We start from the raw sequence: 43,310 nt of genomic DNA, 5'->3' as shown, positions 1-43,310 counted from the left end.
TACAGAAAGATTCCAAGAAAAACTTCACGGCCTTTCCCCGATAGAATATCGGGAAAAGGCCGTGGCATAATACTCTTTTTATTACTGTCTACTTGACAGGGAGATGACCAATATGACATCTTTTTTTATTAAATCGATAGAATATACAAAGAAATGAAATATAAGGATAAAATTTGTAATAATTGATTTTGCATTGTTAGCACTCTGTAACTGCAAGTGAACTATTTTTTCGCTATCATAAAGATAACAGTCGCAGTTATAGGAGTGGTCAACTTGAAGAAAGTACATATTTCAAACTATATGTTATTATGTGTTTGTTTAATTTTATTTGTTCTCCTCGGAGGATTTTTATATTCATGTGTATAAGAAAAACGCATTCTAAAAAGAATACGTTATAAAAGGGAAATAATGATTAATCTAGTTCCAAGAATAATCAACGTAATACGTAATAAATTAATTACGGCGTTACCACTTAGTTTTGTATTAATGTAAGCCCCGATTTTTCCGCCAATCCATGCACCCGGAATCAGGATTAATGCATAAATCCAGCTGACATTTCCAAGTGAGATGTGAGTTGCAGAACTTACAATTGCTGATAGAAATACGATGAACATTGAAGTTGCTACTGCAATATGTGCTGGGAATGCAAAAAGAAGCATCATTGCTGGAACAAGTAAGGCACCGCCACCAATTCCAAATAATCCAGATATAAACCCAACTATAAAGGCGATAAAGATAGCAAGAAACGGTGGGAATTGGTAGTGTACAGTATTTCCATCATTATCTGTAAAAGAACGCTTAATTACAGACGTATTTGAGAGGGAAAGAGGTTTTAATTTGTCTCGAAGCATAAGTAGAATTGAGACGAATATAAGGAAAATCCCAAAGTATAAAGAAAATGTGTCTTGGTTTAAAAATTTATTTGCCCATGATCCGATAATACCACCAGGGCCGCTTCCGATAAATAAAATAAGTCCACTTTTATAATCTACTCGCTTATGCTTCATGTAAGTAAGGGTGGAAGATAGTCCTGTGAAAACGACTGTTACCATAGAAGTCCCTACTGCAAGTTGTGGTGATAAACTGTGTAATCCAATTAATAACGGAACAATAATAATTCCGCCTCCAAGCCCAACTAGGCTGCCGACTGTTCCGGCGATTAGTCCGATGAAAAGTAACATGATGTATTCCAAAATTGCCAACTCCTCTAAATAACTTATCCACCAATTATTATACACGCTTTTTAATGAGAAATAGGCTTGTTCACAAAAAAGTCGTCTTCCTAGAAAAATAAGGAAGACGACTTTTGATTAGAAAACAAAATGTAATAGGTAGTAAAACAGAGCAGCTAAAGAAGCTGAAATAGGAAGTGTAATAACCCATGTAATTAACATGCGTTTTGCAGTTCCCCATTTTACCCCTTTCACACGGTGAGAAGCACCAACCCCTAAAATAGAAGAAGAGATAACGTGCGTCGTACTAACCGGTAAGTGAATGAATGTTGCACCGAAAATAACAAGTGATGATGATAAATCGGCAGCTACACCATTTACAGGACGAATTTTCATAATTTGTCCACCGACAGTTTTAATAATTTTCCATCCGCCGACAGAAGTACCAAGCCCCATTGCGATAGCACAAGATAATTGTACCCAGAACGGGATATCGCTAGAAGTATGATAGTTATTAGCCATAAGAGCCATCGTAATGATTCCCATTGCTTTTTGTGCATCATTCGTACCGTGTGTGTAGGCTTGTAATGCTGCAGTGAAAATCTGGAATATACGGAAGTTCTTATTCGTTTTTGTTAAGTTAAAGTTTTTAAATACTACTTTAAAAATACTGTATACGGTATAACCAATAACGAAAGCGATAATCGGTGAAATGATTAAAGCTTCAATAATTTTAATAAATCCTTTAAGATTTAGCGAGCTAATCCCAGCGGCCGCAATTGCTGCACCTGCGATTGAGCCGATAATTGCATGCGAAGAACTACTTGGAATACCGTAGTACCAAGTAATTAAGTTCCAAGCTATTGCCGCAAGCAAAGCAGCTAAAATTACAAGAGAACCATTTTGTAAGGCGAATGGATCAACGATATCTTTTGTAATCGTTTTTGCTACACCTGTAAATGTCATTGCGCCTAAAAAGTTCATAATAGCCGCCATAATAATGGCATGTCTAGGCTTTAGAGCTTTCGTTGAAACAGCCGTTGCAATAGCGTTTGCTGTATCGTGAAATCCATTGATAAAGTCAAAAGCTAAAGCGCAAATGACTACTAAAACGGTCAGTATCAAGAGTGTATCCATGATCAAACTCCTTACGCGTTCTTCATAATAATTGTTTCTAATACGTTTGCAACGCTTTGACAGCTATCAGCTACTTCTTCAAGCTCTTCGTAAATCTCTTTAAATTGAATAATCTTAATCGGATCTTTTTCACGAGAGAATAAGTTCTTAATCGCATGACGGCGAATATCATCACACTGTGATTCATAATCCTTAATCTTAATCGCATTTGTACGAATGTCGACTAATTTTTTGTTAGACATTAATTCAACAGAGTTTGCAATCTCAATCGCACATTGATTAATTGCTTCTACGAATTTAATCATGTATTCATCTGCTTCTGTAATAGAATACATTTCGAACAGACCAGCACTGTGATCTAATCCGTCTAATACATCATCCATACTCATTGCAAGTTGTAGGATGTCCTCACGCTCAATCGGAGTGATAAACGCTTTGTTTAACTCCATAATGATTTCGTGAATAAATGAGTCACCTTTTGACTCATACTCTTTCATGCGCATAGAAAACTCTTTTAAATCGCTAGCATTTTTAATTTTATACTCCACGAAAAACTGCGCGCCTTCTTTTAAATTTTCGGAAACATTCATTAACATTTCAGAAAATTTATCTTTTTTTGATTTAAAGACCATTATTGTTACCCCCACAAAAGTAATATATGTAAAATATATTGGCTAATCAATTCTAACAAAAAACTGTCGTTTTTTAAAACATTTTATCGAAAAGTTTACAAAAACTTAACATAACTCTCGTTGTTCTATTAATAATATTAATATCCAATAGTGAATATCTTACTTGTAGAATGTCCTTTTCTTGCAAAAAGTATGAATGTAAAAGAAAAGCTTTACACTATAGGAATGACTACGTTATTATAATAAATTTAAAAGGCGGTATATTCTTCCTTTTAAAAAGAAGAGTGTAAATAAATGAAGGAAGTGAACGAATGAAATTGAAGAACACTCATTTTAAAAAAATGCTTGAGTGGTTCAATAAGAGGAAGAAACTTCGTAATTCATTAATTGTATTGGGAAGTGTATTCGTTACTCTATTTATTGCTGTAAATATAATAATTTCCATTCAAGACATATCTGAATTAAAACAAGCTGTTCCACAACCGACTTTAATTTATGATGCAAATAATGAGGTCGCAACTAAATTAGCTTCCTCGAAAACAGAAGGCGTTAAAAGAAAAGATATTCCTGATATTATGGTTCAGGCAATTGTTGCAGTAGAAGATAAGGAATTTTTTAACCATCATGGTATTTATTATAGTGGAATTATAAGTGCGGTTTTTAAAAATATTACAGCAGGAGAAGTTGTAGCAGGGGGAAGTACAATAACACAACAACTTGCGAAAAATGTATTTCTGACACAAGACCGCACATACTCCCGAAAAATAAAGGAATATTTTTTAACGAAAAAAATAGAGCGCACGTATACGAAAGATGAAATCATTGAAATGTATATGAACCAAATTTATTTTGGTGAAGGTGCTTGGGGTATAAAAAGGGCAGCTAAATCTTATTTTGATAAAGATGTAAAAGATTTAACAATTTCAGAAGCTGCAACGATTGCGGGCTTGATTAAAGCACCATCTGCGTATTCACCTTATAAAAACTTTAACAAGTCAATTGAAAGACGTAATGTCGTATTAAGTTTAATGAAAGAGCAAGGGTATATTTCTGACGAACAGTATAATAAAGAAAAAGAGAGCGGACTTGTGTTAAAACGTGGCGTTGATGATAAATATAAGGGAAAATACTCTCAATATGTAGACTATATTGTTAGAGAAGCGATGGAAAAGTACGAATTAACACAAAATGAAATTTTAGCGGGTGGTTATCGTATTTATACAGAGCTTGACCCGAAAAAACAACAGGCTGTAGAAGACGTTGTGAATAATGATAGTTATTTCAAAGATAGTGGCTCAGACCAACTTATGCAAACGGGTGTAGTTCTTATAAATCCCAAAACAGGCGGTGTTCCAGCTTTAGTTGGTGGTAGAGGACCATATCAGTTTTTACAATTTAATCATGCTACGCAATTAAAAAGACAACCAGGTTCAACGTTAAAGCCTCTAGCTGTATATGTACCCGCTTTAGAACAAGGGTATGAAGTATACGATATATTAAAGGATGAACCATTTCATATTAAAGAATATGAACCGAAAAATAGTGATCAGGCTTTTCATGGTAATGTGACAATGTATGAAGCGGTAGCAAAGTCGTATAATGTTTCCGCTGTGTGGCTATTAGAACAAATAGGATTAGATAAAGGATTGAAATCTTTAGAGCGATTTGGTATTCCATTAGTACCAGAAGACCGTACGTATCCAATTGCTTTAGGTGGGATGCATGTAGGGACATCACCATTTGTAATGGCCCAAGCATATAGTACATTTGCTAATGATGGGGTTCAAGTAGAGGCTCATGCAATTAGAGAAGTTCAAAATGCTGAAGGAGAAATAATAGGGAAATGGTATAAGAAAGAGACACGAGTGACGAGTGAGAAAATTGCTCAAAAGATGACGTATTTATTAAAAGGTGTTGTAGAAAAGGGAACAGGTGGAAAAGCGAAAGTTACTAATGTTGATACAGCAGGAAAGACAGGGACTACTCAACTTGTAAATGGTCCGAGCGTAGGGGCAAAGGACTCGTGGTTTGTAGGATACACACCAGATTTAGTAGGTGCGATTTGGGTAGGATATGACAAAACAGATAGCGAGCATTATGTTCCAGGTGGTAGTCAAATTACAACGACGATGTTCCGGGATATCATGAAAAAAGCAAATGCAAACCCAGCCCAAAAAGCGTTCCAATTGTCGTTAATATCTGAAGCGGACTATAAAAAACAATTGCAAACAATTGAAGAAGAAAAGCGAAGAAAAGAAGAAGAAAAGAAAAGGCAAGAAGAAGAACAACAAAGGAAAAAAGAACAGCAAGAGTGGTTTAATAAAGTGAAAGAGTGGATTCCATCATTATGGTAAAGAAAGAGGCGAATTTCGTTATTCGCCTCTTTCTCATGTGAAAAATAAAGTTTGCTCATAATTTGTGAGGTAAATGCTACTATTCATTAAGAGTAATGTTCGTACTGCCAAAGGATTGGGAATCGTATGTGATGATTATTGTTCCTTTACTAATCGGTTCGTATAGTAATTCTTCTTCATAACTACCATTATTTTCATTATGGATAGACAGCGTGATTTCATCAATTCCTTTATTTGTATATTGATTTTTAATCGTTTCAGCAATTTGAAGTAGAGTTTCGTAACTAGGAGCTTCCGTAATAAGCATTCCTTTTATAACTTTTTTTTCATTATTTGTGGAATTGGAATAAAGGATGTTGTTTTGTTTCGTATACAAAAGTGTGTATGGAACTGTTTTTCTCTCTGCTTTTGAAATAGTGGAATATTTTAGAGTTAAAAAAAATCCTACACATAAAATAATGCATATCATAAGAGCAATCCAAATGCGTATCGGTGACATAACTCTCATTTTTCATCCCTCTTTCATATCTTTGACTTCATTATTTATCATACAAAATGAGGATTAAGATAGAGTAAATTTGAGGTAAAGAAACGTAAAGAAGGAGCACTTATCCTCCCAAACAAGTGCTCCTTTTTATTAAAAGAGAGATTTAATAGTCAATCAAAATCACATCTATTACTTATAAATGTGCTTAGTCCTCCCAAAATATTTTCGGAAATTGTGGTTAGTAAATTCGGAAGACAGATAGTGTCGCAGTTGTATCGCCCGCAGGTCCTTGTTGAGCCCCTTGAGCACCAGTAGTCCCCGTAGTTCCTCCGCCTAGGCAACCAGATCCATATTGAACTAGAATAGCTTGACCAAGAGTTTGAAGAAGTCTAACAAATTCTGTGAGTTCTGACTTAGGGATGTTAATATGGCTACATGCTCTTACTTCGCAACAATCATTACCATAAAATACTTTTCCTTTATTTTTATTGTTCATCTTTTCATTCTTTTCTTTCATAGAATCATTAGTCATTACTATATATTAAAATGAAATTTATACTAAATTCGTGATGGACAAACTACCATTTCTAAAAAAATAAGAAATTGGCCCACCTAGAAAGAAATAAGTAAGATATAGAGAAAGGTTTATATAATGTAAAGAAGAAAAGTGCAACATAAAAAACTACATGCTAATTGTTGGGAGTGTTTAACAATTGGCATGTAGTTCGTGCATTAGTCCTTTATTTACATTGATTTAATTTTTCAAGGGTTGTTTTAGGCAAGATTGGAATAGAAATAGTGAAAGTTGTACCGTTTGAAGCACTAGTCATTTTGAGCGTGCCGTTATGATTTTGGATGATTTTTTTTGTTACTGACAAGCCTAGTCCTGTTCCCGAATCCTTCGTTGAGAAGAATGGATCAAAGATATATTCTTGAATAGCTGGAGGAATACCAATTCCATTATCTGTGAAAGTAATCCGAACGAAGTTATCAAGGCGATAACTAGTAATTTGAATAGAAAGAGGTTTGTCGCCTTGAGCATCGACGGCATTTTGAAATAGATTTAAAAACACTTGAACAAGTTCATGTCGATCAATATTGACTAAAATATCATCTAATTCATTAGAGAAGTTATAATCAATTGAAATATTATGCAAGGAAACTTCACTAACTAGTAACTGTTGAATATAGTCACGTAAAAATGTATTAATGGGAAACGGTTCTCTTGTAAATTCCCGTGTTTTTGAAATGGCTAAAAATTTTGTAATAATATTATTTGCACGATCTAATTCAGGGATAAGCAAATTTTTAAATAACTCTTTATTTGATGGAGAAACGCTTTCTTGTAAAAATTGTAAGTATCCTCGTACTGTTGTAAGAGGATTTCGTACTTCGTGTGCAATTCCAGCTGCGATTCGCCCTGCTAACGAAAACTTCTCTGCATCACGTTCTGTATTTAAATAATGAAAGACACTAATAACTCTAAAAATCTCCCCGTTATAATCGCGAATAATTCGGTTATTTATAATGCCATAGTTTTTGTCTAAAACTTCTTCATTATATATTTCTGTTCCCGTTTTTAATGTTTCAATCGCTTTAATTTTTTCTTCCGGCAAGTTTAGTAATTGTTGAATCGGTTTTCCGATAATATCATTTCGTATTACACCGAAATCATCTGCAGCAACTTGATTACATAAAGTAATATTCCCTTTACTATCGACAAAGGTTACATGATGTGAAAAGGCATCAAAAATATGTACAAAGTGTTTTTCGAGTTGTTCAAATAAAAATAATGAATCACAAGTAAGTTGAAAATGAGCCTCTTTATTCTCTTTTGGTATTTCTTGAATGGAATGGGTTGTTCTAGTTTTCTTTATTCGTAAACCAATATGTGGATTTTTGTATGTGAAATGATGTGGTAATTGATTCACAAGTTCTTCATAAAAACGTACTTTATTTTCTAGTTCTTCAATTCGTTTTTCATGAGATACAGTAGCATCGTTTGGAAGCATAAATAAATAACCCCTCATTTTAAAAATTCTTCCATATAGTATATCATATTTTTATAAGGATACTCTTAAAGAAAAGGCTACATGATGCAAAGTGTTTGGAAAGTGAATAGAAGATGAAGTTAAAAAGGGAGAGGTATATGTGCTGTTTATTGGAGTGACAGGATGGGGAGATCATGATTCTTTATACATAAATCCCTATGAAAATAGAAATAAATTACGAACATATAGCGAGTATTTTCCTATTGTGGAAGTGGATAGTTCATTTTACGCGATGCAACCTGCACGAAATTATATAAAATGGGCAATGGAAACGCCGAAAGATTTTTCTTTTGTCGTAAAAGCGTATCAAGGAATGACGGGACATATGAAAGGTGAAATTCCTTTTTCTACGTTCGATGAGATGTTTGATGTGTATAAACAGTCTATTCTTCCTTTAATAGAAGCTGATAAATTAAAAACAATTTTATTTCAATATCCACCATGGTTTGATTGCAAAAAGAAAAATGTAGATTTTCTCCGATATACAAAAGAAAAAATGGAAGGTTTGCCGTGTGCGATAGAATTTCGAAATCAAACATGGTTTTATCCAGAAATGAGAGATAAGACGTTACAGTTTCTAGAACAGGAGAAATGGGTTCATACAATTTGTGATGAACCACAGGCTGGGATAGGTTCTGTGCCACTCGTGTTAGAGGTTACGAATTCAGACATGGCATTAATACGTTTTCACGGTCGAAATGTTCATGGTTGGCTTGATAAAGGGGAAAATTGGAGAGCGGTTCGCTGTTTATATCGCTACAACAATAAAGAACTGGAAGAATGGGTTGAACGACTAGAGCAATTAAAAAAGAAAACAAAGGATATATACGTACTGTTTAACAACAATTCAGGTGGGGATGCAGCAGATAATGCGAAACAGCTTATGAAAATGATGAACATTACATATGGTGAGCCGAAGCCGGAGCAATTAAATTTTTTTGAATGATAATAAACAAGAAAGGCACTGTACAAACAGGGGGAATGTACAGTGCCTTTCTATATGAAAAAGAGGGGTAACAATGTTACTGAGCGTTTGGTTGATTCATCAATTGTTGGCTTCATAATAAATGATAATGGTTATCATTATCATTGTCAATGGTTTTTCTAAAAATATATTAAAAACTTTGTATATTTTAAAGAGAGATAAAAAAAGAACAGCATTAATGCTGTTCTTTTCCGTTGACGAATTGTTGTAAATCAAAAGGAGTTATCGCTTGGATAAATTCTTTTGAGATAAGTGTTTGAACGAGAGTGCTCTCAGAGATAGAAGCACCTGTTTTCTTTTCATAAGCTTGTTTTAATAAATCAAGTTTTTCAGCCGTTTCTTTTGGTAATTCAATTGTAAGTGTGTTCATAATTTCTCCCCCTTATTATTAGAGTACCACTACAGTATAGGAGAGACAAGAAAAGAGAATATGAAATATAAAAAAGGTTACCAAATTTTCAAATGGTAACCTTTTTTATGTATAAGAGTTATTAAGCAATACCGATATACTTTAAAGTTTTTGATGGAGTACTGTGATCAAAGAAGTGTTGTAAAAACGCAATATCAACACCTGATTTGTATGCACAATAACCCCAAGTTTTTCGAAGTGTATGTGAGCTAATCCCTTCTAATCCAACTTCTTTTGCAGCTTTGTTTAAAATGTACCATGCATGTTGTCTCGTAATAGATTTTGTTCCTTTTTGAGATTTTAGCAATGGTTCATTACGTTTCCAAGTTTTACGTTCTTTCATGTAGTCTTCGATTGCGTGCTGTAAGTCTTCATTTACAGCAAACCATTTATGTTTCTTCACTTTTTCATTGTAAAATAAAATGGAATGGCGAACATTTTCATTTTCATCGATTACATCACTAACTTTTAATTGTAAGATTTCACTTACTTTTAAGCCAGAATTTACAGCTAATACGAATAATAAGCCATCACGTTTCGAAGATTGTAAAAGTATATTTTTGATAGTTTCTAATTGTTTTTCATTTTGAATAGGTTGTCCTGCTTGTTTCATTTCACGCACTCTCCTCTTTTATATGTGTAAAGGAAAGGATTAACTTGTTTCTTACTATAAAGGGAGAGTGTGAATTTCATGTGAACTCCTAGTGAAATTAAGACAAATTATTTGACTTCTTTTACTTTTTGTAAATTGAAATAGAATACAACACTGTTAGTCGTATTATACACACCATACTCGGCATGATGGAGGTCTAAAATGTTTTTTACAATAGATAATCCGAGACCGGTACCTCCAGTGTGACGGCTACGTGATGCATCTAGACGATAGAAGCGATCCCAAATTTTTTCAAGACTTTCTTCAGGGATAGGGTTTCCTGTATTCTCGATTTCGACTTTTACGGTATCTTCTGCTTCTATAATGGAGACTTGTATTTTTTCTCCCTCTGGCGTATAACGGATTGCATTACTTAGTAAGTTCACAACTACTTGCTCAATGCGACTGCGATTTGCTTTAACAAGTATAGAAGGGTCTGCATCGATGTTCACTTGTAAATGTTTTTCTTCCATGCTAAATAATAATTTTGTGTAGACTTGTTGCGTTAATTCACCGATTGAGAACGTCGTCATATCTAGTTTGTAAGTACCAGATTCCAACTTTGCTAATTCTAACATTTCAACAATCAGCCTGTTCATATTTTCTGTTTCTTCTAAAATAACATCAGTATAATACGAAGTATCCTTACTAACACCATCTTTAATTCCTTCTGCAAAACTTCTAATTACACTTAGCGGTGTTTTTAATTCGTGTGATACGCCAGAAATGAATTCTTTTCTTGTTTTTTCTAATTGACGTTCACGTTCAATATCTTGTTGTAACTTTGTATTAGCAACATTTAATCGATCGATGCGATCTTTTAAATTTACAGATAATGTATTGATACTGCCAGAAAGCCCGCCAATTTCATCGTCAGCTGTAACAGGTAATTTCTCGCTGAAATCAAAATTAGCCATTTTTTTTGTAACACGATTTATTTTAATTAATGGCTTAACAATGATTTTTGAGTAGTAGAAGGATAACAAAATAATTACGAGAAACACGATGATTAAGGCATAGACATAATAATCTTTTAAAACGAGCATCGCTTCATTAACAGGCTGCAAAGATGCTATCACAAAAGCGTATTCTGTAATCCTTCCATTTTCTATAATCGGTTTTACAAAGATACTATTTTTTATATTTTCTCCACCATCTAATATGAAAGTACTTAATTGGTTCGAGTTAGAAGTTCCCTCTCTAATCATATCTGCAAAATATTGAACGGCTTGTAATGTTTCAATATCATTTGCAAGACGAACCTCCGCTTTGGATGGGAGCTGTAACTTAGTTATAACACCTGTAAAGACGATTCGAGTTGTAGATTTGTATCGGCTTGCAAGTCTGTTCTTAGAAGGGTTACCATTAATTGACTGAAAATCCGAATAGAAATGTTCGTTCTGCCATTGATTATAATTCGTTCCTAATTTTTGTGGTGTGATTATATTATTCTCTTGTACGACTCCATCAACATTGATTATTACATCTTTTTTTAAACCTAAATTTTCGAATTTATTATATTCTTCTGGTGTTAAAAGATTATTAAGTGGAATGGAATACTGTTTATTATTGTTGGGATTAAATACATCGATATAGTAATTGTTATCACTTTTAATAATACCGTTAGAATCCAAAAACTGCATATCGGCATTTGTTTTATCATGAAATTCTTGTTTTAATTTTCTAACCTGCTCATAACTTTTATCACTTTTATCATAATTATCTACGAATTTTTCAAAAGCAGTTTGGACTGTTTTTACTTTCTTATTAATATAAAATTTCTCTAAAAATAGAGATTGTCCTAGGAAAAAAAGTAGGAATATGATTGTAAATAAAGTGGATGTTAATAAAAATAGTTTAAAGACGATACTTCTGTTTTTCACTGCGTCACCTCTTATGAGAAATACTGTAAATGATTTCTTTATCCCGCTTTAACGGGCAATAAGACTCCCACTTCAAAATTCGGCGAATAAAAGGGAGTTAGGCGGGAGATCAATTGCCCGTAAAATCCGATTGGTTCAACTAATAATCAATGGGGGATGGAAAAAACCTCCACTGATTAAAGTTTCACTTCATTATAACAAACGTTACAAGAAAGTAGAGGGGAGAAATCTGTCTCTTTATAAAGTAGTTATTTATAAAAAGTCACATAAAAAGAACTCGCCAGACGTATGACAAGTTCTTTAGTGTATTATTGTTGAATTGCTGCATCTAAAGCGATTTCAATCATTTCGTTAAATGTAGTTTGACGCTCTTCAGATGTTGTTTCTTCGCCAGTGAAGATGTGATCGCTAACTGTTAATACAGATAATGCATTTACACCGTATTTCGCTGCTAATGTGTAAAGAGCAGTTGTTTCCATTTCTACTGCTAATACACCGTAATCTCCAAGTTTTTTAACCATGTCCATGCTTTCACGATAAAACACATCTGCTGTTAAAACGTTACCGACACGAACGTGTAATCCTTTTTCAGTTCCAGCATCATAAGCTTTCTTTAAAAGGTCAAAGTTTGCAGCTGGTGCAAAATCAAATCCTGGGAATGTTAAACGGTTCATATTAGAATCAGTACAAGCCGTCATTGCGATAATAACATCACGAACTTTTACATCTTTTTGAATTGCACCGCAAGTTCCAACGCGAATTAAATTTTTAACTCCGTAGCTTTGGATTAATTCGTTTACATAAATAGAAATAGAAGGAACACCCATACCTGTACCTTGAACAGATACACGTTTTCCTTTATAAGTTCCAGTGAAACCTAACATACCACGCACATTATTATAGCAAGTAACGTCCTCTAGAAATGTTTCAGCGATATATTTTGCACGTAATGGATCACCAGGTAATAGAATAGATTCAGCGATTTCGCCTTGTTTTGCTTCGATATGTACACTCATAAAAAAGTCCTCCTTATAATGTATTGATAGAAATCAATATCATTTGCATTATACACTACGAATCCTTTCAATTAAAATCTTTTTATTATTTGTAATATGTACAAAATAGGAGGATTTCATAAATCATAATCTAGAATATATATCTTAAGAAGTTTTGTATGAATAGAGACAATAAAAATGGTAGGTGATGTTTTGAAAAATCTTGTCATTGGGCTTATTGCGTTAGTACTTATTGTGGCAGGAGGATTTTACATAAAAAAATATCAAGAAAACGAAGAGACTGTAGGAGATGTTCAGGAAGTAAAGTGGGATGTTTCAAATGGAAAGGGAAATGAGAAAGTAGATATTGTATTTCAGTTGTTAAACAACAAGAATAATGAAATTCGTGGTGTAAATGATCAAATGCGGGCAGTGATTGTAGATGGACAGTTAAAAAACATACAACAAATTAAACCCACATTTGCAGGGAACGGGTCATATAAGTTATCTTCCAAAATAGCGAAAGACGAAGAATATACAATATTTTTATACGAAGACAAAAATAAGTCCGTAGAGTCATTCGCTAGGAAGAATTTTGGTAGAACGAAAGAGGAGAACAATAAGAAAAAAGTGAAATTTCCAATCGACAGTGTACTTACAAAAAAAATAGGAGAGTATGAAGTTTCTCTTTTATTTGGCGCATTACATCCGAATGAACCAGTTACGTTAACATTTCAGTTTCAAGCGAAAAAGGGTGAAAAATTGAAATTGCATTCAGAGAGAGGAGAAGTAGAGTCACTCTATATAGTGGATGAAACGAAGGAGAATTTTTTATACGCTATACCTGTAGATACGGATGAGCAATTACAATACCGAATTACATTTCCTGCCGAGGGCACGTATAAAATGTGGGGGAATTTCTATATAAATGGTAAGAAGTATGAAAAAGAATTTATTGTACAAGTTCAAAAAAGAAAAAACAGCTAAGAATTTAGCTGTTTTTTCTTTTTCCTATTAATTTTGTTACAGAGAGCATTGTAATTGGTAAAGAATGATTCTTCCTAAATGCTAAATATTTACCGCTCCATGCTGGTTTATATTTTTCTTTAAAATGTCGTAATCCGCTGAAACTATACGTATAACGAACGTTATTAAAGATTGCAGCAGCCACTCGTTCAGACCAGAAAGACTGTGTGGATAAACCAACATTTGAAAGTGGTGCCATACCGATATTAAAGGAGTGGTATTCATTTTCTTTTGCCCACTGGAATAAGTGGATGAAAATTGCGTCCATAATGCCGCTAGGCGCATCTGGATAATATCGCATTAAATCGACAGATAATGATCCGTTTTGATATACAGGCATGAATGTTGTGAATGCAATAATTTTTCCATCCGCATCAGATAATGTTGCGATAGGAGCGCGACTAATATATTCACGATCGAAGTATCCGAGTGAAAAACCTTTCTCTTTTTTTCCACCAAGCCATGCATCTGAAACTTTTCTTAACTCTTCATATAATTCGTCGGAGAAAGGTGGCTCATGAATAGAGAATGTATAGCCTTCTCTTTCAAAACGGTTGAAAGTAGCTCGCATGCCAGCGCGTTTCTTTCCTGTTATTGTAAAGGTATTTAAATCAACAACAGCTTCTTCACCAAGCTTAAAGAAGTTATAACCAAAATCGTGGTATAAACTCATCCATTTACTTTCAATTTGATAGAATACACAAATGTATCCAAATCGATCAGCCTCAGCTAAAAACTCTTGCAATACAGTACGATAGGAGGAAGGGGCCCCAATTGGATCACCTAGTACAATAAGTCGTTTTCCAGTTATTGAGAAGAGAATGAGTGCTTTTCCATCACTACTGAAAAAGAACTGTTTATCTCCTAAAAAACCTAAATGACTAAGTACATTTCCACCATGTTCATCTAAGAAGTTTTGTAATCGTTTATCATTAGCTGGTTGCCCGGGAAATTCATTTCGATAACGATTTGCAATGAGTGAACCAATTAGTAAAAAAGTAGGAACAAAAAAGGCAGCTGCTAATGCACTTCGTTTTACTTGTGTAATATTACGAACGACAAAATCAGGTTTGAAAGCTTCTTTTGCACCTGCAAATAAAATACCTAAGTTTTTATATAAATATAACGTTACAAGTAGGAATATAAAAACTTTTACGATATCGGAAAGTGAGACTTCCATTTTCTCACGTACAAACCTTTTACGAAGCATATACAATACAGCGAGTACGATTAATAAAATAAAAGTTTCTTCAACATCAATTCCTTTTAGTGTGTTAAAAATAGCCGCTCCAATTAAAGAAACAATCGTCATATAATAAGAACGTTTTGTTCCGTAATATATCCCCCGCGAAAGAATGAGGAGGAGAATACCGAATGTTAGCGATAAGCTAAAAGAAAATTGAATAAGATGTTTTGGAGCTAGAATATGTAAGGCGTGTGCCCGATTTATACTTGTCGGTAGAATGGTTGATAAAATAACCATTAAGCCAGCAAATACTGTTAAAGCAGCAGATGCCCAAGAACCTAACTTTCCTAGAAAGTCACGCTGCAAAGTCCATATAACACCAGTTGTCTCTAATGCAGGCGCAATAAAAGGTTTATCTTCAAACTTTTTAATGGCTACTCCTGTCATTTCAAAAGCTGCAAAAATGAGACCAAGGCAGAAGGGCAAGATGTAATAGACGAGACGATATAATAACATAGCAGGGAGTAAAACACCTGTATCGATGCCGTATTGCCCAAGCCCAGTTAAGAAGACAAGATCAAATGATCCAAGGCCACCAGGAACAAGACTAACGACACCAGCTAAAGCAGCAATAACATATACGCCTAAAAACTTTTGGAATTCGATTTCAATGCCAAATAATAGTAATATGACGTACATAACAATACCAGCAGATACCCATTCGACTAATGAAACTAATGAGTATAAAACAGTTGGGTTTTTCTCCTCTTCTTCTTGTTCCTCTGTTTGCGTCGCTTTTCTATTTTTTAATTTAGAAAATCCGATATATATAGGGACGAAAAGAGCGAAGAAGATAAGAACAGGCCATAGCCATGGTTTTTCATGCAAAATAAATCTCGTGTCTAATATTCCGATAAGACCAAGAAATGAAAGAATGGCTAATCCATTAATAAAGGCAGTTGTCATCCAAGCGATACTTTTAATAAGTTTTCCATTTTCTTTTATATATGGACGATAAAGCATTGTGCGTACGCCGGCTCCAACAAGACCACCAAACCCGATAAATCCATTTAAAGTATTAGCAATCCACGAGATACGGAAAATCTTTTGGACAGGAATATCAGCTTTTAAGTAACGAAGCATAACATAGTCATAAAAGAACATTGTTGATACAGCGAATGCACCAAGTGTAATTGCTAAAAAGACTCCTCCAGTTGGAATGTTTTTAATTGTATCAATCGCTTCTAAAAAAGAAATGCCCGCTAATTCTTTTTTTGCTTGAAAGAATACAATTGTTAATACAACAAATGGGAAGATAATTTTCCCGATTTGTAAGAAACGTTTCCATGAAAACGACATAAATACAACTCTCCTTGTATAAGAAAACTGAGACAATAATATTATTATGACAAACTTCAAGAAAAATAAAAAGGTAATTTCCTGTATAGGGGAGCTATTTTTTATATAGGTATATTTAAAAGAATATTTTGTTTATCGGAAAATTAAGTTAGAATAAGGTGAAAGAAGGGTGAGGGGGGAGTATATGATTATAAAAGGTTACGTAGGATATGAGTTAGAAAAAGAGAAACCTAATACATCAGAAGATTTTTTTAACAGATCTGAAGTGACATATATATTAAATGGTAAAGAGAAAACTTTTTCGGTTTTATACGTTCGATATTTTGAAGAAGTTTTAGAAGAAATTACTCCTTTTGAAGGAAATCCAGTGTATAAAGTAGAAGAACAAAACATATATTTGCGCGATATTGTAGCGATATGTTGTTTAATGAAAGATAAGGAGCTTCGTGCGCAAAAACGTTTGTATTTAAATAATATGGAAGAATTTCAACAATATTTTGATGAGGGAACGGTGTCGAAAGTACAAGAAATATTGGCTGAATTACATAAAAATAAAAGAGTAGAAATAGCGTGAAATGGCAAAGGAGAGAGAAAAAATGTCTAATTTGATGGTTGAAAATCAAACAGAACAAGTTTCTATATTTTTAGAAGATGCTATTAATTTGATAACCAATTATGTAAATTATCATACGTTACCTTCTTTATTAGAGGAAACACCAGCAGGGAATGAGCGATATTATAAAGGGTTATTAGCATCAATGAGACGACTTCTCGTTTTTTGCGAAGAAGGACAGGATGCATGTTTTGTTTTGTTGAATAGCCAGCCATTTCGAAAAACAGCAGCTGAAAAAATTTTATATAAGATTTACCATCAAGTAATTGCAGAGTTTTTTTCACCGAAGAGTGATCATTGGTATGAAAATAGTCGGTCTGCATATACAGGGAAAAATTCTATCGTTTTTCAACAAACACCACCTGCATCTTTAGAGCAAGTGATGAAGAGTTTAGAAGGTAAATTTCAATTGATGCGTGAAGAACTAGAATATTATGAGACGGATTATCAGACAAAGATGTTACACAAATATTGATTGAGGAAAAGAAGCTAAGGTGACTTAGCTTCTTTTCCTTTTGTACAGTTATATAAGGGATTTTCATTGAATATAGTTAAGTGGATAGCATTAGGGAGGTGCAACATGAATCAGCAAGGTGTATTTACAGATTACTTTCATGAAGTAGAAAATTGGTGTGAAAGTGTTCTTCACGTATTAGATAGTCGCGCAATGGAAGTGTATGATGTCCATATGCTTGCTTATAAAATTCAGACGTTATTAGAGCGTATGAAAGAGCATGAGTATGAAACAGATGCAGAGTTTATGTATGAAATAAGCGATGATGTAGAACATATTCAGCATCACTTGCAGGAAGTATTTATGCAAGAAGAAGAGGAATATGAATTATATGAAAGAGGGGATAGTGAACGAGCTGTCCCAATTGGAGGACATACACTCCCGCCATTACCTTATCCATATAATGCGTTAGAACCGTATATTTCTAAAGAGATTATGATGTTACATCATGATAAACATCATCGGAGTTACGTGGAAGGATTAAATAAAGCAGAGAAGATGATGGAAGAAGCGAGAAAAACAAATAAATTTGATTTAATTAAGCATTGGGAAAGGGAAGCGGCTTTTCATGGGTCAGGTCATTACTTACACACGATATTTTGGAATAACATGAAAAAAGACGGCGGTGGAAGTCCAAGAGGAACTTTTTCACAACAAATTGAACAAGATTTTGGGAGCTTTTTACGTTTCCAAAAACATTTTACAGAAGCAGCCTCTAAAGTAGAAGGTTCAGGCTGGGCAATTCTCGTTTGGGTACCCCGGTCTGGAAGGTTAGAAATTTTGCAAAGTACACTTCATCAATTATTTACACAATGGGATACGATACCGCTCCTTGTACTAGATGTCTGGGAACACGCGTATTATTTACAATACCAAAATCGAAAAGATGAATATATTAAAAACTGGTGGAATGTTGTAAATTGGCCTGATGTAGAAAAAAGGTTTGAAACTGCGAAACAAATTGAATGGACACCATATTAGACGCAAATTCTCTGCGTCTTTTTTAATGGAAGTAGAAGGAAGATTTCGTTCATATTTTAAAAGGCCAAGCATACACTTGTACAAAAAGTGCCAAAAGGACGTGGGGGGAAATATGAGACGAATTTGTGTAATCATTACGCTTCTTATGATGTATGCAAGCGTTATGCCGATTCCTACATATGCAAAGATGAACAGCAATGTTAGTGCTCGAAATGCTGTATTAATGGAGCAACAGTCTGGTCGTGTATTATACGGAAAGGCAGAACATGAGCCTCAAAAAATTGCTAGTATAACAAAAATTATGACCGCCTTATTAGCTGCTGAATCAGGGAAGATGAAAGAAATGGTATCAGTTAGTAATGAAGCGGTGAGGGTGGAAGGATCGGCAATCTATTTAAAGCCTGGACAAAAAGTGAAGTTAGAAGATTTAGTATACGGACTCATGCTTAGATCTGGTAATGACGCAGCGCAAGTAATTGCTGAAAGTGTGGGTGGGAGTATAGAGGGATTCGTATATTTAATGAATCAAAAAGCGAAAGAAATTGGAATGAAAGATACGCACTTCTCAAACCCTCATGGCTTAGATGGAGATGGATCACATTATTCGTCGGCTTACGATATGGCATTATTAACGAAATATGCAATGGGAAACGAGACATTTAAGAAAATCTTTGGAACCAAAACATATAAATCAGATTCTTGGGATTACCCGTGGAAAAATAAACATAAGCTGGTAACGTCTTATTATGAATTTGCAACAGGGGGAAAAACAGGCTTTACGAAGAAAGCTGGGCGAACGCTTGTTACAACGGCATCAAAAGGTGGACTAGATTTAATTGTCGTAACTTTGAGTGCCTCTAGTGATTGGGATGATCATATGAATTTGTTTGATAAAGGTTTTGACCGTTTCAAACAAACGAAAGTTTTAGGACAAGGAGCAATTGCTGAAATAAATGAAAAGAAGTATGCCAACCATGTTTATACGAAAAATAGTTTTTCGGTACCGTTAACTGAAGAAGAAAAAAAGAACGTAGTATTAAAAGTTGAACTCGATAAAAGTACAAAACTTACGGATGGAGTAAAGGTTGGGAAGACAGACATTTATGTTGGTAATGAAAAAGTTGGAGAACGGAATTTATTTTATAGTAAACGAAAGTTAGTAGCTACAACGGGACTTTACTGGAATAATGTGAAAGAAATTTTTTCTTACATGATAGGTGTTGGGAACGATGGTTAATCTCGTATGGGTAGCGATGGCTGTCATTGGGATTGTATACGCCATGATAAATGGAACGATGGAAGAAGTGAATAAAGCTGTATTTGACGGAGCAAAAGATGCGGTAACGATTTGTATAGGACTTATTAGTGTTTTAGTATTTTGGCTCGGTTTAATGAAAATTGCAGAGGAAGCCGGATTGTTAAAAAAATTAGTTACACTTTTTATGCCGATAGTAAAAAGGTTGTTTCCAGAAATACCAAAGGATCATCCGTCTATGGGATTTATTCTATCAAATATGATGGCAAACTTTTTTGGTCTAGGTAATGCAGCGACCCCTCTTGGTATTAAAGCGATGGAACAACTGAAAGAGTTAAATGGAGGAAAGGATTCGGCGAGCCGTTCTATGGTGACGTTTCTAGCATTAAATACATCAGCTATTACATTAATTCCTACGACAGTCATTTCCATTCGAATGACGTATGAATCAGCGAATCCTACTGAAATTGTTGGGGTAACATTTATTGCACAAGTACTTTCTATGATTGGGGCAATTTGGATTGACCGCTATTTTTACCGAAGAAGGAGTAGAAAGGGGCGGAAAAAATGAGCATTGTAAATACAATTTCCTTATGGGTAATCCCTTGTGTAATTGGTTTTATCCTTTTATATGGCACAATAAAGAAAGTGCCGACGTATGAATCGTTCGTTGAGGGAGGAAAAGAAGGGATTCAAATTGCAATTTCCATCTTACCGTTTATGGTTGGAATGCTTGTGTCTATTTCTATATTCCGGTCTTCAGGTGCGTTAGATGCAATGATATCGGTAATGAAGCCGATGTTAGATTTGATCCATGTTCCAGCAGAAATTGTACCCTTAGCACTTATACGCCCTATTTCAGGCTCTGCTGGTTTAAGTATTACGACCGATTTAATTGCAACATATGGGCCAGATTCGTTTATTGGGAGATTGGCTTCTACGATGCAAGGGAGCACAGATACGACTTTCTATATTTTAACTGTATATTTTGGAGCGGTTGGGATTAGAAAAATGGGGGATGCACTAAAAGTAGGACTTTTTGCAGATTTAATCGGGATTATATGCTCAATTGTGTTCGTTTCTTTATTGTTTCAGTAATACTATTCATTTTTTACGCTATTTCGCTTATAATACGTATACGACCACTATTAAGGTGTAGCTTAATAGTGGTTTTTTTATGTGGTATTTTTGACAAAATGATGAACTTTTATTGTGAGAAATATGAAAAATATGGACAATAATAAAGGGTAAAAACATGATTTGACCTTTATATGTTTATTATCATCGCTATGTTGTTTAAGTAAGATGAAGCGAATAGCCGTAAAGCGTATGCGGTTGCCAAGTCTTTCTAATGTAAGGTAAGATAAATTCGAGGTGAAAAAAAGAAATGGAACGATTACAAAAAGTGATTGCGCAAGCAGGTATTGCATCGAGAAGAAAGGCTGAGGAATTAATTCAGCAAGGAAAAGTGAAAGTTAATGGAAAAATAGTGAAAGAGTTAGGGACAAAAGTAACTCCTCAAGATAAAGTAGAAGTAAATAACATCCCTCTTGAAAAAGAAGCACCTGTTTATTTTTTACTATATAAACCAACTGGCGTAATTTCAAGTGTATCAGACGATAAAGGAAGAAGTGTTGTAACGGACTTTTTCCCGGAAATTACACAACGTTTATTCCCAATCGGACGCTTAGATTATGATACGTCTGGCGTATTATTAATGACAAACGATGGGGACTTCGCAAACGTATTAATGCATCCTAGATATAAAGTTGAAAAAACATATGTTGCAAAAATAAAAGGGCCATTAACAGGTGAGAAAATTCGCATGTTAGAACGCGGTGTTACGTTAGAAGACGGTAAAACAGCACCAGCACGTGTGAAAATTATTTCTTGGGACAAGCGTAAAGAGATGGCTATTGTACAATTAACAATTCATGAAGGACGTAATCGTCAAGTACGTCGTATGTTTGAAGCGTTAGACTGTAAAGTAGTGAAATTAAAACGTGAACGTTATGCTTTCTTAGAAGTAGGAAGCCTGCGACCTGGTGATGCGAGAGAATTGACACCACATGAGGTGAAACAATTACGCGCGCTTGCTTCTACAAAGCCAAGATAAGCTATAGAGTTAAAAATTCACCAGTGGAGTGCTCTGCTGGTGATTTATTCAATACAACATTTACAGAAGATAATACATAACATTTACCGAGGAGAGGAGAGGTAATATGAAGAAAAATCGCTTATTATTTCGCGTTATTATTCTACTCATTTTATGTGGTGCTGTAGGATTTACCCTTTATCAAGGATTCTTTGCTAATAAAGAGAAAATGCAAATCGGAAAAGAAGCACCTAACTTTATTGTGACGGATTTAGAAGGAAAGAAAATTGAACTAAAAGATTTAAAGGGAAAAGGTGTATTTTTAAACTTTTGGGGCACGTGGTGTAAACCTTGTGAAAAAGAAATGCCTTATATGAATGAATTATATCCAAAGTATAAAGAAAAAGGCGTTGAAATCATAGCGTTAGATGCAGATGAAACGGATATTGCAGTAAAGAACTTTGTGAACCAATATGGTTTGAAATTCCCAGTTGCCATTGATAAAGGACAAAAGATTATAGGAACATATGGAGTAGGTCCTTTACCGACAAGCTTTTTGATTGATAAAGATGGAAAAGTAGTGGAGCAAATTATAGGGGAACAAACGAAAGAACAGTTAGAAGGGTATTTAAAGAAAATTACTCCGTAATAAAGAAAGCCTTTACATAAGGGGTGCGTGTTTATAGTGCCTCTGGTTTAAAAATTCTGAGTATTGCGGTAACTTGAGGTTAGAATATACAATAGTACATATAGATACAGGGGCGGTGAGAGTGTTGAAAGAAATTAAATGTGAATGTGGACATGTTAATCCGATAGGAACCGTTTTTTGTGAAGCTTGCGGGAAACCATTTGAAAGCAATGAAAATGCAAAACTATTGGATATGCGCTATGAGGGGAGTGCACGGAGATCTCTCACGCAGACAAAAACGATAGTCGATAAAATTTGGAGCTTTTTCTCTTCTGTAAAAGTAGGTGTATGGCTAATCGTAATAACTTTAGCTGCATCAGCGATAGGAACTATATTTCCGCAAGAAATGTACATAACTCCAGGTATTGCACCAGCTGAATATTATAAACAAGAATACGGATTTTTAGGACAATTATACTATCAATTAGGGTTTAATAATTTATACGGTTCATGGTGGTATATGATTTTGATTGCTTCTATCGGTATTTCACTTGTGATATGTAGTTTAGACCGCGTTATTCCACTTTATAAAGCTTTAAAAAAGCAAGGCGTAAAAAGACATCCTAGTTTTTTAAAGAGACAGAGATTATATGGGACTGGTACACCGCAAGAAGGTGACCTGGAAAGAGTGCAAGAGAATTTAAAGAAAAGAAACTATAACGTGAAAGTGGAAGACGGAAACGTTTTAGCAGAAAAGGGACGCTTCTCGCGTTGGGGTCCATATGTAAATCATATCGGTCTTATTATCTTTTTATTCGGTGCGATGCTTCGTTTTTTACCGAGTATGTACGTAGACGAAGCACTTTGGTTACGTGACGGTGAAACGAAAGAAATACCAGGGACGGATGGACAATACTACTTAAAAAACGAGAAATTTATAAAAGAAGTTTATGATAAAAGTAAGGACAAGGAAGTTTTTGATGAAGCGATTGATCGTGTAGGAGATAAAATGATTGCGAAAAACTTCCAAACGAATGCCGTATTATATAAAGCAGTAGGAGAAAATATAGCAGGACAAAAACCGAAATTAGAAAAAGTAAAAGAAGCGGAAATTCGAGTGAATGAACCACTGAAATTTGATCAATTTGCAGTGTATCAAGTGGATTATAAAGAAAGTGAATTTAAAAGTATGTCCTTTAACTTGCAAAATAAAGAAAATAATCAAAAGTGGGGACCAATTAAAGTAGATTTAACGAATCCTAAGGAAAAATATGATTTAGGAAATGGTTATTCTCTAGAACTATTAAGCTATTTTCCTGATTTTTATTTTGATGAGAATGGAAAACCAAATACAAAAACGAAATTACCAAACAATCCTGCATTTGTATTTAAAATGTTTACACCTGAAACACCAGATGGTGAAGTGAGTTTTGTTGGTATTCAGCAAAATATAGAACCAGATGGAAACAACAAATATAAAATGTCGTTTGCAGGTGTTGAAATGCAAAATGCAACAGCACTTACTGTAAGAAAAGATTTAACGCTTTGGATTCTCGGCATTGGAGGATTTATATTTATGGTTGGTGTCATTCAAGGTATGTATTGGAATCATCGCCGTATTTGGATACAACGTGTTAATGATGAATGGTGGATTGCAGGGCATACAAATAAAAATTGGTTCGGTTTAAAGAAAGATATTGAAAGAGTACTAGAAGGTACAGCAATTCCACAGCCAAATGATAAAGTAATTGATAAAAAAATTAGTTAAGGTGGGGAAACGATATGGTGCAAATAAGTAGTAACTTTCTCTTTACCGCATTTATTTTATATTTAATTGCCACTCTATTTTTCGGGGGAGCAATTAAAGAAAAGGGTCATAAATGGGCAAATGTAGGAATAACGATTACAATTTTAGGGTTTATTGCACAAACAGTATATTTTGTTACAAGGTGGATTGCATCAGGACATGCGCCAGTTAGTAACTTTTTTGAATTCGGTACATTTTTCGGCATGATGCTTGTAGGAGCATTTATTGTCATGTATTTTATGTACCGTGTAAGCATAATCGGACTATTTGCATTACCAGTTGCGCTTTTATTAATTGCCTATGCAAGTATGTTTCCGAGGGAAATATCTCCGCTTATTCCATCTTTAAAAAGTAATTGGTTACATATTCACGTGACGACGGCAGCAGCAGGACAAGCCATTTTAGCGATTAGTTTTATTACAGGTGTTATGTATTTATTGAAAAATGTAGATCAATCGACGAGAAGTAAACGTACATTTTGGCTAGAGACGGTAGTATTTACACTTGTTTGTACAGTTGGATTTATTGGAGTAACAACGGTATTTTCTAGTATGAAATATGAAGCGAAGTTTCAATGGATTGATAAAAATGAACAACAAGTGGAAATGAAATACAATCTTCCGGCTTTAGTTGGACCGCACGAAGGGAAGTTACTGACAGAAAATAAATTAGAACCGGCAGTTGAAGTTCCAGCGATTGTAAATGCGAAAAAATTAAATACTGTTATTTGGTCAGTGTTAGTTGGAACATTACTGTATATTGTATTAAGACTTGTTTTACGGAAGCGAGTATCGGCGGCACTTCAGCCGTTAGTAAAGAATACGAATAGTGATTTACTAGATGAAATCGGATATCGATCTATTGCAATTGGATTCCCAGTGTTCACATTAGGTGCATTAATTTTTGCGATGATTTGGGCACAAATAGCGTGGACACGTTTTTGGGGTTGGGATCCAAAAGAGGTTTGGGCACTTATCACTTGGCTCTTTTATGCGGCAGTATTACATTTACGCCTATCAAAAGGATGGCATGGAGAGAAGTCAGCTTGGCTTGCAGTAATTGGTTTTGCAATCATTATGTTTAACTTTATTGTAGTAAACTTAATTATTGCCGGTTTACATTCATATGCATAGAGAAATAAAATAGGGGAGTGCATGTCACTTTCCTATTTTATTTTTGTCAACTTTTCTTCTTTTTTGAGAAAAACATGACAAAGTAGCGGTTGATTTTGTAAAATGATGTCGAGGACATTATATGCTGTTCAAAAAAAATACATAGTTTTGGAAAAAAATTGAACAAAATTTATTATTCTTGTGAAGCATAATATGGGAAGTGAAACATTTAGAAGATTGCTTAAATAAACGAGAATAGCGCAACATAATAGTTAAAGAAGGGTAGGTGTGAACCGCTGAGGTGAGAGTGCGCAGCGGGTAGAGATGGAAAATGAATCAAGAATTTTAATTGTAGATGATGAGGATCGTATTCGTCGTTTATTGAAAATGTACTTAGAAAGAGAACAATATACGATTGAAGAAGCAGATAATGGTGATACAGCTTTAGAAATGGCGTTGCAAAATGATTACGATTTAATCTTATTAGATCTTATGATGCCTGGTAAAGATGGCATTGAAGTATGTAAAGGGGTTCGTGAGAAGAAAGCGACACCAATTATTATGCTGACAGCAAAAGGTGAAGAAGTAAATAGAGTACAAGGATTTGAAGTTGGAACAGATGATTATATTGTAAAGCCATTTAGTCCACGTGAGGTCGTACTACGTGTGAAAGCGGTATTACGTCGTGCTGTACCAACAACATTCTTTACACAAGATACAACGACAAAAGATGTTACTGTATTCCCGCACTTAACAATTGATAACGATGCACACCGTGTTACTGCAGATGGTAATGAAGTAAACTTAACGCCGAAAGAATATGAGTTACTATTATTTTTAGCGAAAGCTCCTGATAAAGTATTCGATCGTGAGCAACTGTTAAAAGAAGTATGGCAATATGAATTCTTCGGAGATTTACGTACAGTTGATACACATGTAAAGCGTTTACGTGAGAAGTTAAGCAAAAAATCACCAGATGCAGCGAAAATGATCGTTACTGTTTGGGGTGTAGGTTACAAATTTGAGGTTGTGAACGACTGATGCTTTGGAGAAGTGTAGTAGGGAAGTTATGGATGACCATATTACTTCTCGTTTCGTTTGTTCTTGGATTTGTTGCGATTTTACTTTCACAGTTTTTTAGAACGTATTATGTTGATATGAGTGAAGCTAGGCTTCAAAAAGTTGCAACAAGTGTTTCAGAGTTAATTGAAGAAGGTGCCGATGTAAAAACGATTGAGAATATCGCTTACAAATTCTCTGACCCACTTTCAAGGATTATTATTGTAGAAGATGGTAAAGAAATCTCTTCTTCACCGAAACAAGAAGGGTTAGTCACTCTTACAATGGATGACTTAAAAGAAGATAAAGAATTAGCGGCTGTGTTTACAGACAAAAAAGAAATTAAGAATAATATTAGAAAAGCGTCTAATAGTAGGAAGAATAAAAACACCGAAAATGATATTATGATCGTCGGAAAACCAGTGCAATCAAAAAATCAAAGTGCAGTGTTCGTATATGAATCTTTACAAGTACCGATACAAGGTATGGAAAGAACAACTGATTTTATTTTCTTATCGGCTGGAATTGCGATTATATTAACAACTTTCTTTGCGTTCTTCTTATCTACTCGGATTACAGCACCGCTTCGTAAAATGCGTGAGGTTGCTTTTGAAGTGTCACGTGGGAAGTTTGATGCAAAGGCTCCTATGGTATCTCAGGATGAGATTGGTGAGCTTGCAACGGCCTTAAATCAAATGGGAAAACAGTTGAAGTTTAATATGAACGCCTTGCAACAAGAAAAAGAGCAGTTAGCAAGTATTTTGAGTAGTATGGCAGATGGGGTTATTACGTTAAATCAAGAAGGTGAAGTCGTTGTAATCAATCCGCCGGCCGAACATTTCTTACAAGTTTGGCAAGAAGAAAAAGAGATAGAGTTAAGTAAAAAATTACCTTCTGAACTTGTGGAATTATTCCATCTCGTTGTAGAAAGCGAACAACAACAAGTTGTTGAAATTAATTTACAAAAAGGAAACTATGTAGTTCTTATGACGCCGCTTTACAATCAAACGAAAATTCGTGGAGCTGTAGCAGTGCTGCGAGATATGACGGAAGAACGTCGTCTTGAAAAGATGCGTCAAGATTTTATTGCGAATGTATCACATGAACTTCGTACACCAATGGTCATGCTGCAAGGGTATAGTGAAGCGATTTTAGATGATATTGTGCAAACGAAAGAGGAAATAGATGAGTTTGTTCAAATTATTTATGATGAATCTGTTCGTTTAGGTAAACTTGTAAATGAATTGTTAGATTTAGCTCGTATGGAAAGCGGTCATGTAGAGTTACATATTGGTGAAGTGGATATACATCCGTTTGTTGAAAAAATTGGTCGTAAATTCCAAGGGATTGCAAAGGATAAAGAGGTCGCGTTAACGGTTGATTTCAAAGATCCAATTGAACAATACCCGTTTGATGCAGATCGTATGGAACAAGTATTGACGAATTTAATTGATAACGCAATACGTCATACGAATGCAGGCGGACATGTAACGCTTGTAATTGATACGAAAAATAACGGTCTTATTTTTGAAGTACAAGATTCGGGTGCAGGCATTCCAGAAGAAGATATTCCATTTTTATTTGATCGTTTCTATAAAGCTGATAAAGCAAGAACACGTGGGAAAAAGGGTGGAACAGGACTCGGGCTTGCGATTGCGAAAAATATTGTTCAAGGCCATGATGGTAAAATTTCTGTATCAAGTGTTGTTGGAGAAGGAACTACATTCTCTGTATATTTACCGAATCGTATAATTTAGATATGCGTTTTTAAAGTTGATAATGAATAAAGTTCTGCTGTTTTTTATTTTTTTGTAAACTCAATTAAATAAAGAATGGTAGAACTTTTTTCTATGTTGCTCGAATAAAGAATAACAAGAGAGGTGCTGTGAAGAAATGAAATTATATACAAAAACAGGAGATAAAGGAACGACAAGTGTAATAGGTGGCAGGGTTGATAAAGATGATATCCGTGTGGAAGCGTATGGAACAATAGACGAGGCAAATTCTCATATTGGATATGCAATGACTAAGCTTCAAGGTGGGGCTTTTATAGATATTTACAATGAGCTCGAAAATATTCAACATGAACTATTTGATTGTGGAGGAGACTTGGCAATAGTGGAACAAAAAATTCCTTATAAAGTGACAATTGAGATGGTTGAAAGTTTAGAAAGAAAGATTGATTTATATATAGAAGAAGCCCCGCCACTAGAACGCTTTATTTTGCCAGGTGGTAGCGAGGCGGCGGCTACTATTCATATTGCACGTACTGTTGTAAGGAGAGCAGAACGCTCTATAGTATCATTGCAAAAAGAAGTGAAAATAAATGAAGTTGTATTAAAGTATGTAAATAGATTATCTGATTATTTGTTTGCGATAGCTCGAGTAATAAATGCCCGATTACAAGTGAAAGATGTGGAGTATAACCGTAGTGCATTAGTTTTTCGTGATAAAAAAGAGAAGGAAGTGGAGTAATTCACTTTCTTTTTTTGTATACTTTTTTCTGTAATATACCAAAATAGAGAAGGTATGGTGGTAATTAGAAAACGGAGGATGTATATGAAAGTTTTAAAATGCGGTGTCATGTTATTGAGTATACTGTTTGTATCTCAATTACATGTTTATGCAGAAGAAAATCGATGGACATGGCCTGTTGAAGGTCAGATAAGTGATTATTTTGGGACAAGGCATGGAAAACACTATGGTATTGATGTAGCTGCGCCGATTGGAACGCCTGTGGCAGCTATCCAAGATGGTAAGGTAACGAGGTCTTATTATTCAAGTAGTTATGGAAATGTTGTATTTATTAAACACGGAGAATATGAGGCTGTATATGCACATTTAAATAAGAGATATGTGAATCAAGGAGATTATATTTCCAAAGGAGAAAAAATTGGAGAAGTAGGGAACACGGGAGAATCGCGAGGTGCGCACTTACATCTAGAACTTCATCAAGGAAGATGGACGATGGCGAAAAAGAATGCGATGAACCCATTGCTTGTTTTAAGTGAACAAAGAAATGAAGTTGTTTCTTCGTCATTATATGTCGTACAAAAAGGCGATACTTTAGTTAGTATTGCACGGAAATTTAGTATGACACTTAAGGAAATTAAAGAAAAAAATGGATTGCAGCAAGAGCTAATTTATCCTAATCAACAATTATATGTTAAGTAAAGGAAACGCTTCAAAAATTAAACTTTGAACAAATTTATGTTCTTCTTAAATAAGATTCAATGTAAATGAAATTATATGGGCGCTTTTGTTAGAACTATTGAGTGAATCAGAGCATCTATATCTAAAAGAAAACCGTCCCAAAATTTATTTTGGGACGGCTTCTTTTACCAAAAAATAAAGACACATATAAATCCAGAAATAGCTAAATAGCTATATAAGTAAAAAACTTTTGTTCTTGTTTTCTCTTTTGTTCGAAACAGTACGATAGTCGGTTCAATTAAACCGATTGTCAAACAAAGTAGGCCAAGAAGCATACAACCAATCGAAATAGAATACAGGGCGATTTGTGGTGCTTGAAATGGAATCATCCATTTTAATAAAAATGCAATAAGTGCAGTGTAACAAATACTACCGATGTATTTATTCAGTGGTGTATTAGAACGAAAACCAGGAAGTTTTTTTAAGAAAGAGCGGGAAACAACTTCTGTTTGTAAAGATGTATGCTCTTCAATAATTTTTTGAGCTTCTTTTCCTTTTTGAAAAAGAGATAAGATCCAATTTCGCTCACCCTGAAAAATAAATTGAGAAGTTGTCAAATAGTGATCAATCTTCACTTTATTCCAACTCTTCCACGGATGACGCTCACACAATTTTAATTTACTTTCTGTTTTTTTATCATACTGATAAATACTGATGCCATCTTCATCGAAAGTAGCATAGTATGTCTCGTTTGAGAATGTGCCTAAATCAATTGGGCAGTAGAAAAGTAATTCTTTTTTTAAGTAAAAGTATTCTTTTCTTAAGTTTTTTTTCATTGCTTCTCGAATAGAATGTCTCTTGTCTTTTTTCATGACATTTCCTCCATAACTCAGAAAATGTTCTTATCTTAACAATTCAATATCTTATCACTTTTAATTATATATGACTAGGTAATTCAAAAGAGAAATGCCGAATAATAAAAAATATGGATTGTATTGTAAAATATCTCGCAATTTATTTTTTTTGTTACGAAAAATAAATAACTAATTTTAAATAAGTTACAATTTTTTAGTTCACAATGTTATGAGGTTGTTGTATAATGAAGGGGAAAATAGAATATCGGTCTATCTTCGGGGCAGGGTGAAAATCCCGACCGGCGGTGATGAACTATTTATGATTTTGTTCTAAGCCCGCGAGCCGTTAAGGCAGGATTTGGTGTGATTCCAAAGCCGACAGTATAGTCTGGATGGGAGAAGATGGAGGTTCAAGCGTTCAAAAAAGATATGGATTTGAACGTCTGTTTGATGTGCCTTAAATTCTCCCTTTGTGTAAAACACAAAGGGTTTTTTCGTTCTATGAAAAAATAGGCATAGCAGAACCTTTCCACTTTCCATGAGATGATCGATGGAAAAGGAGAGAGAAAGATGAAACAAAAAAACAGTGTAGTGCAGATGGTGAGTGTAGCGATGCTAAGTAGTATTGCATATTTACTAATGATGTTGGATTTCCCGTTCCCAGGGCTTCCGCCATTTTTGAAAATTGATTTTAGTGATGTACCAGCTCTAATTGCGGCAATTATCTTTGGACCAGTAGCAGGAGTGATTGTAGAGGCGATAAAGAACATTTTACATTACGGGATTCAAGGAAGTCTAACGGGAGTACCAGTTGGAGAAATTGCAAACTTTATTGCAGGATGTTTATTTATTGGGCCAGCAGCTTTCTTATTTAGAAAGTATCGTACTGTGAAGAGTTTAACTACAGGATTAATGCTAGGGACAATTACAATGGCACTTATTATGAGTGTATTAAACTACATCATCATATTCCCGGCGTACACTTGGTTTTTAAATTCACCAGCTATGTCTAGCGAAGCTATAAAAACAACGGTTGTAACGGCAATCTTACCATTTAATTTAATTAAAGGGATTGTTGTAACAATTGTATTTGTAGCATTATTCTCACGCCTGAAAGTATGGGTGTTTGCAAAAATGAAAAATGCATAATATATACTAAAACCATTAGTAGTGTGAAACTACTAATGGTTTTTTATTAAGGAAAATAAAGTTTAGATACAAAAAATGCCCCTCATCAATATGAGGGGCATTTTTTGAAGTTAATAAAAGACTATTCGAATTTTAAAGCGTCTCCGTCGAATGATTCGTCAGCAACTTTAATTGAGTCAGTTGGACAGCCTTCGAATGCATCCATCATATCTTCAATTAATACATCTGGAATTTCAACGATACCTTGGTTATCATCTAATGTTACAAATGCAATACCTTCATCATCATAGTCATAAATGTCTGGTGCAGCAGCGCCACAAGCACCACATGCAATACAAGTATCTTTATCAACGATTGTATATTTTGCCATCTTTTTTCCCTCCTGATAATATGTATGTGAAAAGCTCGCCATAAAAATTATAACCTTATTGTAAAACGGTTTGTAAAACTTTTCAACATAAAATTATAATGATAATGCTTATCAATTAGAGTGTCAACTTATTTTTGAATTATGTCATAAGATTTTCAAAATACGTAAATATGATTTCGTTTGATACAATAGAATATATACAAGTATATAGTTCTTATATGATAAGTTTAATGAGCGACAGTAGATAGTGTAATTGTACTGAAAAGAATGAAGTTAAGATTGGAAGGTGGAAGCGGTCATGCAAATACAATATACTTTGTTGCATTGTTTAAAACAATTGAATGGTGAAAGAACCGTTTCTTCTATTTATTATTTACTAAAGGGCAAACGTTCTTCGCAAACTTTACAAGATGGAAATATGTTCCGAATTTCTTTTTTGTTCGGAATATATAAATCATTAAATAGAAATGACTATGATGGTGAAGTTGCAAAGTTGTTGCAAGCGGATTTTATTCAAGAAATACATGAAAATACATATGTGTTAACACCTACGGGTAAAATGCAGTTACATAAATGGGAGGAAGTTTATGCTTTTCCGGCGCATTTGCATGGTTTACATTATGGTGAATTAGGTGAAACATTTTGGAAAAGATTATCATTAATTATTCAAACCATATCAAATTTACAACAGAATAATACGAGGTTTATTCCAATTCAGCAAGATACAGAAATAATGATGTGGGTGAAACGTTTTCTAACAGGAAGGCCATATAAGAGAAGTGAGTTGGCGAGAAAACTATGGACGGAAGTACATAATCTTTTAGAAAAGAGTAATGCGATAGAAGCGACGATTGTAACATATCGATTAACAGGTTATGAACGCATTGGTTGTACATTGCAACAATTAGCAGAAATTACGAAACAAGATATATTCAGGGTGTATTTTTTATTTTGGGGTACAATACATTTCTTTATACAAGAAGTTCGTGATAAAGAAAATGAATTTCCACTATTAGCTGAAATTATATCTTATCCAAATGAGAGAGCTGAATTATTTAGTTTATCCACGAAAAAAACATATAATTTTTGGAGACAAGGACGTTCTTTAGAAGAAATAGCGACGATTCGGAATTTAAAGGTTGCAACGATAGAAGATCATTTTGTTGAAATTGCTTTGCGAGAAAAAGATTTTTCTATTGAAATGTTTATGGAAAAAGAAAAGATAGACAAAGTAATAAAAGTAATTGAAGCATTGCAAACGCGGAAGTTACGTGTTTTGAAACAAGCGGTTGGAGAAGATATCTCTTATTTTGAAGTTCGTCTTGTATTAGCGCGGATGGAGGGTGTAAATGAAACTTGAAGAATATTTATATAAGTGGTTTGGATATTCTGAATTTCGTCCAGGTCAAAAAGGAGTACTTACAGATTTATTAGAAGGAAAAGATGTGATAGCAATGCTTCCGACTGGAAGAGGGAAATCTATGTGCTATCAGTTTCCGGGGCTTATGCGAGAAGGAACAGTGCTTGTTGTATCACCGTTATTATCTTTAATGGAAGATCAAGTGACACAATTAAAGTATGTTGTGAAAAACCGAGTGATAGCATTTAATAGTTTTCGGACATTAAATGAAAAAAGAGAAGCGATGAAAAAATTATCTTCATATAAATTTATTTTTGTTTCACCAGAGATGTTGCAGTCGGAGTTATTAATTAGGGAATTGAAGAAAATTCATATTTCATTATTTGTTGTTGATGAGGCTCATTGTATTTCTCAATGGGGTTATGATTTTAGACCGGACTATAAAAAACTAAATGTAGTTATTGAAAATATTGGTTCTCCTACAGTATTAGCATTGACAGCCACAGCGACAAAAGGGGTACTGCAGGATATCGCAGATAGTTTAAATTTAAAGGATGCCGCGGAACATGTATACTCTATTGATCGTCCTAATATTGCAATGGATGTGCAATTTGTAGAGACGATAGAAGAAAAGAAAGAGGCGCTTTTAGAGCAGGTGATGTATTTACAAGGGCCGGGGATTGTATATTGCTCAAGTAGAGCGTGGACAGAAAGGTTAACGGAATACTTGAGAGGGAAAGGTGTTACTGGTGTAGCTTTTTATCATGGTGGTATGGAACATGAAGAGCGTATGTTAATTCAACAGCAGTTTATGAACGATCAATTGCAACTTGTAATATGCACAAGTGCATTTGGTATGGGGGTAAATAAGGCGAATACGCGATATATTATTCATTTTCATTATCCAACTAATATAGCCTCTTACTTACAAGAAATCGGAAGAGCTGGAAGAGATGGCGAACCGAGTATAGCTATTTTATTATGTAGTCCGTTGGATCATGATTTACCAATTTCAATCATTGAGGATGAATTGCCAAGTAAGTCACAAATACAATTTTTATTTTCTTTACTACAAGAAAGAATGTTTCAAACGAAGGAATTACCAATAGAAGATGTAGAAGAAATTTGTTATAATGCAGCAAGATTTAATGAGCAATATTGGCGTTTCGTTCGTTATCATCTCGAACAGGTTGGAATTATACAACAACGAAGATTATTATTAGAAGGTTTGTCAGATGAAATCATGAACCGATTAATAGCTGAAGTAGAAATAAGGTTGCGTAATAAATATAGTGAGCTAGAAAATATGAAGTCATGGATACAAGTTAAAGGGTGTAGACGTGAATATGTGCTGCAACAGTTCGGTTATAGGAAAGAGCAAGAGTTAATTAATTGCTGCGATTATTGCGGTATTACCAAAGAAGATTATAAAAAAAGACGAGCGCAACAATCGGATTTCGACTATAATTGGGAAACAGAGTTACAAAAGCTTTTCGGCCTAGAAAAGATGGGGGAATGATGAACATTCAAAGGCATAATGTTGAAGATATGAGTCCGCAGGAAATAAGGCTGAATCTATATATAACACAGTTAATTATTATCGGTATTGGCTGTTTACTGGCATATATATTATTTCAAGATGTAAAAGAAGTCTTTAATTTATGGAAATGGGAACCAGTATCTATACTTATTATAGGTGGTTTGTTAGCGATTGGTATTGTGTTATTAGATTATGTTGCAATGCGAGTGTTTCCGGAGTCTTGGTTTGATGATGGTGGTATTAACGATAAGATGTTTCGAGGAATGTCCGTTCTACACTTACTCGTTATTACGTTCTTGATTGGTTTTGCAGAAGAATTTTTATTTAGAGGTGTAGTACAGACTCATTTTGGAATTGTAATTGCGAGCTTCGTATTTGCAGTGTTACATATTCGTTATATAACAAAGCCATTTTTGTTTTGTTTCGTCTGTTTCATTAGTTTTGTCTTTGGTTATGTATTTGAATGGACAGGAAATTTGTTTATAACAATCTTTGCACACTTTCTTGTTGATTTTATAATGGGACTCCAATTAAGAAAATAAATGGAAGGTGGTGGTGAACAACATGAGGAAACGAATTCCTGATTTTGAAGAGGAATTAGAAGTTGAGCGAGTGGAAGAAAAAGAAAGTTTACCGCCGCGTAGTGAAATTCATAGAAATAAAGAGAAAAAACAAAAGTTTAAAATAAATCACATTTTCGTCCGGGTTTTAACATTTCTATTCATTCTGCTGCCGATTAGTATTTTGTGGTACACGGATAAATATATTCAGGTGAAGGGTGATAGTAATAATGCTGGAAAAAGTGCGTTTGAAGTAATCTTCTTTGATTCAGCTAAATCTGAGTCGCAGAAACATTCTGAAAAAGTAATAACGCATACTGTGAAAGAGGGAGAAACTTTAGAAAGTATAGCGAAGCAATATTTTTCAGATGGAAATGGAATTGAAGTAATTAAAAAGTATAATAACTTGCAAGAAGATGAAGTGAGTGCGGGTCAAGAATTAAAAATTCCGATAAAAGATAAGTCCACAAAGCAAGAAAGCTAGCGAGTTAAGCGATCACAGTTTGTTATAAAAGCCTAGGATTATCTTTATGAGGAGGGAGTCAAAAATATGATATGGATTATATTATTCAGTACTCTCATAGGCATGGGGATTTTATTACTTTTTGTGATGTATAAAGAAGCGATGCGTAATACGGTGTTGGAACATACTTTAGTATTTAAAGAATTTCCGAAAAGTTTTCAAAAAGTAAATGTGTTTTTTATTTCTGATATTCATAGAAGGGTCATTTCGAATTTGTTAATTGAACAAGTAAAAGGAAAAGTAGATCTCGTAATTATCGGAGGAGATTTAGCAGAGAAAGGTGTCTCTTTATCAAAAATCTCTGCGAATATTCAAAAGTTAAGAGAGATAGGTCCTGTATATTTTGTGTGGGGAAACAATGATTATGAGATAGAATATCATGAATTAGATGCGTTATTATTAGAAAATAACGTAAAAGTTTTAGATAATACAAGAGTGGTATTTGAGTCTGAATTAGGAGAGAAAATTTGTTTGCTCGGTATAGATGATGTTGGATTGCACCGTGATCGTCTAGATTTGGCATTGGCGGATTGTAAAGAAGATGGTTTTCGTATCCTAGTTAGTCACAACCCTGATATAATAAAAAAATGTCTGGAAATGAACAGATTTCACTTGTGTTAAGTGGACATACGCATGGAGGACAAATCCGATTATTCCCATCTAAAAAATATTTAAAAGGTGGCGTATATAACCATTTGAATACGATTCTCTTTGTTAGTAATGGGTATGGAACAACATTGATACCACTTCGTTTCCGAGCACCTGCTCAAACACATATCATTACATTGTGCGGAGGGAAATGATGCCAACTCTTAGTGGGAAATATAATATAAAAGCCGTTTCGAATATAATTGGAGTTCAGCCGAGTACGCTTCGTGCATGGGAAAGACGATATCAAATTATTGCCCCAAAGCGGAATCAAGCTGGGCATCGCTTATATACAGAAGAGCATATTCAAATTTTAAAATGGTTAATGGAAAAAGTTTCTTCCGGTATGATGATTGGACAAGCAGTTCAGTTATTAGAAGAGAATCGTTTGCAGAGTACAGTTCAAAAAGAGATACATTTCGATAAAGAAGTTGTTTTAGTGGACGATTTGCTACAAGCTTTGTTAAAATTTGATGAAATTACAATTGCTGCATTATTAAACGAAGCTTTTAGTATATATTCAACTGAAAAGGTTGTTGCCAGTATCGTTCTTCGAGTGACAGACAAATTATTAACGTCAAAAAATAATAATGAGATTTCAATGGTGCAATTTCAATATGCACTATCATTTTTACAAACGCGTCTAGGGATGGTGTATCACAATGCCTCAATGTTTTCCTCTTTACACAAAGTTATTGTGTTAGAAAAGGATGCATTGAAAGGATTTATTTTTTCAACTTATTTACGCTTAAAAGGATATGAGGCGATATATATTAGGACAAGCTTAGCTGAAGATGGTATGTTATCAGCGGTAGAGGAAATACAGCCGAAATATGTATTTATATCTTTTGCTGACGAACAAGAAATGAAAAAGACGATGAACTTTATAAATGTATTACAAGAAAAAAGGGAATCTCTTTCTGTTGGATTTATCGGAAAGCTAGGCGTTCTAAACCAGTTGGACATTGAAACAATCTTAATTGGTGATACGAAAGAAGAATGGGATGGATGGTTAAAAATGTCGGAATAGTTGTTCGAAAAGAACCATCTATTTTCTATTTCATATAATAAAAATTAGATGCATTGGTTACGTAGGGAGGGTATGAGATGAGGCTGGAACGATTAAATTACAATAAGATAAAAATTTTTCTAACATTTGATGATTTATCTGAACGAGGATTAACGAAAGAAGATTTATGGAGAAATGCACCGAAAGTACAGCAATTATTTCGTGATATGATGCAAGAAGCAAATAAGGAATTAGGGTTTGAAGCAGATGGTCCGATTGCAGTTGAAGTGTTTTCTCTACAAGCACAAGGGATGGTTGTAATTGTAACGAAAGAAAATCAAGAAATGGATACAGATGATGAGTTCCGTGACGAGTTTATTGAAATGCAAGTGACTCTAGATGAAAGTGAGCATATATTATATGAGTTTGCTACTCTAGATGACGTAATTAACCTGTCGAATCGCTTATATAACCTTGGTGTAACTGGCGGAAAGCTATATACGTGGGATGAGCGCTTCTATCTTTGGGTGGAAGAAGAGGAACAAATTCAATTGTTAAAGGCGGATTTTATAGCTATTTTAGCGGAATACGGTAATCCGTCTACAGCAACCATTTATCGCATCATGGAGTACGGTAAAGAATTAATGGATGTTAACGCGATAGAACAAATACACAATTACTTTGTGAAAAAACAAAACCTCAGCTAATACAACATAGCTGAGGTTTTGTTTTTATTTGGAGAAGGGAAGGGATGATTGTAAATACTCGAACATACTTTTTGAAAATAAAATATGCAGTTTTATGGGAGTGTGGTTGATGAAAATAAAAAATATTTAAATATTTAAGTATTTTACTTTTCTAAAAGTAATAAAAGGACTATAATAATAGTGAAAACGCTTGCAACAGAAAATAGTTTGTATATATTTGTTAGCGTTTTCTATTGCATTCCAAATTTAAGGGTGTATACTAGGCAATGAAGGTTTACTAAACAAGTGAAATTACAGGGGGTTTACTTACTATGGTAGCCGAAAAGGGAACTCAAACAAAAACACAACAACAAAGGGAACAACATTTTGAACTATTGAATTCAACACAAATTGTTATTAGTGAAGCGTTAGAAAAATTGGGTTATCCAAACGAAGTATATGAATTATTAAAAGAACCAATTCGTATGATGACAGTGAAAATACCAGTTCGTATGGATGACGGGACTGTTAAAATATTTACAGGATATCGTGCGCAACATAATGATGCTGTTGGTCCAACGAAAGGTGGAATTCGCTTCCATCCGAATGTAACAGAAAATGAAGTGAAAGCACTTTCAATCTGGATGAGTTTAAAATGTGGTATTGTTGATTTACCATATGGTGGAGGTAAGGGTGGAATTATCTGTGATCCACGTGAAATGTCATTCCGTGAGTTAGAAAGATTAAGCCGCGGTTATGTACGAGCAATTAGCCAAATCGTAGGTCCGACGAAAGATATTCCAGCTCCAGATGTATTCACAAACTCTCAAATTATGGCGTGGATGATGGATGAGTATAGCCGTATTGATGAGTTTAATTCACCAGGATTTATTACAGGTAAACCGCTTGTATTAGGTGGATCACATGGACGTGAAACAGCAACAGCGAAAGGTGTAACAATTTGTATTCGCGAAGCTGCTAAAAAACGTGGCATTGATATTAAGGGTGCACGCGTTGTTGTTCAAGGATTCGGTAATGCTGGTAGCTTCTTAGCTAAATTTATGCATGATGCAGGTGCGAAAGTTATTGCAATCTCAGATGCTTACGGCGCGTTACATGATCCAAACGGATTAGATATTGATTATTTATTAGACCGTCGTGATAGCTTCGGTACAGTAACAAAGCTATTTAACAATACAATTTCAAACAAAGAATTGTTAGAACTTGATTGCGATATTTTAGTACCAGCTGCAATTGAGAACCAAATTACAGAAGAAAATGCTAATGATATTAAAGCAAAAATCGTTGTTGAAGCTGCAAATGGTCCAACAACATTAGAAGCGACTAAAATTTTAACAGATCGCGGAATTTTGCTTGTTCCAGACGTGTTAGCAAGTGCTGGTGGTGTAACAGTATCTTACTTTGAGTGGGTACAAAACAACCAAGGTTACTACTGGACTGAAGAAGAAGTAGAACAACGTTTAGAAAAAGTAATGGTAAGATCATTTGATTCTATTTATGAAACAGCACAAGTTCGTAAAGTGAACATGCGCTTAGCGGCGTACATGGTTGGTGTTCGTAAAATGGCTGAAGCAAGCCGCTTCAGAGGTTGGGTATAAAATATTATATCTTGAGAAAACGTGATTTCCTTTCGAGGGAATCACGTTTTTTTGTTGAAGTATTAAATGAGGTGTTGTATATGGAGAATGAAATGCTGGAACGAGTAGAACAATTAGAAGAGAAGGTTAAGAGGTTAGAGGGAGAACTTGCAAGAACGATGAAAGCTCGAAAAATAAGTACCGTTCGGATGTTCGGGGAAGGGCTACTGTTTTTGGTATTTGGTGTGGTTGTAGTAGGGCCGATTATTGCCGTTGTAATCTCGATTTTTACTTGGCTTGCTGAAAAATAAAATAAAAATAAAAAGAACGCTTGTTCTATACGAACGAACGTGCTATACTCTCCTTAGATAAACAAAACGGAAATGATTTTAAGGAGAGATAAATGATGAAAATGACAGTAGACCAAAGATTTATGATGCCAGCAGATGTTGTAGAGCGAGTGGAAGTATTACGAAACAAACAAAGCAAGAGTGGCACATTATTACAATCGGTAAATAAATTTTTCGGTTTAGATACGAAAGAAGATTGTGTTTGGTTTTACGGTTTTTATGGAGTGGCTGTAAGTATCTTGTTGTTTATGGTGTTCACTTCAAATATTTTCGATTTTCTCTTCGCGTAAGAAATATGCGATAAGGACATTGCTACCGAATACATATATAAGGAAGTAAGGTAATCTTCTAGAGCGGGAGTTGGTAGCAATGGCGATGTTTCCTATAGAGCGCAACTATATTGGATATGGAAGTTCACGACCGGGGATTCCTCTGACTAAAGTGAGATTTATTGTAAGCCATGATACGGGGAATCCTGGAAGCAATGCGATAGGGAATCGAGATTACTTTAATGAATTACAACCGAAAGCTTCGGCGCATACATTTATAGATGATAAAACAATATTGGAGATTATTCCTATAAATGAAGTTGCGTATCATGTTCGATATGGTGTGCCGACGGATAATGACTTATATGGCTATGACGCGAATAAGGCGGCCATTGGAGTGGAACTTTGTTATGGTGGTGATGTTAACTTTTGGGAAGCATATAATCGTTTTACATGGTATCATGCGTATTTATGCCAAAACTTTGGCTTAAATCCGAAAAAAGATATCGTGTCACATAAAACGCTTGATCCAGCTAGAAAGATTGATCCTGAGAATGTATTAGGGAAACAAGGTATTAAATTTCAGCAGTTTTTAGCAGATGTCTATCGGATGTACGTTTCGTTTAGATGACAAATATATGAAAAATGAATACAATAAAGATAGGTGCCTACTGCTGTAAGTAGGTTTTTTCTTGTTTTTATAAATAGTGTATTGGTAGAAGACTAGGAGTGGACGAGTATGCAGAAAGAAACAGTTATTATAATCGGAGGCGGTCCGTGCGGATTAGCGGCTGCAATTTCGTTGCAAAAGGTAGGGATAAATCCGTTAGTAATTGAAAAAGGAAACATTGTAAATGCCATTTATAATTATCCAACTCATCAAACATTTTTCTCTTCTAGTGAAAAATTAGAAATTGGTGATGTAGCTTTTATTACAGAAAATCGTAAGCCAGTTCGAAATCAAGCGCTTGCGTATTATCGTGAAGTAGTAAGACGTAAATCTGTACGTGTAAATGCTTTTGAGCGAGTGGAGAAAGTTCAAAAAGATGGAGAAGTTTTTCAGGTTGAGACGACAAAGCGTGACGGAAGTAAGGAAATATATATAGCGAAATATATTGTTGTAGCAACTGGATATTATGATAATCCAAATTATATGAATGTTCCAGGTGAGGAATTGAAGAAAGTAGCTCACTATTTTAAAGAGGGGCATCCTTATTTTGATCGAGATGTAGTAGTTATAGGTGGGAAAAACTCGAGTGTAGATGCCGCGTTAGAACTTGTTAAATCTGGTGCACGTGTAACGGTACTGTATCGTGGAAGTGAGTATTCACCAAGCATAAAGCCTTGGATTTTGCCGGAATTTGAGGCGTTAGTACGAAATGGTACAATTCAAATGCATTTTGGGGCTCATGTGAAAGAAATTACTGAGCATACATTAACGTTTACAGTTGATGGTGAAGCTCTTACAATCAAAAACGATTTTGTATTTGCGATGACTGGTTATCATCCTGATCATAGCTTCTTAACGAAGATGGGTGTTCAGATTGATGAAGAAACAGGACGTCCAATTTATACAGAGGATAGAATGGAAACGAATGCTGAAAATATTTTCATTGCAGGTGTCATTGCTGCTGGAAATAATGCAAATGAAATATTTATCGAGAACGGAAGATTTCATGGAGATGCGATTGCGCAGACCATTGCATCAAGAGAAAAATAAAAAGGAGCTGTCGGGAAAACCTCGACAGCTCCTTTTTATTCGTGCATAAACATATTTTGAATGGATTCATGAGAATTTGTATTCTCTAATGCAACAAGTAATTTAATGCGTGCTTTTTGTGCATTTAAGCCGTATGTGAATACAATGCCCATATCTTTTAAGTGTTTACCGCCACCTTCATACGAATATACGTCTTGAACGATACCGTTGAAACAGCGAGAAACTAATACGACAGGAATACCTCTATTTAATAATCTTTCTAGACTAGGTAGTGTTCTTGGAGGGAGATTACCTTGTCCAAGAGCTTCGATAACAATGCCGTCTACAGGAAGATTTTCGATTGCTGCTAATAATGTATCATCCATGCCAGCATATGCTTTTAGAACAACTACATTTTTAGACACTTTGTTTATCGTATATGTTTCGTGATGTACTAAAGCGTGATGGAAGACAACGCCGCGTTTTGTTACCATTCCAATTGGTCCGTATTGTGGGCTTTGGAATGTTGCAACATTACTTGTATGTGTTTTCGTTACATTTGTAGCACAATGAATTTCGTCGTTTAATACGACTAAAACACCTTTTTCTGCAGCTTCATCACAACTAGCAACTTTTACAGCTGATAAGAAGTTATATAGACCATCAGCACCTAACTCATTGCTAGAGCGCATTGCACCTGTCACTACGATCGGAATAGTTGCCTGTACTGTTAAATCTAAGAAATAAGCTGTTTCTTCTAATGTATCCGTGCCATGCGTAATGACTACGCCATGAATGTTGTCTTGTTTTACTCTTTCATCAATGATGACTTGTAATTGTAACATTTCGCTCGGTGTCATATGAGGAGATGGTAGGTGGAACACATCTTCAACGATTAAATCAACATCGCCTTCTAAATCAGGAATGAATTTTAAAAGAGGATTTTTTTCACCTGGTTGTACGACCCCAGTTTCTTTATCTTCCTCCATTGCAATTGTTCCACCTGTGTGTAAAACTAGGATTCTTTTCAATGCTTATACCCCTCGTATATTAATATTTAAGCCCTATCTCAGGCTTAGTTTTACTCTCTAATAAGAGTCCAGTAATAAAGAAAATACTTGGACGTCTCAAGATATTTCTAGATAATGGT

General features: G+C 34.6%; 44 protein-coding genes, 1 pseudogene and 1 riboswitch. Of the genes and pseudogenes, 31 read left to right on the top strand and 14 right to left on the bottom strand.

Translation table 11 applies throughout. From position 1 onward, the window contains the following. Positions 1-70: IS3 family transposase (locus MR168_RS33675; RefSeq protein WP_325782447.1), on the top strand; the 70-nt coding region annotated here is incomplete at its 5' end. 322 nt (positions 71-392) lie between these two features. Here MR168_RS33675 and MR168_RS15280 read toward each other — a convergent pair. The 3 genes from MR168_RS15280 to MR168_RS15270 all read right to left on the bottom strand — a co-directional run bounded on the left by MR168_RS15280 (position 393) and on the right by MR168_RS15270 (position 2,941). Beyond that, complete coding sequence (locus MR168_RS15280; RefSeq protein ID WP_000455762.1) at positions 393-1,193, bottom strand: sulfite exporter TauE/SafE family protein; 801 nt, start codon at positions 1,191-1,193, stop codon at positions 393-395. Positions 1,194-1,310: 117 nt separating this feature from the next. Further along, positions 1,311-2,309, bottom strand: a complete 999-nt coding sequence (locus tag MR168_RS15275) for an inorganic phosphate transporter (protein WP_000380273.1) — start codon at positions 2,307-2,309, stop codon at positions 1,311-1,313. Between the two features lie 11 nt (positions 2,310-2,320). After that, positions 2,321-2,941, bottom strand: a complete 621-nt coding sequence (locus MR168_RS15270) for a DUF47 domain-containing protein (protein WP_000231449.1) — start codon at positions 2,939-2,941, stop codon at positions 2,321-2,323. A gap of 311 nt (positions 2,942-3,252) precedes the next feature. On the opposite strand from MR168_RS15270, the gene MR168_RS15265 reads away from it, so the two are divergent. Further along, on the top strand, positions 3,253-5,295 hold the full coding sequence (locus tag MR168_RS15265) for a transglycosylase domain-containing protein (protein ID WP_006915465.1): 2,043 nt from the start codon (positions 3,253-3,255) through the stop codon (positions 5,293-5,295). Positions 5,296-5,374: 79 nt separating this feature from the next. On the opposite strand, the gene MR168_RS15260 is transcribed toward MR168_RS15265, so the two are convergent. The 3 genes from MR168_RS15260 to MR168_RS15250 form a co-directional block, all read right to left on the bottom strand. Then, a complete protein-coding gene (locus MR168_RS15260; RefSeq protein WP_006915455.1) occupies positions 5,375-5,803 on the bottom strand; it encodes a hypothetical protein in 429 nt (142 codons plus the stop codon). Between the two features lie 217 nt (positions 5,804-6,020). Further along, entirely contained in the window at positions 6,021-6,299 is a 279-nt protein-coding gene (locus tag MR168_RS15255) for a hypothetical protein (protein ID WP_002023636.1), read from the bottom strand. Between the two features lie 223 nt (positions 6,300-6,522). Then, on the bottom strand, positions 6,523-7,794 hold the full coding sequence (locus MR168_RS15250; protein ID WP_000937247.1) for an ATP-binding protein: 1,272 nt from the start codon (positions 7,792-7,794) through the stop codon (positions 6,523-6,525). A 139-nt stretch (positions 7,795-7,933) separates the two neighbouring features. On the opposite strand from MR168_RS15250, the gene MR168_RS15245 reads away from it, so the two are divergent. Further along, a complete protein-coding gene (locus tag MR168_RS15245) occupies positions 7,934-8,779 on the top strand; it encodes a DUF72 domain-containing protein (protein ID WP_016122170.1) in 846 nt (281 codons plus the stop codon). A gap of 214 nt (positions 8,780-8,993) precedes the next feature. On the opposite strand, the gene MR168_RS15240 is transcribed toward MR168_RS15245, so the two are convergent. The 4 genes from MR168_RS15240 to deoD form a co-directional block, all read right to left on the bottom strand. Continuing rightward, a complete protein-coding gene (locus MR168_RS15240) occupies positions 8,994-9,188 on the bottom strand; it encodes a DUF3924 domain-containing protein (protein ID WP_001094860.1) in 195 nt (64 codons plus the stop codon). Positions 9,189-9,309: 121 nt separating this feature from the next. Beyond that, the gene (locus MR168_RS15235; RefSeq protein WP_000806236.1) at positions 9,310-9,840 is read right to left on the bottom strand and encodes a tyrosine-type recombinase/integrase; all 531 of its coding nucleotides are present in this window, start codon (positions 9,838-9,840) and stop codon (positions 9,310-9,312) included. 107 nt (positions 9,841-9,947) lie between these two features. Beyond that, the gene (locus tag MR168_RS15230) at positions 9,948-11,762 is read right to left on the bottom strand and encodes a sensor histidine kinase (RefSeq protein ID WP_242291408.1); all 1,815 of its coding nucleotides are present in this window, start codon (positions 11,760-11,762) and stop codon (positions 9,948-9,950) included. Positions 11,763-12,070: 308 nt separating this feature from the next. Next, the gene (gene deoD / locus MR168_RS15225; protein WP_000110707.1) at positions 12,071-12,778 is read right to left on the bottom strand and encodes a purine-nucleoside phosphorylase; all 708 of its coding nucleotides are present in this window, start codon (positions 12,776-12,778) and stop codon (positions 12,071-12,073) included. A 177-nt stretch (positions 12,779-12,955) separates the two neighbouring features. On the opposite strand from deoD, the gene MR168_RS15220 reads away from it, so the two are divergent. Then, entirely contained in the window at positions 12,956-13,744 is a 789-nt protein-coding gene (locus MR168_RS15220; protein WP_016122171.1) for a hypothetical protein, read from the top strand. Positions 13,745-13,748: 4 nt separating this feature from the next. Here the strand turns inward: MR168_RS15220 and mprF are convergent, their stop codons facing one another. After that, entirely contained in the window at positions 13,749-16,328 is a 2,580-nt protein-coding gene (gene mprF, locus MR168_RS15215; RefSeq protein ID WP_000010845.1) for a bifunctional lysylphosphatidylglycerol flippase/synthetase MprF, read from the bottom strand. A gap of 184 nt (positions 16,329-16,512) precedes the next feature. Here mprF and MR168_RS15210 point away from each other — a divergent pair, with 184 nt between their 5' ends. From MR168_RS15210 to MR168_RS15145, 14 genes are all read left to right on the top strand, one after another. Further along, positions 16,513-16,902, top strand: a complete 390-nt coding sequence (locus MR168_RS15210; protein ID WP_086389308.1) for a hypothetical protein — start codon at positions 16,513-16,515, stop codon at positions 16,900-16,902. A 22-nt stretch (positions 16,903-16,924) separates the two neighbouring features. Further along, positions 16,925-17,416 carry a YpuI family protein gene (locus MR168_RS15205; RefSeq protein ID WP_000067557.1) on the top strand — a complete coding sequence of 164 codons (492 nt, stop codon included), beginning with the start codon at positions 16,925-16,927 and terminating at the stop codon, positions 17,414-17,416. A 105-nt stretch (positions 17,417-17,521) separates the two neighbouring features. Further along, the gene (locus MR168_RS15200; protein ID WP_001075741.1) at positions 17,522-18,436 is read left to right on the top strand and encodes a superoxide dismutase; all 915 of its coding nucleotides are present in this window, start codon (positions 17,522-17,524) and stop codon (positions 18,434-18,436) included. Positions 18,437-18,548: 112 nt separating this feature from the next. Then, on the top strand, positions 18,549-19,673 hold the full coding sequence (gene dacB / locus MR168_RS15195; RefSeq protein WP_025709309.1) for a D-alanyl-D-alanine carboxypeptidase DacB: 1,125 nt from the start codon (positions 18,549-18,551) through the stop codon (positions 19,671-19,673). Next, entirely contained in the window at positions 19,666-20,262 is a 597-nt protein-coding gene (gene spmA / locus MR168_RS15190; protein ID WP_000247811.1) for a spore maturation protein SpmA, read from the top strand. Before dacB ends, spmA begins: the two co-directional genes overlap by 8 nt. Continuing rightward, positions 20,259-20,789, top strand: a complete 531-nt coding sequence (gene spmB, locus MR168_RS15185; RefSeq protein WP_000029514.1) for a spore maturation protein SpmB — start codon at positions 20,259-20,261, stop codon at positions 20,787-20,789. Before spmA ends, spmB begins: the two co-directional genes overlap by 4 nt. Before the next feature lie 289 nt (positions 20,790-21,078). Further along, positions 21,079-21,807 (top strand): 23S rRNA pseudouridine(2605) synthase RluB, encoded by a 729-nt coding sequence (rluB, locus tag MR168_RS15180; protein WP_086411290.1) that lies wholly within the window; start codon positions 21,079-21,081, stop codon positions 21,805-21,807. Positions 21,808-21,913: 106 nt separating this feature from the next. Continuing rightward, a complete protein-coding gene (resA, locus tag MR168_RS15175; RefSeq protein WP_000742192.1) occupies positions 21,914-22,435 on the top strand; it encodes a thiol-disulfide oxidoreductase ResA in 522 nt (173 codons plus the stop codon). A 121-nt stretch (positions 22,436-22,556) separates the two neighbouring features. After that, complete coding sequence (resB, locus tag MR168_RS15170; protein ID WP_000910522.1) at positions 22,557-24,182, top strand: cytochrome c biogenesis protein ResB; 1,626 nt, start codon at positions 22,557-22,559, stop codon at positions 24,180-24,182. 14 nt (positions 24,183-24,196) lie between these two features. Then, positions 24,197-25,354 carry a cytochrome c biogenesis protein ResC gene (gene resC / locus MR168_RS15165; RefSeq protein ID WP_000250083.1) on the top strand — a complete coding sequence of 386 codons (1,158 nt, stop codon included), beginning with the start codon at positions 24,197-24,199 and terminating at the stop codon, positions 25,352-25,354. A 303-nt stretch (positions 25,355-25,657) separates the two neighbouring features. Beyond that, positions 25,658-26,374: a DNA-binding response regulator ResD gene (gene resD / locus MR168_RS15160; RefSeq protein ID WP_000426861.1), complete on the top strand. Its 717-nt coding sequence runs from the start codon at positions 25,658-25,660 to the stop codon at positions 26,372-26,374. Then, complete coding sequence (resE, locus tag MR168_RS15155) at positions 26,374-28,149, top strand: sensor histidine kinase ResE (RefSeq protein WP_000964673.1); 1,776 nt, start codon at positions 26,374-26,376, stop codon at positions 28,147-28,149. The genes resD and resE overlap by 1 nt, the downstream gene beginning before the upstream one ends. Before the next feature lie 136 nt (positions 28,150-28,285). Beyond that, entirely contained in the window at positions 28,286-28,867 is a 582-nt protein-coding gene (locus MR168_RS15150) for a cob(I)yrinic acid a,c-diamide adenosyltransferase (protein ID WP_000781266.1), read from the top strand. 84 nt (positions 28,868-28,951) lie between these two features. Then, positions 28,952-29,566, top strand: coding sequence for a peptidoglycan DD-metalloendopeptidase family protein (locus MR168_RS15145; protein WP_000866119.1), 615 nt, complete (start codon positions 28,952-28,954; stop codon positions 29,564-29,566). 164 nt (positions 29,567-29,730) lie between these two features. Here the strand turns inward: MR168_RS15145 and MR168_RS15140 are convergent, their stop codons facing one another. Beyond that, positions 29,731-30,417: a hypothetical protein gene (locus MR168_RS15140; protein ID WP_000710837.1), complete on the bottom strand. Its 687-nt coding sequence runs from the start codon at positions 30,415-30,417 to the stop codon at positions 29,731-29,733. A gap of 250 nt (positions 30,418-30,667) precedes the next feature. Beyond that, positions 30,668-30,807: riboswitch (FMN riboswitch) on the top strand. Positions 30,808-30,969: 162 nt separating this feature from the next. Between MR168_RS15140 and MR168_RS15135 the strand changes: the two genes are divergently transcribed. Next, complete coding sequence (locus MR168_RS15135; protein WP_000810855.1) at positions 30,970-31,548, top strand: ECF transporter S component; 579 nt, start codon at positions 30,970-30,972, stop codon at positions 31,546-31,548. A 121-nt stretch (positions 31,549-31,669) separates the two neighbouring features. On the opposite strand, the gene MR168_RS15130 is transcribed toward MR168_RS15135, so the two are convergent. Further along, a complete protein-coding gene (locus MR168_RS15130) occupies positions 31,670-31,918 on the bottom strand; it encodes a ferredoxin (RefSeq protein WP_001151993.1) in 249 nt (82 codons plus the stop codon). Between the two features lie 298 nt (positions 31,919-32,216). Here MR168_RS15130 and MR168_RS15125 point away from each other — a divergent pair, with 298 nt between their 5' ends. The 12 genes and pseudogenes from MR168_RS15125 (at position 32,217) to MR168_RS15070 (ending at position 42,181) form a co-directional block, all read left to right on the top strand. Continuing rightward, positions 32,217-33,278 (top strand): YpbB family protein, encoded by a 1,062-nt coding sequence (locus MR168_RS15125; RefSeq protein WP_001167004.1) that lies wholly within the window; start codon positions 32,217-32,219, stop codon positions 33,276-33,278. After that, on the top strand, positions 33,268-34,797 hold the full coding sequence (gene recQ / locus MR168_RS15120; protein WP_086411734.1) for an ATP-dependent DNA helicase RecQ: 1,530 nt from the start codon (positions 33,268-33,270) through the stop codon (positions 34,795-34,797). Before MR168_RS15125 ends, recQ begins: the two co-directional genes overlap by 11 nt. Next, on the top strand, positions 34,797-35,360 hold the full coding sequence (locus tag MR168_RS15115; RefSeq protein ID WP_001025780.1) for a CPBP family intramembrane glutamic endopeptidase: 564 nt from the start codon (positions 34,797-34,799) through the stop codon (positions 35,358-35,360). The genes recQ and MR168_RS15115 overlap by 1 nt, the downstream gene beginning before the upstream one ends. 22 nt (positions 35,361-35,382) lie before the next feature. Continuing rightward, entirely contained in the window at positions 35,383-35,862 is a 480-nt protein-coding gene (locus MR168_RS15110) for a LysM peptidoglycan-binding domain-containing protein (RefSeq protein WP_001231553.1), read from the top strand. Between the two features lie 66 nt (positions 35,863-35,928). Further along, positions 35,929-36,704: pseudogene (locus MR168_RS15105) on the top strand (metallophosphoesterase). Beyond that, entirely contained in the window at positions 36,704-37,579 is an 876-nt protein-coding gene (locus tag MR168_RS15100) for a MerR family transcriptional regulator (protein WP_025709291.1), read from the top strand. The pseudogene MR168_RS15105 and the gene MR168_RS15100 overlap by 1 nt, the downstream one beginning before the upstream one ends. 77 nt (positions 37,580-37,656) lie before the next feature. Then, positions 37,657-38,265, top strand: coding sequence for a genetic competence negative regulator (locus MR168_RS15095; RefSeq protein ID WP_001235402.1), 609 nt, complete (start codon positions 37,657-37,659; stop codon positions 38,263-38,265). A gap of 311 nt (positions 38,266-38,576) precedes the next feature. Then, positions 38,577-39,863 (top strand): NAD-specific glutamate dehydrogenase, encoded by a 1,287-nt coding sequence (gene gudB, locus MR168_RS15090; RefSeq protein WP_000225173.1) that lies wholly within the window; start codon positions 38,577-38,579, stop codon positions 39,861-39,863. 80 nt (positions 39,864-39,943) lie between these two features. Then, positions 39,944-40,153, top strand: a complete 210-nt coding sequence (locus tag MR168_RS15085; protein ID WP_000426763.1) for a hypothetical protein — start codon at positions 39,944-39,946, stop codon at positions 40,151-40,153. A 92-nt stretch (positions 40,154-40,245) separates the two neighbouring features. Further along, on the top strand, positions 40,246-40,482 hold the full coding sequence (locus tag MR168_RS15080) for a DUF3961 domain-containing protein (RefSeq protein WP_086411735.1): 237 nt from the start codon (positions 40,246-40,248) through the stop codon (positions 40,480-40,482). Positions 40,483-40,561: 79 nt separating this feature from the next. Further along, on the top strand, positions 40,562-41,092 hold the full coding sequence (locus MR168_RS15075) for a peptidoglycan recognition protein family protein (protein WP_001240655.1): 531 nt from the start codon (positions 40,562-40,564) through the stop codon (positions 41,090-41,092). 108 nt (positions 41,093-41,200) lie between these two features. After that, positions 41,201-42,181 carry a YpdA family putative bacillithiol disulfide reductase gene (locus MR168_RS15070; protein ID WP_001168524.1) on the top strand — a complete coding sequence of 327 codons (981 nt, stop codon included), beginning with the start codon at positions 41,201-41,203 and terminating at the stop codon, positions 42,179-42,181. 35 nt (positions 42,182-42,216) lie between these two features. Here MR168_RS15070 and ansA read toward each other — a convergent pair whose 3' ends face one another. Then, a complete protein-coding gene (ansA, locus tag MR168_RS15065) occupies positions 42,217-43,191 on the bottom strand; it encodes an asparaginase (protein WP_000822010.1) in 975 nt (324 codons plus the stop codon). Positions 43,192-43,310 lie beyond the last annotated feature (119 nt).

Origin of the sequence: Bacillus cereus group sp. BfR-BA-01356 (genome assembly GCF_022663635.1) — a bacterium.
Classification (GTDB): domain Bacteria; phylum Bacillota; class Bacilli; order Bacillales; family Bacillaceae_G; genus Bacillus_A; species Bacillus_A cereus.
This window is presented reverse-complemented; position numbering and strand designations above follow the sequence as displayed.

Bases quoted from the DNA above. Each gene is read 5' to 3' on its own strand.
- MR168_RS15275 (WP_000380273.1), bottom strand. From the start codon at position 2,309: ATGGATACACTCTTGATACTGACCGTTTTAGTAGTCATTTGCGCTTTA.
- MR168_RS15270 (WP_000231449.1), bottom strand. From the start codon at position 2,941: ATGGTCTTTAAATCAAAAAAAGATAAATTTTCTGAAATGTTAATGAAT.
- MR168_RS15265 (WP_006915465.1), top strand. From the start codon at position 3,253: ATGAAATTGAAGAACACTCATTTTAAAAAAATGCTTGAGTGGTTCAAT.
- MR168_RS15260 (WP_006915455.1), bottom strand. From the start codon at position 5,803: ATGAGAGTTATGTCACCGATACGCATTTGGATTGCTCTTATGATATGC.
- MR168_RS15255 (WP_002023636.1), bottom strand. From the start codon at position 6,299: ATGAAAGAAAAGAATGAAAAGATGAACAATAAAAATAAAGGAAAAGTA.
- MR168_RS15250 (WP_000937247.1), bottom strand. From the start codon at position 7,794: ATGCTTCCAAACGATGCTACTGTATCTCATGAAAAACGAATTGAAGAA.
- MR168_RS15240 (WP_001094860.1), bottom strand. From the start codon at position 9,188: ATGAACACACTTACAATTGAATTACCAAAAGAAACGGCTGAAAAACTT.
- MR168_RS15235 (WP_000806236.1), bottom strand. From the start codon at position 9,840: ATGAAACAAGCAGGACAACCTATTCAAAATGAAAAACAATTAGAAACT.
- deoD (WP_000110707.1), bottom strand. From the start codon at position 12,778: ATGAGTGTACATATCGAAGCAAAACAAGGCGAAATCGCTGAATCTATT.
- MR168_RS15220 (WP_016122171.1), top strand. From the start codon at position 12,956: ATGGTAGGTGATGTTTTGAAAAATCTTGTCATTGGGCTTATTGCGTTA.
- mprF (WP_000010845.1), bottom strand. From the start codon at position 16,328: ATGTCGTTTTCATGGAAACGTTTCTTACAAATCGGGAAAATTATCTTC.
- MR168_RS15210 (WP_086389308.1), top strand. From the start codon at position 16,513: ATGATTATAAAAGGTTACGTAGGATATGAGTTAGAAAAAGAGAAACCT.
- MR168_RS15205 (WP_000067557.1), top strand. From the start codon at position 16,925: ATGTCTAATTTGATGGTTGAAAATCAAACAGAACAAGTTTCTATATTT.
- MR168_RS15200 (WP_001075741.1), top strand. From the start codon at position 17,522: ATGAATCAGCAAGGTGTATTTACAGATTACTTTCATGAAGTAGAAAAT.
- dacB (WP_025709309.1), top strand. From the start codon at position 18,549: ATGAGACGAATTTGTGTAATCATTACGCTTCTTATGATGTATGCAAGC.
- spmA (WP_000247811.1), top strand. From the start codon at position 19,666: ATGGTTAATCTCGTATGGGTAGCGATGGCTGTCATTGGGATTGTATAC.
- spmB (WP_000029514.1), top strand. From the start codon at position 20,259: ATGAGCATTGTAAATACAATTTCCTTATGGGTAATCCCTTGTGTAATT.
- rluB (WP_086411290.1), top strand. From the start codon at position 21,079: ATGGAACGATTACAAAAAGTGATTGCGCAAGCAGGTATTGCATCGAGA.
- resA (WP_000742192.1), top strand. From the start codon at position 21,914: ATGAAGAAAAATCGCTTATTATTTCGCGTTATTATTCTACTCATTTTA.
- resC (WP_000250083.1), top strand. From the start codon at position 24,197: ATGGTGCAAATAAGTAGTAACTTTCTCTTTACCGCATTTATTTTATAT.
- resD (WP_000426861.1), top strand. From the start codon at position 25,658: ATGGAAAATGAATCAAGAATTTTAATTGTAGATGATGAGGATCGTATT.
- resE (WP_000964673.1), top strand. From the start codon at position 26,374: ATGCTTTGGAGAAGTGTAGTAGGGAAGTTATGGATGACCATATTACTT.
- MR168_RS15150 (WP_000781266.1), top strand. From the start codon at position 28,286: ATGAAATTATATACAAAAACAGGAGATAAAGGAACGACAAGTGTAATA.
- MR168_RS15145 (WP_000866119.1), top strand. From the start codon at position 28,952: ATGAAAGTTTTAAAATGCGGTGTCATGTTATTGAGTATACTGTTTGTA.
- MR168_RS15140 (WP_000710837.1), bottom strand. From the start codon at position 30,417: ATGAAAAAAGACAAGAGACATTCTATTCGAGAAGCAATGAAAAAAAAC.
- MR168_RS15135 (WP_000810855.1), top strand. From the start codon at position 30,970: ATGAAACAAAAAAACAGTGTAGTGCAGATGGTGAGTGTAGCGATGCTA.
- MR168_RS15130 (WP_001151993.1), bottom strand. From the start codon at position 31,918: ATGGCAAAATATACAATCGTTGATAAAGATACTTGTATTGCATGTGGT.
- MR168_RS15125 (WP_001167004.1), top strand. From the start codon at position 32,217: ATGCAAATACAATATACTTTGTTGCATTGTTTAAAACAATTGAATGGT.
- recQ (WP_086411734.1), top strand. From the start codon at position 33,268: ATGAAACTTGAAGAATATTTATATAAGTGGTTTGGATATTCTGAATTT.
- MR168_RS15115 (WP_001025780.1), top strand. From the start codon at position 34,797: ATGAACATTCAAAGGCATAATGTTGAAGATATGAGTCCGCAGGAAATA.
- MR168_RS15110 (WP_001231553.1), top strand. From the start codon at position 35,383: ATGAGGAAACGAATTCCTGATTTTGAAGAGGAATTAGAAGTTGAGCGA.
- MR168_RS15100 (WP_025709291.1), top strand. From the start codon at position 36,704: ATGCCAACTCTTAGTGGGAAATATAATATAAAAGCCGTTTCGAATATA.
- MR168_RS15095 (WP_001235402.1), top strand. From the start codon at position 37,657: ATGAGGCTGGAACGATTAAATTACAATAAGATAAAAATTTTTCTAACA.
- gudB (WP_000225173.1), top strand. From the start codon at position 38,577: ATGGTAGCCGAAAAGGGAACTCAAACAAAAACACAACAACAAAGGGAA.
- MR168_RS15085 (WP_000426763.1), top strand. From the start codon at position 39,944: ATGGAGAATGAAATGCTGGAACGAGTAGAACAATTAGAAGAGAAGGTT.
- MR168_RS15080 (WP_086411735.1), top strand. From the start codon at position 40,246: ATGATGAAAATGACAGTAGACCAAAGATTTATGATGCCAGCAGATGTT.
- MR168_RS15075 (WP_001240655.1), top strand. From the start codon at position 40,562: ATGGCGATGTTTCCTATAGAGCGCAACTATATTGGATATGGAAGTTCA.
- MR168_RS15070 (WP_001168524.1), top strand. From the start codon at position 41,201: ATGCAGAAAGAAACAGTTATTATAATCGGAGGCGGTCCGTGCGGATTA.